This window comes from Qipengyuania pacifica, assembly GCF_019857205.1.
GTDB classification, from domain to species: domain Bacteria; phylum Pseudomonadota; class Alphaproteobacteria; order Sphingomonadales; family Sphingomonadaceae; genus Qipengyuania; species Qipengyuania pacifica.
In genome coordinates this window covers 227,882-284,871 of record NZ_JAHWXO010000005.1, presented here as the reverse complement: position 1 = coordinate 284,871, position 56,990 = coordinate 227,882, and the positions used below count along the sequence as shown (strand labels likewise).

Below are 56,990 nucleotides of genomic sequence, written 5' to 3'. Positions count from 1 at the left end.
CCCCTCTTTCCTGAAGCCGAACAGACGAGTCTGCACAGCGATCCGTAGTCTTGACGAATTTCAAGCCAAGGCAGCAATTGTCTAAGAGCATTTCACGGCATCGGCTTTGAGTTTCTCCAATCGCTCAGAACACACTTTGTGGACGACGCGGCCGAGCTCCTCGACCTGCTCACCGAGCCATTCGAGCTCCTCTTTTGTGATGCGGTAATGCTTTGAGTAGCGCGCTTTCACATAGGCTTCCTTGAGCTTCTCGAAGCGTGCCCGGTCGCGCTTCGATTCGCGCGGCCAGACGTAAGTAAGGCGCGGGTCGATGCGCTCGGCCTGAGTGCGCAGAAAACCGAGGTTGTGGACGTGAGGCGTGTAGAACGTGCAGACCAAGAGTACACAGTGGTAGAGTGCCTCAGTCGCTTGGTGCAGATTAAAAGCTGCCTTTTTGTTCCAGCCCTTGTCGATTGTGAAGCGAGCAGTTTCCAGTGACTGTTGACCACTTGGTAGCCACTCCTCGAAATACTCCTGCGCCATAGCCAAAGCATGTTCGGGGGTTTTAGGCTTAGGTGTGTGTAGTTCGGTGTCATCGAACTGGTAGAGCGCTACGCCGTCCTGCTTCACGTCCATGAAGAAGTAGCGCCCATGGGCGAGACCGTCGTTTACCTCCTGGAGGGTGTGCACGATGAAATTGACCGGCGTATGCAGCGTGCCCGTCACGCCGTATTCGCGCATTAGGCGCTCATCGAGCTTGGCCCAGTATTTGACCCTGTCGGTCAGTCGCTTGTCATTGACGATGATCAGCAGATCAAAATCGGACTGGTACCCCTTAGCGGTGTGCGGCTCGTCGACCCAGGTCCCGCGCGCGTAGCTGCCGTAGAGAATGACCTTGAGAATGCGCCCGGCTTTTTTCCAGTCGTGCTTCGCCAGCGCAAACGCATCCTCGAACTCTTCGAAGATCAGCTGAACCACGCGTTCCAGCTCGCGCCGCTTTTGCGGGGGCAGGTGATCGAGGTCCGTCTTCATCAATCTATGCCTAGCAAGCTGCTGCGGAGCTTGCACCTATGCATCGCGTCTAATCCTCATCCAACAATTCTCCGGGACGTTCGCTCGTCGATAGTGATTCACCGCGACCAGCGTCCGTCAATACCCAGAACTGGGGAGGGGGGTGAATACAAGCGTCGGAGCCCTTCGGCACCGGATGAATCCGGACGGAATTGGACGGTAATTCCCCTTCATTCGGGATCACATTCGGATGTGCTGGAATTGGAGCGGGGAGACGAAATCCCGACAAAGCGCGCCTCAAGTGCTCTGCGCTACGCCAGAGTTTCCGCGGCTCTTACGCCACTGCACGAGGCCGCTTGATTACGTGGTGATTAAACGGCCCTGGACACCCCATGGGAAGGGCTGTAATATCAGCCTTAAGTCTTTGAAAGGTTTGGTGGACGCACTAGGGCTCGAACCTAGGACCCGCTGATTAAGAGTCAGCTGCTCTACCAACTGAGCTATGCGTCCACACTGCGGCGTACCGCTGCCTCGTGGATTGAGGCGTTCCCGACTCGGGAGGCGCCCGTATAGCGGGGTTTTGCGGGAAGAAAAGCCCCTAAAGGCAATCTCTGCTGGCGCATGCGAAAAACCTGCCATTCGGTCAGGTGAACCCGTAATTTGGCAAGCCTGTCGACACCGAAATCTGACGATGCCGCCCAGGCAAGCGTGCGGCTATCGCATGATTCCGGCGCGGGGTGCTTTCCGGTTCCACCGGTCGACCATCATGATCGATCCAAGACAGATCATGTTGGTGAGCATCGAACTACCGCCATGGCTCATGAAGGGCAGGGGGATACCCACAACGGGAGCAAGACCCATCACCATCATGAGATTGATCGCGACATAGAAGAAGACGGTTGCCGTCATTCCCAGGGCGATCAGCTTGCCAAAACGGTCGTTACTCGCGCGTGCAACGGACAGGCCCCAGCTGAAAATCAACGCGAAGGCTCCGATGACCACAAGTCCGCCAAGGAAACCCCATTCTTCGGCCATGGTAGCGAAAATGAAGTCGGTATGCGGTTCCGGCAGGTAGTGCAGGTGGCTCTGTGACCCTTCGTTGAAGCCTTTTCCGGAGAACCCACCAGACCCGATGGCGATCTTGGACTGGGTGATGTGATAGCCGTCACCCAGCGGATCGCTTTCGGGATCTAGGAACGTGAAGACGCGCTTCTGCTGGTAAGGTTGCAGGCCGACAAAAAAGGCTATCGGTGCAAGAACTGCCGCAGCCAATCCAGCGCCCATGAACCAGCGAATGGGGAGGCCTGCGGAGAACATGACGAGGGCTCCGCCGAAGACGATGGCGAGCGAAGTCCCCAGATCGGGTTGCAACAGAACGAGCGCGACGGGGGTAAGAATCAAGCCGCCCGCCGGGATCAGCGCACGCCAGGTCGGGATCATACCTACGGGGAGCGACGAGTAGAACCGCGCAAGCACCAAAACGATGGCCGGCTTCATCAATTCCGATGGCTGCAACTGCATGAACCCGAGGTCCAGCCAGCGTTGGCTACCTCCGCCGACGAAGCCGATCGCTTCCACCGCAACCAGCATCAGCAGAATGATGCCGTATATGGGAAATGCCAGAAACATGGCCCATTCGCGAGTAAAACGGGCCAGAATGAAGGCCATCACTAGGAAAATGCCAAATCGCAGGATGTGCGAGGCGGCATAGGGCTGCCAGCTTCCGGCTGCGGCGGAGAAAAGCACCAGCGCGCCGAATCCGATCAGGACGAAAAGCGGGAAAAGCATTCGCCATGGCTGGCGCGCGATGGGCGCCGGAACGATCCCGCTCATTCGCTGGCCTGTCCGGATGAAAGGGAGGTGTCGAGACGCGGATCAACCTTTTCGTCGGCGAGGCTTTCCTGCCGGCGCACGGCGAGACGGGCTTCGGCCTCGACCTGATCGAATATCTCTTCGTCGCGGGCCGGAACGGGTTTGACGTCCTCTCCGGCTGCTGCCGCATAGGCGCGGTATTTCGCATCGAGCCGTTGCTGCGCGGTGCCGCCCCATTGTTCCTCGAAGCCGCGAAGCATTTCCATGCCCTTTTCGGGATCGAACAAAAAGGTCATGACATCACGCGCGATCGGATAAGCGGAACCGGAGCCACCGCCATGCTCGATCACGACGGCCCCCGCATATTTCGGTTTGTCAAAGGGCGCGAAGAAAATGAAAAGTCCGTGGTCGCGGTACTTCCATGGCCCCGATTTACCGTCCGACAAATTCAGACCCACGACCTGTGCCGTTCCTGTCTTGCCCGCCATCTTGATGTCGTCGAAGGGCAGTCGGGCACGACCGGCAGTTCCGGGGCCGTTGACGACATCGCTCATCGCCTGACGAACATACGCCACGTGCTCGGGGGCAAAATCGACTTCGTCGAAACCTTGGACCGGCGTGGAGGTTACCAACCGGGGCTGAACGTGCCGCCCGGTCGCGAGGCGCGCCGACATCACTGCCAGTTGAAGCGGATTGGCCAGCATGTAACCTTGCCCGATGGTCGCATTGACCGTGTCGAATGCCTGCCAGGGGCGGCCGTATTTTTCTTCCTTCCAGGCGGGGTATGGCACGGTGCCATAAAATTGGCTGGCGACGGGAAGGGGGAATTCCTGCCCCATTCCGCAACGCTGCGCCATGGCAGCAATGGGATCCATGCCGATACGCTGAGCGAAGTGATAGTAATAGACGTCGCAGGACTGGTAGATGCCCTTGGCCATGTTGACCGTGCCATGGCCGCCGCGTTTCCAGCAACGGAATACGCGATTGCCCACGCGCAGACCGCCACCGCAGAAAACGGTTTCGTCCGGGTCCAGACCTTCACGCATGAACGCCATGGACACCATGGGTTTGACCGTCGATCCAGGCGGATACAAACCCTTTAGAACCTTGTTTCGCAGCGGCACGCGTTCATCGTCGCGCAGCATGGAATATTCGACGCGCCCGATCCCTTGCGAAAAGCTGTTCGGATCGAAGCTGGGCATCGATGCCATACACAGGAGGTCGCCGGTTTCGCAGTCCATCACGACGACAGAGCCGCTTTCCAGGCCGATGCGCCGTGCGGCATAATCCTGCAGGGGCCCATCGATGGTAAGCCGAATCGGGTCGCCCTGGATATCCTCGCGAGTTTCCAGTTCCCGTACGATCCGGCCAGATGCAGTCACCTCGACCCGCCGGGCGCCGGGTACACCGCGAAGTTCCTGTTCGTACTGCTTTTCCAGTCCGTCCTTGCCGATCTTGTAGCCCGGTGTGACGAGCAGAGGATTCCGATCCTGTTCGGCGTATTCTTCGGCATTCGCCGTCCCGACGTAGCCAATAAGATGGCCTACGCTGGGCCCTGTCGGATAGAAGCGCGAGAAACCGCGCTGAGGAACGACACCGGGCAGATCGGGCAGCCTCACGCTGACCGCGGCGAATTCGTCATAGGTTATGCCGGAAGCAATCTCGACAGGCTGATATCCAGGACCATCGGATACCTGCTTGCGAATATCCGCGGCCTGATTTTCATCGAGGTTCAGGATCTTCGTAAGGGCAGCGATCGTCGCTTCCGTGTCGGGAGTGCGATCGGGAATAATATCGACGCGGAAATCCGCTCTATTGGAGGCGAGGGGGGCGCCATTACGGTCCAGAATCCAGCCGCGCCGGGGAGGGATGAGCGAAAGGTTGACCCGATTGCTTTCCGATTCCAGTTCGTATTTTTCGTTCTCGGCAATCGCGATGTATCCCATCCGCGCTGCCAACAGCACGCCAAGACCGCCCATGGCGGTGCCGATGACGAAGGTCCGCCTGTCGAACGCATTGTCCAGCGTCGATTGCGTTACGACCTCTTTCGGCTTTGCACGCTTGCGTAGACGCATCACAGCGCCTTCCACCTGGTCAGGCGGAACCGGTCGAGCATGGCGACCAGACGTGCGGCGATCGGGAAGAGAAGAATGGTAAGCACTAGCTGCGGTATCAGGGCGATGAGAGAATGGAACGTGGGTTGGCCACCTGAAAGCAGCCAGCCTGCCAAGAGATAACCGAAGATCAATATACAGGCGGTGAACCAGTCTTGCCAGAATGTGCGCCACGGCAGCCGGGTTTCAATAAGTTCGATTACGATCATGATCAGAGACCATGTGAAAATCGCAAATCCGAAGGGCTGGCCGTTATATAGATCGTCGAGCAGACCAAGTGGCATCCCTGCCCAGATCGGCATCAGGCCTGGGCGAACCAGTCGCCAGGCGAGAAGCATCAGCAATCCAAGGGGTGGAATGATCGGGAGAGCCGAAGCGATCGGAAAGATGGGCAGGATCGAAGCGACCATGATGCTGACCCAGGGAACAACATTTGCCAGCAAGCTGGAATGCGAACGGTTGATCCGGCTGCCATAAGCATCGCTGCGAGAACGCGGGTCGTTGCGTTCCATCAGTCGGTCAGTTCGCGCTCGATCGGCGTCTCCGCGCCGAGCACTGCTTCGGGTTCGTAGATCGGTTCTACACTTACATAGTCGGTGGCCGCGGGATCGCTGATAATGCGCGCCACCCCGCCGTCATCGGTCGTTTCCGTCAGGATGGCGACTGCGATTCCGGGAGGGTAGTATCCGCCAGCGCCGCTGGTCACGAAAACATCGCCGGGTTTGAGCGGGTTGATACCCAAATTGATAAGCCTGATCCGTATCAGCCCATCTCCGCGCCCCTCGGCGAAGGCGACAACCTCGTCATTGGCGCGGCGGACCGGGAGGATGCTCTCGGTGTCCGTAAGGAGAAGAACGCGCGAACTGTCGCTGCCGACCTCGAGAATCCGGCCAACGATGCCGCGCGGCGACCGTACCGGCATGCCGATCTCGACACCCTCGGACGAGCCAGCGCCCAGATAAGCGAAGCGTCTCGTGCTCGAGGCCGAAGAGCTCACCAGGCGGGCCACCGCAACGGGCTCACGCTCGGCGTCCTGAAGCTTCAGCAAACCCTTGAGGTGAAGGTTCTCGCGCTTCACCGCCTCCGCTTCGGCAAGGCGGATCCGCGCGATTTCCATCTCGCGCTTGAGGTCAGCATTCTTGGACCCGGCCCGGTAGTAGCCGCTGATCGTGTCCCAGAACCCCTTGCTTCCCGTACGAACAGTAGAGGCAGCTTCCGTGGCGGGCGAAACACCATCCTGCGCGACCCCGCGGAGTCCCCCGAACAGATGGGGTTGAAAAAACGACAGGGCGAGCAGGATCGCGCCGATCAGCGCGCCGATGCCCGCGATCACGTAACCGGTAAAAAGATTGTACTGCGCCCTGCGAGAATACCCCGAGCGCCGTGAACTTATCGGCGCCATCCGTTTTGCCTTTCTACGCCGTCATCAGGACGCCGCGATAGATCGGGTCCTCCATCGCACGACCGGTGCCGAGTGCGACGCAGGAAAGCGGATCTTCGGCGATGGTGACCGGCAGGCCGGTTTCTTCGCGCAGGTAATCGTCGAGCCCGCCGATCAATGCGCCGCCGCCGGTCAGCACGATGCCCTGATCGACGATATCGGCAGCCAGTTCAGGTGCAGTATTTTCGAGCGCAATACGCACGCCTTCGACGATAGCGCCGATCGGTTCATTGAGCGCTTCGGCAAGGTGACCCTGATTGATCGTGATTTCCTTGGGCACACCGTTCACGAGGTCGCGGCCCTTGATGGTGATGCTTTCGCCAACACCATCTTCCGGCGGGCGCGCCACGGCGTAGTCTTTCTTGATGCGTTCGGCTGTGCTGTCGCCGATCAGCAGGTTGTGGTGTCGGCGGACATAGGAAACGATCGCTTCGTCCATCTTGTCGCCGCCAGTACGAACCGACGTGGTATAGGCAAGTCCACGCAGGGAAAGAACGGCGACTTCGGTCGTGCCGCCACCGATGTCGACGACCATGCTGCCGACCGGTTCCGTAACCGGCATATCGGCGCCGATCGCAGCGGCCATCGGTTCGAGAATAAGATAAACCTGCGATGCGCCAGCATTCGATGCCGCATCGCGGATCGCGCGACGTTCGACCGAGGTGGAACCCGACGGAACACAGATCGTGATTTCCGGATAGCGCATCAGGCTCTTGCGACCATTCACCTTGCGGATGAAGTGCTTGATCATCTCTTCGGCCACGTCGAGGTCGGCGATCACCCCATCACGCAGGGGACGGATGGCTTCGATGCTGTCCGGCGTTTTGCCCATCATCATTTTCGCATCATCGCCTACAGCCTTGACGCGCTTCATACCGTTGATCGTCTCGAGGGCGACGACGCTCGGCTCGTTAAGAACGATGCCCTGATCCTGTACATAGACGAGGGTATTTGCGGTCCCTAGGTCGATCGCCATGTTCTGCACGCCGAATTTGAAGATGTTGTTCCAGAAGCCCATTTTAACTCGATTTTCCGTGTTGTCGCGTGGTCAGGCGAGGGGGATGCGGCCCACTCGCACCTCTCCGGGGGGATATGGTGGCCGTGCCTTAGCGAGATTAAGCAGGGAATGCCAAAAATTTCCGTGCATCTCATGGGGGATAGCGAAACGCACTGTCTCGGAATCGTGGCGCTTCATCGTTAGGATTGCCCATCAATGCCCGAAATACGCCGCCTGCCCGAGAATCTGGTCAACCGAATTGCCGCCGGTGAGGTGGTGGAGCGTCCGTCTTCGGCGCTCAAGGAAGTGGTCGAAAACGCCATCGATGCTGGCGCAAACCGGATAGCGATAAAGCTGGTCGACGGTGGGTTGACGAGTCTCGAAGTGACCGACGACGGGTGCGGCATGTCGCCCGAGGAAATGGCGCTGGCGTTAGAACGTCATGCCACGTCCAAACTGCCGAACGAAGCAATCGAACAGGTTGCAACGCTCGGCTTTCGCGGAGAAGCGCTGCCGAGCATCGCCAGTGTGGCGCGCTTTACGCTGGAAAGCCGGCCGCACGGGGCCGAGCAAGGCTGGAAACGGGTGGTGGACCACGGCGAAATTCGCGACGAGGGACCGGCTGCACTGCCACCGGGGACGCGCGTGCGAATCGAAAACCTGTTCGGGAAAATTCCCGCGCGGCGCAAATTTCTACGCACCCCGCGCAGCGAATACGCCGCATGCAAGGATGTGGTGCAGCGACTTGCCATGGCGCGGCCCGATATTGCGATCACGCTCGACCACGGCGATCGCCGCATTTTCGGTTTGCAGGCCGGGGAAGGGCTGGCGAACCGCGTGGCACAGCTTGTAGCACGTGAACTCAAGGATAACGGCGTTGCCATCGATCTCGAACGTGGGGCGATGCGTCTGACCGGAATTGCCGGCCTGCCGACGTATAACCGCGGCATTGCGGATCATCAGTATCTGTTCGTCAATGGCCGGCCAGTAAAGGACCGCCTTCTGACCGGCGCAGTTCGGGGGGCTTATGCCGACATGCTCGCCCGGGATCGCCACGCTGTGCTGGCGCTGTTCCTCGAACTGCCCTGTGAAGACGTCGATGTAAATGTCCACCCGGCCAAATCGGAAGTGCGTTTCCGCGATGCTCAGGCGGTCCGCGGATTTATCGTTTCCGGACTGCGGCAGGCGCTGGCAACGGGCGACAAGCGCAGTGCGCAATCGCCGGATGCCGGAGCGATGGCGCGCTGGCAGCAGGAACCGGTGCGCGAAGAACCGGCTGCGGCATTGCGGTCCATGTTCAGCGGTCGGGACTGGTCCGCTCCGCAGCAGCGCGTGGCGGAAGCCAGCGCCGCCTGGCGCGGCGTCGAGGCCGATGTCATGGCGCAGCCGCAGGGACGCGCAGAAGAAGCTGCACCGGTAACACAAGCAACGGATGAATATCCGCTCGGCATAGCGCGTGGGCAAGTGGCGAACACCTATATTGTCGCAGAAGCGAAGGATGGTCTCGTACTGGTGGATCAGCACGCGGCGCACGAGCGTCTGGTGCTGGAGCGACTGCGCGAGGCGGGGGCTGAAGAGGCCGTGGCACGCAGCCAGGCCTTGCTTATTCCCGAAGTGGTCGAACTGGACGAAACGAGTTGCGACAGGCTGGAGGATGCAGCGCCGAAGCTGGCCGAACATGGTTTGGCTATCGAGAGGTTCGGCCCTTCCGCGATGCTTCTCCGCAGCCTGCCGCATGCCATTGCACGGACCGATCCGGAAAAGCTCTTGCGTGATATCGATGATGATCTCGCGTTGAACGGGGAGGCATTGCTTCTGGGCGAAAAGCTCGATCTCGTGCTTGCCACCATGGCGTGCCATGGGTCGGTAAGGGCTGGGCGCGTCCTGCGTGTCGATGAAATGAATTCTCTACTGCGCGAGATGGAGCGGACACCGCGGTCCGGGCAGTGCAATCATGGTCGCCCGACCTGGGTCAAACTCTCGATGGATGACGTCGAAAAACTGTTCGGAAGGCACTGATGCGCATTTCAATTGTCCTGCTCGCCCTGACGCTGACGGCCTGTTCGAATGAACCGAACGAAGAAGAACGCGCTGCCGCGGTTGCTGAGGTGGAGGCTAACCGCGTCCCTCCGCCTGAGGAGCTCCAGCTCGAACCGATCCGCTACCGTGAGATCGAGAAAAACGAATTATACGGAACAGGCTGCAGGTTTGCACCGGACGGCGGGGGCATGTCTGCGGTCGCCCTGGCGATGGCCGAAACCGGTCATTTTCTGCGCGGCGATAAGCTGATTACGCTTGCAGCCGACAAGGGCAGCCCAGAATTGCCCTATCTCGCGCGTCGCAAATATGACGGGGCGGCTTATTCGATGACCCTGGATCTCGATGAGGCCGAGGGCGAACAGTCCGGCGAAGAGACAAGCGACTATCCGGCCACCCTGACGATCCGGGATGCAAGCGAACAGGTCGTGTATCGCAAGAGCGGGATTGCCCAATGCGGCGCGTAGCCTAGTCGTTCCCTTCCGGGTCGCGCGTGCTGATCAAACCATTGGACACCATTTCCAGAACCGGCTCGTCGTTCTGATTGAACACGGTCAGCGAGCTTTTGAAGATTCCCATCTCCGGGCGCGATCCACTGCGGCGCTTTTCTATGACGACACTTTCACAGCGCAATGTGTCACCGGGAAAAACGGGTTTCTTCCAGCGCAGTTGATCTATGCCGGGCGAGCCGAGTCCTGCCTGGCGGTTGGCCTTCAGGTTCTCGACCAGCATGGCCATTGTCATTGCACAGGTATGCCAGCCACTGGCAGACAATCTACCGAAATGCGTCGCAGCAGCAGCCTCGTCGTCCAGATGGAAAGGTTGCGGATCGTATTTCGAAGCGAATTCGATCACTTCTTCACGCGTTACTTCGTAGCGCCCGAAAGCCTGCTTCTGCCCGACGGCTAGATCTTCGTAAAACTGCATTGCATATTGCAATGGATCACAAAGTCGGACGAAGCAACATCCAAATCGCCATGCCGATCATGGCGAGATTTTCGCTCAGGGAAACGAAACCCAGCGGCACGTTCGCACTGCCGCCGACACAGGCACATTTGATGCTGCGCTTCTGGATGTAAACCGCATAGAAAACGCTGATCGCGCCTACTGTCCCGATGAACAAGGCAACGGGTATGGATAGCCAAGGCCAAAGACGGCCCGCCATCAGGATGGCTGCGGTCGCTTCCAGGTAGGGGTAGGCATAGGCGTAGGGCACCCATTTTCGCCCAAGAAGATCATAACCGACGAACATGGTGGAAAACTGTTCGACATCCTGCAGTTTCAGCATGGCGAGCATCGCCATCGAAAAGGCGACAAACCATTCGGCAGTGCGAATGGTGAAGGGCAGCTGAAAAACGAACAGGCTCAGAGCAATCGCCAATGCAGCGCCGACTGCGAATACGGCGATGACAGGCCGATAGCTTGTCCCCTCCGCATCGCCGCTATCGTGACCGAAATGCTCTCGGAGCTCGGTGTAGCCACCAATCCGCTTGCCATCGATAAAGGTCTGCGGGGTGGTTTCTACCCCGTGTTCTGCCTTGAAGGCATCCGTTTCCTCACGAGTGGTCAGGTAACGATCATCGACCGAGAAACCTTCCCGTTCAAGGAGCCACTTCGATTTCACACCGAATGGACAGACATGCTTGTCCATCACCATTCGATACAGGGTCGCGGTTCTCGACATAATCGAAATGTATACCCCTAGGGGGTATTATTCAACTCACGAACGAAACTTGGGAACGCGCCCGTTCAAATTCATCTCGGGAATGGTCCGATACCTCGCGAGCACCAGACTGAATATCCCGAACGCCAAGACACCTATCGCGACAAGGGTGAAGGCAATCCCTTCGCCGGCAAGGGCTGCGACCGCGTCGCCAAGCGTTTTAATCTGGCCTGCCCCGGCTGACATGAACCCGGCTTTGAGCAACGACCACCCGATGACGAGGAACACGACAGCCCGTGCGATGTATCCGATGCCCCCGAGCAAGCGTGTTTGTGAAGGAGCAGCAGGACTGATCCGGTTCATGAAACTGCCGGTCACCGCCTTCTTCGCCTGAAAAAAAGCAGTCGCGAAAAATGCAATGCCTAGTAGGCCGAGCGCTGCCCCGCCGAATTGCATGGAAAGTATGCCCGAAGCTGCATCCTGCGCCCCGCCACCATTGTCGCTTCCGGTAGTCGCGAACTGATATGCGGAGAAGGCCAGGGCAAGGTGACCGATGGCACTACCGGCATGGCCGATACGATGCGCCCATCCCGTGGTGTCGCTGCCTTGGTTTTCGATATCGAAGAAGGTCGAGGCGAAGCGAAACAGGGCATAGGCCAACAGGCCGACCACCATCAGCCACAGGATGGCATGCCCCAACGGAAACTCTTCGATGGCGTCGAAGATGCCATTCGTGCCCTGACTGATCCGACCGGCACTGGTCAGGGCGATCAGGCCGAGAACGCAATAGAGGATGGCACGACTGAAGTAGCCGACGCGCACCAATGTGCTGAATTTAGAAGACTTGCTACCCACGTTTCATCCCCACTACCTTTGCATGGCAACGGGGACATGGGACGCTCGTTCCGGATGGTGCTTAAATTAGGGTAGCAGCGCCCCGGACACATCGGACAGTTCGCCGTCAGTTTTGGCTGCTTGAGGAAGGCCCAGTAGCTGGCGAAGCAACGGCGTCACAGCCGTATTCTGAAAAGCAGGGAGCGTGGTACCGTGCTGAAAGGCTGGACCATTGACGATGAATAGCGACGTCATCTCCGGCGAATTGGGATCGAAACCGTGATTGCCGCCGTGCCAGCTACCTTCCGGCGCCGTCGGAGTGATGGTCCAACCTGTATCCGGCAAACAGAAATAAGGTGGGATACGTCGGTGGGTGCCATACTGGAAGCGGGCGGGCATATCCCCCTTGCGCCAGCATTCCATATGCTCGTGCTCACGCAAGAGTGCAGCTTCCAGCGCAGCCGTGTTGCCTTCAGTCGGCTCGAACGTGGCATAGGCGCCGCCTTCTACCAGGCGATAGAGCGACGGATCGACGATTTCGGCCAGCACGACCACTTTGTCCGATCCTGTTGCGGCCATGCCGTGATCGGACACGATGACCAGATTGGCTGGTTGCCTCAGGGTTTGAAGGCCCGAAACTAAATTTGCGATGTGCTGGTCCACGTCTGCGAGTGCGCGGTTCACCTCTTCGCTTTCGGGACCGCCATCATGGCCCGCGCTATCGACGGTGTCGAAATACAGGGTCACGAATTCGGGACGAATGTCGGCAGGACGCCGCAACCAGTCGAGCACCGCATTGACCCGTTGGGTATTCGAAACCTGCATGCTGAAAGCCTGCCAGTCACTCGCCATCTCGCCATCCGTGACGGGGCCGTAGCGAACCGCGGTGCCGCCCCAGGGGACCGCCGAGCCGGGCCAGAACATGGCAGCACTGCGGATCCCTGCCTCTTCCGCTTCCACCCAGATCGGCTTGGCCTCGCTCCACCAGTAAGGATCGACCGTTGCCATCGTAAAGGTTTCACCGGGCCTGCTCTTATCCTCCATCTTGTTGGCGATAATGCCATGATGGTCGGGGACGAGACCCGTTACCAGCGTCCAGTGGTTGGGAAATGTCTTGCTGGGAAAGGACGGTCGCATCGGCGCAGTGACGCCATCCGCCGCCAGACGGGAAAGGGTGGGTGTCAAGCCGCGATCCAGATAGCTGGGATGAAATCCATCTATCGCGATGAGAATGGTGACCGGATCACGCTGTTCGATAGCCGCGCTTGCGACGGGCTCGCCGGTATAGGTAGCGCAGCCGCTCGTAATTGCGGCAAGACCAAGGGCGAGGGCGGCAGCGATCCGGTTCATTGGTGTTCTCAGACGTTGAATTTGAAAAGCATGACGTCGCCGTCCTGCACAAGGTATTCCTTGCCCTCCTGCCGCAGCTTGCCCGCTTCGCGCGCACCGCTTTCGCCACCGAGAGCGACGTAGTCATCGTACGCAATTGTTTCAGCACGAATAAAGCCGCGCTCGAAATCGGTATGGATTTCACCGGCCGCCTGCGGAGCCTTGGCGCCGGCCGGGAATGTCCATGCGCGTGATTCCTTCGGGCCGGCTGTAAAGAAGGTCTGCAGGCCGAGCAGCTTGTACCCTGCCTTGATCACACGGCTGAGACCCGATTCCACGAGTCCGAGTTCGGCGAGATATTCTGCGCGGTCCTCTTCCGGCATGCCGACCAGTTCGCTTTCGATGGCTGCTGATACCACGACGGCTTCAGCGCCTTCGGCAGCGGCTTTGGCGAACACCTGTTCCGAAAGCGCGTTTCCTTTCGCAGCATCTTCTTCCGCGACGTTGCACACGTAGAGGACGGGCTTGGCAGTCAACAATTGAGCCTGACGGAAAACCCGCGCCTCTTCCTCATCCTTCGGTTCGGTGAGGCGGGCTGGTTTGCCATCTTTCAGCAGTTCCAGCGCCTGGCCCAGCACGCTGGCCATCAGCTTGGCTTCCTTGTCGCCGCCAGTGGCACGCTTGGCCGCTGCCGGCACGCGCTTCTCCAAGCTCTCCAGATCAGCGAGCAGCAATTCAGTCTCGACCACCTCGGCATCTGCGAGGGGGTCCACCTTGTTGGCTACATGCTGGATGTCGTCATCCTCGAAGCAGCGCAGCACGTGAACGATCGCATCTACTTCACGGATATTGCCGAGGAACTGGTTGCCCAGACCTTCACCCTTGCTCGCACCTTTCACCAGACCGGCGATGTCGACGAAGGCCAGCTGGGTTGGAATAGTCTTGGCCGATTTGGCTATCCCGGCGATTTTCTCGAGCCGCTCATCAGGGACAGACACCTGGCCGACATTCGGTTCGATCGTGCAAAACGGATAGTTCGCAGCTTGCGCAGCCTGCGTCTCGGTCAGTGCATTGAACAGGGTGGACTTGCCGACATTCGGCAGGCCGACGATCCCGCAGCGGAAACCCATCAGAAACTCCGGATATAGTGTGTGGCGCGCGCCTTAGCCGCACCCCACACGAATTGCCATAGCGTCAGACGTTGTGGACGGCCTTGATCAGCGGGCCGTAGCCGCTTTCCCCCAACCACCCGACCTGGGTCTCGGCGCAAACCTCGTTGATCGCGACTTGCGGAATGCTTCCCGCACTGACTGGCAGGCGCACGGGGCGAGTGCCTGGCGCCATGGCAAGCACCCTGGCCATGGCGCGTGGGACGTCCATCGGATCTGCTTGGCGTCCCGATCCGTCCTCAGTTCCCATGGTCGCGACGATTTGCGGGTAGCCATCGAGATGAATTTGAGACGCGCGATTCTTGAGGTCCTGCGAATATCGATTTCGGTTGACCCAAACCTTTGTCGGATAGCCGCCCGGCTCGATTATCGTGACGCCGATATTATGCGGTACCAGTTCGTAGGCTAGCTGCTCGAACATGGCTTCGACCGCGAACTTCGTTGCGGAATAGTGCCCGGAATAGGGGACCATTACCCGGCCGAGCTGGCTTGAAACAGCAAAGATATGACCCTGTTTGCGCGCACGCATTCCGGGTAGGACAGCGCGGACAAGCCGGTGATAACCAAGCACATTGGTATCGAAAGCGAGCTTGGTTGCCTCCATGTCCTGAACCTCGACAGGGCCCGTAATGCCGACACCGGCATTATTGACCAGAACGTCGATCCCGCGTCCAATTTCTCGCTCTGCTGTCGCAATCGCTTCCGCAACCTCATCGTCGAGCAGAACGTCGAGCCGCAATACCCGGATATCCAGACCTTCGTCGCGCGCCAATTGCTGCAATTCATCCGCTTCGGGCCGCGGCGTATTGCGCATGGTAGCGAAGACCGTGGCGCCGGTACGGGCAAACAGTTCGCTCGCCCGCCGGCCGAAGCCGGACGAGGTCCCGGTAATCAGGATTGCCTGCCCGGTCAGATCAGGAAGGGTGTCTAGCTTATCGTCCTGAGCGAACGAGGCCGTAGCGGCTAGCGCGCCCGTTGCCGCGGCGCCCGCGAGCAAGGTTCGGCGAGTAAGATCGGTCATGACTGGTCTCCTTCACAGCCATGATGCCGCGGCATGGCCCAATTGGCCAGCGCGTCATCAGGATCGTGAAAAAGTCTGAGCCGACCGGCCAGATAGTCGCTGCCTTTGCGGTCCCATAGCGGAACCGCCAAATGTCTCAGCGCTTTTCGTTGCGCTTCTTGCGGCGGTAGAGCGCGACGGCCGCGCCATAGCCCGCAACGCCGGTTCCCATCATCGCGAGCGCGCCGGGTTCTGGCACGGACGTCCCACCGCTGCTGCTGCTGCTGCCACCCGTATCGCTAGGCGGACGGGTCATGGCTGCTGCCGACGTGGCCGAGGCAAGCAAGGTAGCGGAAAGGAGAGCCGTCTGAACTAAGCGCATGATGAAATCCCTGAACGATCTTGATTGGGGACTAGCGTTTAGAGGACGAAAATCGACTGCCGGCTTCAAGCTGTCTCTTGCCGGGACAGTTTATTGCAGCGCAGCGTAAGTTAGTCAGATCCGCAAGGCGAGATCGCTCATGAAGCGTGCGTCATCGCCTGCGGCGAGCCACTTGGCTTCGGCGGCGATTCCGGCAAGCATGTCGGTCAGCGGATCCATTTCAGATTTCGCGTAATTGCCCAGTACGTGGCCATGGACGCGCTCTTTGGTGCCGGGATGACCGATGCCGATTCGTACACGGCGGAAGTCGGGGCCCAGGTGCTGATTGATCGATTTGAGGCCGTTATGGCCTGCCAGGCCGCCACCGACCCGGACCTTTACCTTGAACGGTGCCAGATCGAGTTCATCGTGAAAGACTGTGAGTGCATCGGGCTCCAGCTTGTAAAACCGCAATGCCTCGCCTGCAGCACGGCCGCTCTCGTTCATGAAGGTGGCGGGCTTCAGAAGCAGAATCTTCTCGGACCCGATCCGTCCCTCCTGTACCCACCCGGAAAATTTCTTCTGAACGGGGCCGAAATCATACATGTCGGCGATCACGTCCACGGCCATGAAACCGACATTGTGCCGGTTCATCGCATATTGCGGTCCGGGATTTCCTAGGCCTGTCCAGATCTGCATGCGGCTCCTCTAGCTTCGCTCACCTCAAAAGCAAAACGCCGGCCCCTTGCGGGACCGGCGCTTCGTAAAACCCTGGTAAGGGCGGAAGGATTAGTCCTCGCCGCCTTCTTCCTCGGTATTCTCTTCGTCGCCTTCGCCAGCGTCCTGCTCGGTTGCAGGAACATCGGCTGCGTCGGCGCTGGTCGTATCGCCTTCGGACTTCTTGAGAGCCGAAGGAGCAACGAGCGTAGCGATGGTGAAATCGCGATCCGTGATCGCGCTTTCGCTGCCTGCCGGCAGTGCGACTTCGCTGATGTGGATCGAATCGCCGACTTCCTTGCCGGTGACGTCGATTTCGATTTCGCTCGGGATCTTGTCGGCATCGCAGACAAGTTCAAGCTCGTGGCGGACGATGTTGAGCACGCCGCCCTTCTTTAGGCCCGGCGAGGCTTCTTCATGCGTGAAGACAACCGGAACCTGGACTTCGACCTTGGCGCCCTTCGAGAGGCGCAGGAAGTCGGCATGTTCCGGACGGTCTGTGACCGGGTGAAGCGCTACGTCCTTGGGAAGTGTGCGGAATTTCTTGCCGCCCAGTTCGATTTCGACGATCGAATTCATGAAGTGGCCGCTGTCGAGCTGCTTGATCAGCTCCTTGGCTTCAACATGGATCAGGGTGGGTTCTTCCTTGCCGCCGTAAATCACGGCGGGGACGCGGCCATCGCGGCGCAGTTGACGGGAGGCTCCCTTGCCAGCCCGTTCGCGCGCCTCGGCCGGCAGGGTCAGAGCGTCGCTCATGTCACATACCTTTCGAATGCATATTGGTTGCTCGGTCCACCACACCTCCAGGGATGACCATGGTGCCGAAGGGCGCGCCGATAGCACGAAGCGGGGGAAAGGCAAGCCTTAACCGGCCTGTCCGGCTATTCGATTCGCCTGACGGTATAGCCGCGTTCCTGCAATAATGCCGGCAGGCCGCCTTCGCCCAGAAGGTGCCCGGCGCCAACCGCGATCAACGGTTTTTCTTCGGCAGACAGCAAATTCTCGATCTGTGCCGCCCAGCTCGCATTACGGTCGTGCAGCAGGGCTTTCTCGAGTTCTGGATCGGCCAGAACCCCGCGTCGTGTCAGGTGAGTCAGCTGGTCTAGATCGCCGGCAAGCCAGGCTTCGGCGAGAGCGCCCCGGCCATCGCCATACTCGCTCGATTCCTCAAGCACGGCATTCAGCAGGTCGCGCTGCTCGGATTCGGGAAGCCTGTCGAAGATCGCCAGCTGTTTTCGCGCCCCCTCCAATTCCACGATTTCGCGTCCGTCAAAGGCGGTCAGTAGCGCGCGATCGGCACCATTCTGCGACTTATTGGACTGCGCCACCTGAGACAGTGCCAGAGCGGCCGCCCAACTTTCCATCGAATCGAAATGGTTGCGCCGGACTTTTGCCTTCGCCAGCAGCGTTCCGAACTCGTCACGAAATTCCGGGTCGATGCGATTTTCCAAAGGGCCGGTCGGCTGATCGAATGCCATCTCGCCGAACAGCCGGGACAGTTCCGCACCGTCCTCCAGATTGGCGACCTCGACCACCAGCGTATCGGCGTTGTCGATAACCTCGGCCAGTCTGGGCGAACGCCATTTGGTGCCGTCGGGAAGGGCGTGAATGGTCCCGAACATCCAGCCTTCCACCGAGCCGGAGCCATTCACGATTTCCCACAGGGCCGGGTGCGGTCCCTCCGCTTTGCCGATATCCGGTTGCGAACCGCATGCCGCGATCAGCACGGACAGCGCGAGGCAAATGGACGTGAGGAAGCCGCGTTTCACGAAAAACCCGCTATGCTCGAACGTTACTGTACGCGCTCAACGGTCAGACCTCGCTGTGTCAGGTAATCCTGCACGCTTTTTTGACCTGCAAGGTGCCCCGCGCCAACCGCGATGAACACGGTACCAGGACGCTCGAGGCGGGTATTGATCCACTCGGCCCAGTTTTCGTTGCGTTTGTAGAGCAGGGCATCCGCCAGCGCCGGATCGGTCAGGCCTTCGTTCATCAGCTCGGCCAGCCCGTCGGCATCGCCGGCGAGCCATTCGGCGACCATGCTGTCCATCATCGGCACGATGCGATCGATATTTTCCGCCGACACCATGAGAAAGGCCGTCTGGGATTCCTTGGGCAGGGAATCGAACAGACCGATCTGCCATTCCATGGTTTCCAGCGCTCCGCGAGCGGCCGAGGCTGGGGCGAGCTGCTCCAGCTTGGCTTCCACGCCGCTTTCGGCGCTGTACCCGGCCTTTATCAACGGCAGCACCGACAGCGTCATTCCGGCAAACCACGGTTCGAAACGGTCGAACGCTGCGGGCGGCATGTCCAGCTTGGTCAGCGCCGCTTCGTATGTGGTGCGGTCGCTATCGCTGAGCATTTCGCGCAGCGACTGATCTGCCGGCAGGATCGCCTTGGACATCACCATCTGCTGCGATGCCGGGTCCTGCGTTTCGGAGCTCGGAATTTCCGTCACCAGTTCCTGCGTTTCCGCAAGCGCGCTTTCGATCGGTCCCTGATACCAGTCGACGCTATCGGGCAGGGCGTGAACCGTGCCGAACAGATAGATCGTCGTATCCTCATCCGCCACCTTCCACAGGCCCGGGCCATCGCCTGTCCGCCCATCCGCCACGGGCGCGGTGGCAACATTTTCCTCCGAATGAGCGGCACACCCCTGCAGCAGAAGTGCAAGCGACAGAAGGCAGCCCGACAGCGGGCCCGAAGTAAGGCGTTTCATATTATGTGATTCCCTGTTGATTGACACAGGGATAGCGGGCGGCACGGCCTCTTGCAAAGCAACCCGCACGCGAAAGGCACCGAAGGCGCGACGCTGTGGCATTGACGCATTTTCGCGCTTGCGCCATTGCCCCGCGCCATGGACCGCAATCCGCAGAATTCCTTCCAGGACATGATCCTCGCCCTCCACGATTTCTGGAGTGCACAGGGGTGCCTCATCCTCCAGCCCTACGACATGCGCATGGGCGCCGGGACCTTCCATACGGCGACCACATTGCGCGCGCTGGGGCCCGAACCGTGGAACGCCGCCTTCGTGCAGCCCTGCCGCCGCCCGACCGATGGTCGCTATGGCGAGAATCCGAACCGGCTGCAGCATTACTACCAGTATCAGGTGATCCTGAAGCCGAGCCCGCCCGACATTCAGGATCTCTATCTCAAGAGCCTTGAAGTGATCGGCATCGATCCGCTGAAACACGACATCCGCTTCGTCGAGGACGACTGGGAAAGCCCGACGCTGGGCGCATGGGGGCTGGGCTGGGAGGTCTGGTGCGACGGGATGGAAGTTACCCAGTTCACCTATTTCCAGCAGATGGGCGGCTTCGATTGCAAGCCGGTGGCGGGCGAGCTGACCTACGGGCTCGAACGGCTTGCCATGTACATCCAGGGCGTCGACAACGTCTATGATCTCAACTTTAATGGGGGCACGTCCTCAAGTAACGAAGCGGTAGGACGCGAAAGACTCGTTTCCTACGGCGACGTGTTTCTCGAAAACGAGAAGCAGATGTCGAAATGGAACTTCGAAGTCGCCGAAACCGGCGCGCTGTTCGACCTGTTCAACAAAGCCGAGGCCGAGTGCAGGAATGCGCTCGCGAATGAAGTGCCGATCGCCGCTTACGAGCAGGCGGTAGAGGCGAGCCACATCTTCAACCTCTTGCAGGCGCGCGGCGTGATCAGCGTGCAGGAACGGGCCAGCTACATGGGCCGCGTCCGCGATCTCGCACGCGGATCATGCGAAGCGCACATGGCGAAGGAAGCGCCCGTCTGGGCAGAAAAATATCCGGAGTGGTCGAAATGAGCGACTTTCTCCTCGAACTGCGCAGCGAAGAGATCCCGGCGCGCATGCAGGCAGGCGCGCGCGCCGAACTGGAAAAACTGTTCCGGCGCGAGCTGGACGCGGCGGGCATTTCCGCAGGTGAGATCACTGTGTGGTCGACCCCGCGCCGTCTCGCATTGATTGCCCGCCGTCTTCCCGAGGCAACCGAGGCCGTAAGCGAAGAACTGAAGGGCCCACCAGTGGGCGCGCCCGATCAGGCGCTCGAAGGCTTCTGCCGTAAGGCCGGGGTCGAAAAGGCCGACCTCGAGATCCGCGAAGTGAAGGGCCGCGAGACCTATTTCGCCATCAAGAACGTGCCCGGCCGCGCGACCAAGGACCTGCTCGCCGAGGCAATACCCGCGATCGTTCGCGATTTCAGCTGGCCCAAGTCGATGCGCTGGGGCGCGGCCTCGATCAGCACCGAAAGCCTGCGCTGGGTCCGTCCGTTATCGGGAATCGTTGCGCTGCTGGGGGACGATGTGGTCGATTGCGAGGTGCATGGCGTCACCTCGGGCGCGGTCACGCTCGGCCATCGCTTCCACCATTCCGGCGACATCACCATCGGTAACGCCGAAGACTACGCGATGAAGCTGCGCGCTGGTCACGTGATTGTGGACCACGAAGAACGTCAGGACCTCATCCGTTCGGGCGCTGCCAAGGTTGCGTCCGAAGCTGCCCTCAAGCTGGTCGAGGATGAAGGGCTGGTCGTCGAGAACGCCGGCCTCACCGAATGGCCCATTCCGCTGCTCGGACGGTTCGAGGAAGATTTCCTCGAGGTCCCGCCCGAGACGATCCAGCTTACCGCCCGCGTGAACCAGAAATATTTCGTCTGCGAGGACGACAAGGGCGAACTCGCCAACGCCTTCATTTGCACCGCCAATATCGAGGCCGAAGATGGCGGCGCGCGTGTGGTCGACGGCAACCGCAAGGTCCTCGCCGCCCGCCTGTCCGACGCCCGTTTCTTTTGGGACGTCGACCGCAAGAAGACGCTCGCTCAGCACGCAAAGGGTCTGGAGCGGATCACTTTCCACGAGAAGCTGGGCACCGTCGCTGACAAGGTCGACCGGGTGGCCAAGCTGGCCGATTGGCTGGTGTTCGATGCCAAGGCCCCGAATGGCGATCATAAGCTCGCACGACAGGCAGCCGAATTGAGCAAGGCCGATCTCGTGACCGAAATGGTCGGCGAGTTCCCCGAGCTGCAGGGCCTGATGGGTGGCTATTATGCCAAGGCCGAAGGTCTCCCGCTGGAAGTGTCCGAGGCCATTCGCGATCATTACAAGCCCGTCGGTGCGAGCGACGAGGTGCCGACTGCGCCGACAACGGTCGCAGTAAGCCTCGCGGATAAGCTCGACAATCTGCTCAGCTTTTTCCGCATCGGCATCCTGCCGACCGGATCGAAGGATCCCTTTGCACTGCGCCGGGCCGCGCTCGGCTATCTGAGGCTGGTTCAGGCGAATGGACTCAAGCTTGAGCTGGATCAGGTGGTCCACGCCTGGGCAAGCCAGCGCGTTGCAGGTTTGCCAGAGAAACTGGGCGAATTTCTCCTGGACCGTCTCGCGGTGCAGCTTCGTGATGAAGGTGTGCGGCATGACTATATTCAGGCATCGCGTAGCTGGCAGGGGCGGCCCGACATGCGTGTCGACCGCGTCGAAAGCCGGGCGAGGGCGCTTACCGCGTTTCTCGGTGCCGAAGACGGTGCCAACTTGCTCGCCGGTTACAAGCGCGCCGCCAACATCCTCAAGAAGGAAGACTGGCACGGCAGCGAGGGCGAGATCGCCCGCACAGGCGAAGAAGATCCTCTTGCGCTTGTCGACGATCCCGACATGAAAGCCGTGATCCAGGCCAAGATGAATGAGCGCCACGCGAAAGAGCTTTCCTACACTCCGGAACCGGCCGAAAAGGCCCTGATGGACGCGCTGGAATCATCGGAACCGGCAGCTACACGAGCCATTGATGCGGAAGACTTCTCCGGCGCAATGGCTGCACTTGCTTCTCTGCGCGCACCGATCGATCGTTTCTTTGATGAAGTGACGGTAAACGCGGATGAAGAAAACAAGCGCGCCCATCGGCTCGACCTGCTTGCGCGTTTTCGCGCTGCAGTGCACCAAGTGGCAGATTTCTCTCGCATCGAGGGATGACTTTTTCCCCCTTGGACCGTGTAACAGGCGGTCCATGTCTCGGATAAGCAGGGATTAGAATGAACGATACGGTCTTCACCTTCGGCGGCAACGCTCCGCATTCGAATGCACGACAGAAGGACAAGACCGTCACCGGCGGCAAGGGGGCGAACCTGGCCGAGATGGCCAGCATCGGCCTGCCGGTTCCCCCCGGCTTCACCATCGCGACCGAAGAATGCCTCAAATATCTCGCAGGCGGTTCGGACTTTTCCGAAAAGTTGCGGGCGGACGTTGCCGACGCACTCCGCCACGTAGAAGAAACGGTGGGCAAGGGCTTTGGCAATGCTGCCGATCCGCTGCTCGTGTCGGTCCGATCGGGCGCGGCCATTTCCATGCCGGGCATGATGGACACCGTGCTCAACCTCGGCCTGAACGACGAGACGGTCGAAGGCCTTGCCAGAACGTCCGGCGATGAACGCTTCGCGTGGGACAGCTACCGCCGCTTCATCCAGATGTACGGCGATGTGGTCCTCGGGGTTGATCACGGCCTGTTCGAAGAAGCACTGGAAATCGCCAAGGAAGACAACGGCTATTACGCCGATACCGAGCTTTCCGCCGACGAGTGGAAGACGCTCGTCGCGCAGTATAAGTCCATTGTCGAAGAAGAACTCGGCGCTCCTTTCCCTCAGGATCCTATCGAACAGCTATGGGGCGCAATCAGCGCCGTCTTCGACAGTTGGGATACCGAGCGCGCCAAGGTCTATCGCCGCCTGAATGACATTCCGCATGACATGGGTACTGCGGTGAACGTGCAGGCAATGGTATTCGGCAACATGGGCGATACCAGCGCTACCGGCGTAGCGTTCACGCGCGATCCGTCGACCGGTGAAAAGGCTTACTACGGCGAATGGCTGGTCAATGCGCAGGGCGAAGATGTGGTCGCGGGCATCCGCACGCCGCAATATCTCACCAGGGCGCGCCGTGAAGCCGCCGGGGCAGACAAACCGAGCATGGAAGAAGCCATGCCCGAAGCGTTTGCCGAACTGTCACATCTGTTCGATCTGCTGGAACGGCATTACACCGACATGCAGGATATCGAATTCACCGTACAACAGGGCAAGCTCTGGTTACTGCAGACTCGCAACGGCAAGCGGACGGCCAAGGCCGCGCTGAAGATGGCCGTCGACATGGTGGATGAGGGGCTGATCGACGAGAAGACCGCCATCCTGCGTGTCGATCCGATGGCGCTCGACCAATTGCTGCACCCCACGCTCGATCCGAATGCTCCGCGTGATGTTTTGACAACCGGCCTTCCTGCATCGCCGGGTGCCGCAAGCGGCAAGATCGTTCTCGATGCGGATACCGCCGAACTTTGGGCAAATCGCGGCGAGAAGGTCATTTTGGTTCGTGTTGAAACCAGCCCGGAGGACATTCACGGCATGCACGCTGCCACGGGCATCCTGACGGCGCGCGGCGGGATGACCAGCCACGCGGCGGTGGTCGCACGCGGAATGGGGCGTCCTTGTGTATCGGGCGCTTCGCAGGTCTCGATCGCACGGGAAGGGCGCACGCTGAGCATTGGTGATCGCGAACTTTCCGAAGGCGATATCATCACCATCGACGGTGCCAACGGTCAGGTCATGGCGGGCGAGGTCGCAACCATCGAACCCGAACTTGCTGGCGATTTCGGTACGCTGATGGAATGGGCCGACAAGCACCGCCGCATGCGCGTGCGCACCAATGCCGAAACCGAAACCGAATGCCGCATGGCGCGCCAGTTCGGCGCCGAAGGCATCGGCCTTTGCCGGACCGAGCACATGTTCTTCGATGCCGGTCGGATCAGCGCCGTGCGCGAAATGATCCTCGCCGATACCGAAAAGGGCCGCCGTGCCGCGCTCGACAAGCTGCTGCCGGAACAGCGCAGCGACTTCGTGACCATCTTTGAAGTGATGGCGGGTCTGCCATGCACTATCCGCCTCCTCGACCCGCCGCTGCACGAATTCCTGCCGCACGGCGATACCGAGTTCGAGGAACTGGCCAAAGCAACTGGCGTGCCGATCGAGAAGCTCCGCCGGCGCGCTGGCGAATTGCACGAATTCAACCCCATGCTCGGCCACCGCGGTTGCCGCCTGGGGATCACCTATCCCGAAATCTACGAGATGCAGGCACGCGCGATCTTCGAAGCCGCCTGTCAGGTCGCCAGGGACAGCGGGGACGCACCTGTCCCTGAAGTCATGATCCCGCTAGTCGCCACGCGGCGCGAACTCGAATTGCTCAAGGCTGTCGTCGATAGGGTCGCGGCCGAAGTGTTTGCCGATACCGGAACGACGCTCGAATACCTCGTCGGGACGATGATCGAGCTTCCCCGCGCTGCACTCATGGCGGGCGAGATCGCCGAAGTCGGCGAATTTTTCAGCTTCGGGACCAATGACCTCACCCAGACCACGCTGGGGGTCAGCCGCGACGATGCCGGACGATTCCTCACAACCTACGTCGACAAAGGCATTTTTGCGCGTGATCCGTTCGTCAGCCTCGATGTTGACGGCGTCGGGCAACTGGTCGAACTCGCGGTAGAGCGGGGCAGGGCCACGCGCGAAGGACTGAAGATGGGTATTTGCGGCGAACATGGCGGCGATCCGGCAAGTATAGCCTTTTGCGATCGTACCGGTCTCGATTACGTAAGTGCGTCCCCTTACCGCGTACCCATTGCGCGACTGGCCGCTGCGCAAGCCAGTCTTCGTTAGTCTTTCCAGCCTGTAAGCGTCAGTATCTCGAAAATTTCGAGCACACGGCCCTTGTCGTTGGCAGCGGTCATGAACGCGTTGTCCGCTCTCTTCTTTGCCCTTTTTCCGAGCGGTGGAGGCACATTGTCTAGCGTGCTGCCCAATCCCTGATCGCGAAGGTCGGACACAAGCCGGTCAAGCGAGGCGAAGGATACGGTCAGGCGCCGACTGTCGACCACCTGCCGTTTGAACAATGCGCGCTGGAGAAGGGCAGAGGCCGCCTGATTGTCGACTAGCGGATGCATCCGCGCCGTGGGCCTGTCCGGCTCGCTCGCGATCATGGCGCGCCGCAGATTGGGAAGGCTTCCAGCGCCGAGGAAACTGGCCACCATCAGACCATCATCCGCCAAGGCGTTGCGCATATGGAGAAGAGCGCCTGGAAGGTCGTTGACACGGTCAACCGAAGAAAGGGTCACGATCAGATCGAACGGTTGGCCCTTGATCGGTCGCTCTTCGTCAAGAGTGGCAACGTCATGCTCGACGACGGTTGAACCGGCGCCTCGCAGCGACAGCGCCAGAGTTCCAGTCCAGTCGCCGATTACCAAGACACGTTCGGGCGACATGCGGATAAATTCGAGCCGGTCGAGAATATCCTCGACCATATCGTCCATGATGTAACGCGCCGCGTCGCGATGAGCCTGCCTCACCCGGGCACGGCGCAAGCCTGAAATACGGCGCTCGCGAGAGAATATCCGGGGGGGCGTGGAGGAATTCATGCCTCGATCCCTGCCGCGCTTGCCAGGTGCGCGCAAGCCGGGCAGCAAGGGAAGGTGTCGACAAGCCGCCTTCTCGCGACCAGCTTCGCGCCCGTGCTCAACTTCGTGTATCCTCCCCGTTGTCCGGCGTGCGGTGGGGGAGTGGGCGAACAGGGCGGTTTGTGCATGATTTGCTGGGATGATCTTGTCATTCCATCGGAGCCGTGGTGCACCTCGTGCCAGCGCCCATTTAGCGAAAACGGGTCGATCGATGGCGCTATTTGTGCGCCCTGCCTTGCCGATCCACCGAAGCACGACGGGATCGCCGCAGGAACGCTCTATACCGATACGTCGCGAAAGCTCGTTCTCGCGTTCAAGCACGGACGCCGGATCGCGCTAGCGCCGATGCTTGCAAAACTGATCGCCGCCCGGCTTCCGCGAGGAGACGGCCTCAGGCTTATTGTTCCCGTTCCTCTTCACCGCGGAAGGCTGTGGCACAGGGGCTATAATCAGGCAGCGTTGCTCGGACGTGAGCTCAGCCGCATGGGACATGGAACCCTGTGCGTCGATGGATTGATACGAACCAAACCCACGCCAAGCCTTGGCGGTCTCGGTAAAAAGGCCAGGGCAAAGGCTCTTTCCGGGGCCGTAAAGATCAATCCCAAGCGCGCACGAGTTTTGAATGATGCTGAGATCGTGCTGGTCGACGATGTATTGACTAGCGGTGCGACGAGCGCGGCTTGTGTGAAGGCCTTGAAAGCTGCTGGCGCGAAGAGGGTGATGATCGCGTGTTTTTCGCGCGTTCTCGATGAGGCCATACGAAACTGACCCGTAACGGAAACGCCCGGGATCTTGCGATCCCGGGCGCCACGTGACGAATATAACCGGACCTGCCTTGCGGCGCGGGTGCAGCCCCCCAGCATGCACCTTGGGTCCATCCCTCATCGTTTCCGGATGCGCCGCGCATACCCTCATCGCGGCTGCGGATCCGTTAACCCCCTGAACCTGGCGCTCTACTGGCACCGCTGCTCCGGTGGGCAGGCCTCACGTGCCTGCTGACCCTTTTGTTCCTCAAAAACGCCTGACTTCAAACACACTTCTGCAAGAGTGTGTGATTTTGGGTCGACTTTGTGGTTATCGTGCAACAAGCATGTCGCAGGAGTACAATTTGAAAGGTTCTACCATGTCAGATCGATCCGAGCGCGAAGCTGGACGGTCCTTTATGCCGAAGTTCGACGACAAGGGCCTCCTCAGTGCCGTGGTGGTTCACCACGAGACTCGCGACGTGCTCATGGTAGCCTTCATGGATGCCGAAGCGCTGAATGCGACGCGAGAGACGGGGGTCGCCCACTTCCATTCCCGCTCGCGCGGCAAATTGTGGAAGAAGGGTGAAAGCTCCGGCAATATACTCAAGGTCCATGAGATACTGGTGGACTGTGATCAGGATGCGCTTGTTCTGTCTTGCACACCGGCGGGGCCGACTTGCCATACCGGAGCCCGTAGCTGCTTCTACCGCGTATTGCAGGATGACGCTCTCGAACCCGTCAAGACTTGACGCTTACGTAAACGTTGGATTATTGGAAGGGCATGAACCAGCCGCTTCCCAAGGATGTCACCGCCGCGACTGGCGATCGCCGCCACGCCGGCGCCCATATCGAACGACCCGACGAATTGGGTCGCGAACAATACTCGATATCCGATCTTACCAGTGAATTCGGTTGCACGGCGCGGGCACTCCGCTTCTACGAGGACGAGGGCCTTATTGCGCCGTCGCGTATCGGGCTAACCCGCATCTATTCGAAACGGGACCGCGCGCGACTCGCGTGGATCATGCGGGCCAAGAACGTCGGCTTCTCATTGGTCGAGATCCGCGAGATGATCGACCTCTACGATCTGGGTGACGGCCGCGTCGAACAGCGGCGCGTCACGATCGAGAAGTGCAGGACCCATGTCGCCAAGCTGAAGGAACAGCGCGACGATATCGACAGCGCGATCAGCGAACTATCCGACTTCATCGAACATATCGAAACACTCGACCGCGATTGATTTCACCAACCGGCCCCATGCCGGCCAGGCTCAAACCAAGGACACGCAGATGCCCACATATACCGCGCCGACCCGCGATACCCGCTTCCTTGTCAATGAACTGCTCGATCTTGCCAGCTACGGCAACCTGCCGGGCTTCGAGATGGCGAGCCCCGATGTCACGGATGCCGTGATCACCGAAGGCGGCAAGTTCTGTGCCGAGGTACTGGCGCCCATAAACCAGTCGGGCGATCAGGAAGGCTGTACGCGTCACGAGGACGGTTCCGTCACCACTCCGAAAGGTTTCAAGGAGGCCTTCAACCAGTTCCGCGAAGCGGGATGGGGGACGCTGGCGCAGCCCGAGGAGTTTGGCGGACAGGGCTTGCCGCATGTGCTCGGCTTCGTGATGGAAGAATTCATTTCCAGCGCCAACCAAGCATTCGGCATGTATCCGGGCCTGACCAATGGCGCCATTTCTGCACTGATCGCCAAGGGCACTCAGGAACAGAAGGAAATGTATCTGCCCAAGATGGTGTCCGGCGAATGGACCGGCACCATGAACCTGACCGAACCGCAGTGCGGCACCGATCTCGGCATGATCCGCACCAAGGCGGAGCCGAAGGGCGATGGCAGCTATTCGATTACCGGCACCAAGATCTTCATTTCTGCCGGCGAGCATGACCTTTCGGACAACATCATCCATCTGGTTCTGGCGAAGACCCCGGGAGCGCCTGACAGCACCAAGGGTATCTCGCTGTTCGTGGTGCCGAAGTTCCTGGTGAACGAGGACGGTTCGGTTGGCGAACGCAATGGCGTGATGTGCGGTTCGATCGAACACAAGATGGGTATTCACGCCAATTCCACTTGCGTCCTCAATTACGACGGCGCCACGGGATGGCTTGTCGGTGAAGAGAACAAGGGCCTGGCTGCAATGTTCATCATGATGAACGCAGCCCGCCTCGGCGTCGGTATGCAGGGTCTCAGCCAGGCTGAAGTCGCATATCAGAACGCTGTCGCCTACGCTCTCGACCGGCGTCAGGGCAGGGCACTGACCGGTCCCGCCGAGCCGGAAGCCCAGGCCGACCCGATATTCGTCCACCCGGACGTTCGCCGTATGCTGATGGATGCCAAGGCCTTCACCGAAGGCATGCGCGCCCTGTCGCTGTGGGGGGCGTTGCTCGTCGACCTGACCCACAAGGCGCAGACCGAAGAGGAACGCGCCGAAGCCGATGCGATGATCGGTCTGCTGACCCCGGTCATCAAGGGGTATGGCACCGACAAGGGCTATGAGGTTGCGACCAACATGCAGCAGGTCTTCGGTGGCCACGGCTATATCGAGGAATGGGGCATGAGCCAGTTCGTGCGCGACGCCCGGATCGCCCAGATCTACGAAGGCACCAACGGCGTGCAGGCGATGGATCTGTGCGGCCGGAAGCTCGCGCAGAAGGGCGGGGCAGCCATCCAGGCATATTTCAAAGCGGTGGGCGACGATATTGCAGCGGCCAAGGACGACGACGATCTGGGTGCAATGGCCGAAGCTCTGGAAAAAGCGCTTGGCCAACAGCAGGCGGCGACGATGTGGTTCATGCAGAACGCCATGCAGAACCCGAACCATCTTGGCGCTGGCGCGCACCACTACATGCACATCATGGGTATCGTGACCCTGGGCTGGATGTGGCTGCGCATGGCCAAGGTGGCACAGACAGCTCTCGCATCCGACACCGATGACAAGGCGTTCTATGAGGCGAAGCTGGCAACTGCGCGCTATTACATGGACCGGTTCCTGCCTGACGTGGGAGCGCTGCGTCGCAAGCTGGAAGCCGGTGCCGATAGCCTCATGGCGCTGGACGAAGCAGCCTTTTCAACTGCCGCCTGACAGCAGGGCGGGTGACGCCGACCGGGGGTGAATTAAAAACTGCCTCCGGTCGATTTCCCGTTTACAATCATTGAACTACGAGCCTCTTCGACGAAGCGTGTGTCACCTTTCGCCCATCTTCGAGTATGGGCGACACATCTAAAAGCGCGATCGAGAAGATGCGACTTACGCAGTAAAGTGGCGCGGCTCGCCGTCAGTTCTTCATTAATGTGAAAGAGCTGGCTCCAGCATCTACCCGACAGCAGCAGTGTAGGAAAATGCTTTTGCGCTCGTGAGTAACGGCTTCAACAAGATCCGCTAAGCATCGGTAAGAAAACGTAGATCAGAAGTTCGATCTTATTCATCACCGGGACGTCGGAGCACAGATTGACCTGCCTTGCTCCGAACGAAGCGCAGAGCGGACAATCATTCCACCGAATTGTTTCCAAGGGCATGGTCGTTAATCCCGTCAAACCCTAATGCGCGTTTAACCAAGCATTCGCACTTGGAAGTTACCGACTGGCTCCGCTCATGACCGCCGTTTTCATCCTCAGCATCAACATGTTCGTTTCGGCGCTGTTTGCGGTGGCATTTGCGGTGGTCGCATCTACCAATCCAACCGTTCGCGGTGCGCGGTGGCTCGCTGCCGCCTATGGCATCGGAGTAATCGATGTCGCGCTGGAGTTCCTTCTGCCTTCGCTGGCCCATCCGGGGGTGGGCGTGGTGGCGATCTATCTTGTCTATCTGACTGCACTGACCTTTGGGGTCGTGGGCGTCGCAACGCATTACGATGTGAAGCGACCGAAGATAGCTTTGGCGACGATCTGGGTTGCCGCCCTGGGGCTGATCCCGGCCCTGTTCTACCTGCCATATGGCTCGACCCTGCGCACGCTCCTGTACCAGCTTCCTTATTTGTCGCTGCATGTACTGATCGTTGTGCTCGTGCTCCGGTCCGGAAGGCGTATGGCGCTCGACAGGCTCCTGGCGGCCGTCAGTGCGATGGGCGCGCTCACCTATCTGTCAAAATCCGCCATTGTTGCGCGAGTGAACAACGCCCCCGATCCGCAAAGTTACCTCGGTTCGGAATACGCCGCGATTTCTCAAACCCTGGGCGCGGTTGTCCTCGTCGCCCTGGCATTGGTCCTGTTGCTGGTGATCATGCGCGACACCACGATGGAAATGGTCGTCCGCTCCGAAACGGACCCGCTTTCGGGCGTACTCAATCGTCGCGGCTTCGAAGCGCGCGGACAGCCTTATGTCGAACGCGCAAAAAAGAACGGTCAGCCATTGGCACTGATCACGATCGACCTCGATCGGTTCAAGGCGATCAATGACAGCTTTGGACATGCCGCGGGCGACATGGTGATCGCGGACCTAGCCGCATTGTTGAGTGCATCGTCCGGCCAGAGCGATCTGGTCGCGCGGTTGGGCGGTGAAGAATTTGCGATGCTTCTGCCGGGGCATAATGCAGCACAGGCCCAGGCTTTAGCGGAAGACATCAGGGTGCTGATTTCGCGCAAGCTTCCCCTTCGCTTGGGCAATGAGAAAGCGGTCACGGCATCGTTCGGAGTGGCCGAGTTGCAAATGACCGATCAGCTTTCCGACCTGTGCCGTAGATCAGACGTCGCCCTGTACGAAGCGAAAGCCGGGGGCCGCAACAAGGTCGCCGCGGCATCCATTCTGCGCGCGGTCGGTTCCGAAGAGGACAGGCGCGATTACGGCCGGGTGCAAGACAGCCGCACCAAATACTGCGCGTAATTTGCTGCGCTAACTGCGCAATTCCAGGACTTCGTCGAAGAGCGCGTGCATTGCGGCCCAGCTCTGGCGATCGGCGCTGGGATCGTATGCGGGATTTGGCGTCCCGTCGCGCGCAAGCGGGTTGGTAAAGCCATGTTCAACGCCGGCATAGCTGTGGAAGTGCCAGTCGGCCCCGATTGCGTCCATCTCTTCCCAGAAGGCCAGAACCTGTGGCCGCGGAACCAAGGAATCCGCGTCGCCATGACACACCAGAATGCGCGGTTTTATCGGATCGTTTGCGGGAAGCGAGGTTTCCAGCATCCCATGGAAGCTGCACACGGCAACCAGATCCTGCCCGGCGCGCGCCATCTCCAGTACCGCCATTCCCCCCAGACAGAAGCCTATCGCCAGATGGGGTAAATCTGGGTGCAAGGTGCGTAGGAGCTCGAGCGTTGCCCCCAAACGCCGGCGCATGGCTGCCGGATCGCTGCGCAAGGTCCGCATGGCGGCAAAGGCCTCTTCGGGATTTTCCGGTGCTTCGGGCCCGTAAAAATCGCCGATCAGAACGGCGTAGCCGGCATCGACCAGTTGCCGCGCCTTCATTTCGACCGCCGGGGTCGAGTTCATGAAGGTCGGATAGATCGCGACAGCGGCGCGGATCGCATCTTGCGGGTGTGCATGCAGTGCGGTCAGATCAACCGAACCGTCGCGATATCCGACCTTCCTGAATTCCGTCATTCGGGAAGGAAATCCGGCACCGAGAGGTAACGTTCACCGGTGTCGTAGTTGAACCCCAGGACCCGGGTGCCTGCGGGCAGATCGTTCAGCTTCTGCTTGATGGCGGCCAGCGTCGCGCCGCTGGAGATACCGACGAGCAAGCCTTCCTTTGCGGCACATTGACGAGCCATTTCCTTCGCATCTTCCGGTTCCACCTGGATGGTGCCGTCGATCGCCTGCGTGTGCAGATTGTCGGGAATGAAGCCGGCACCGATACCCTGAATGGGGTGGGGACCAGGCTGGCCGCCGCTGATGACCGGAGAGAGCGTTGGTTCGACGGCGAAAGCCTTCATATCAGGCCACGCGTCCTTCAGCACTTGTGCGCAGCCGGTAAGATGGCCGCCCGTGCCAACACCGGTGATCAGCGCGCCGATCGGCGCGTCGCTGAAATCGTCGAGGATTTCCTTTGCAGTCGTGCGTGCATGGACCTTCCAGTTGCTGTCATTGTCGAACTGGCTGGGCATCCAGGCACCATCGGTCTGTTCGACAAGCTGCTGCGCACGCTCGATAGCGCCCTTCATGCCGCCTTCCTTGGGCGTGAGATCGAAGGTGGCGCCGTAGGCGAGCATAAGTCGGCGACGTTCGACGCTCATGCTTTCCGGCATGACCAGAACCAGCTTGTAGCCTTTGACCGCGGCGGCCATGGCAAGTCCAATGCCGGTATTGCCGCTCGTCGGTTCGATAATCGTGCCGCCAGGCTTGAGCTTGCCCGCCTGTTCCGCATCTTCGATCATCGCCAGACCGATGCGATCCTTGATCGAGCCGCCGGGATTGGCGCGTTCGCTTTTCACCCAGACTTCGTGATCAGGGAAAAGTCGCGACAGGCGAATGTGTGGGGTTCCGCCAATGGTGGCGAGGACGGAGTCGGCTTTCATGGCATCTGCTCCTGCAGTTTTTCTTCAGGGGGAGAGTCTAGCAATTCCTCAGGCGGGTCAAAGGTCCGCGTGGTGCGCAAAACGGGAAATATTCTGGCCCAGATGGCGACGGTGACGATGGCGCCGACCCCGCCACCCACGACAGCGAAGACCGGCCCGATGAGAAAGGCCAGGCTGCCGGAGAAGAAATCGCCGAATTCGTTGGAAGCGCTGATGGTCAAGAGGCTGACGGACGAGACGCGGCCGCGCTTGTCATCGGGCGTGTGCAACTGGATCAGCGACTGACGGATGTAGACGCTGAACATGTCCGCGGCACCCACGATAAAGAGCATGGCCAGACTGAGCGGCATCCATTTGGATAAGCCGAATATGATCGTGGCCATGCCGAAAATGCCGACGGCCCACAGCATCCGAGGGCCGACATTGGTCTTTAGGGGCCGGAAGCTGAACCAGAGCGCCGTCAGCGCGGCGCCTACTGCAGGTGCCATGGCAAGCTGGGCAAGGCCGGTCTCGCCAACCTGGAGGATATCGCGTGCGAAGACCGGGAAGAGCGCCGTGGCCCCGGCAAGAAAGACGGCAAAAAGGTCGAGCGTTATCGCGCCCAGAACCATCTTGTTATGCACCACGTAGCGAAGGCCTTCGACCATTTGATGGATCGGCCGCTTGTTCGCTTCACGCGGGGGCTGGGGGACCTTGCCGATGAAGGACAGGGCGGTAATGGCGACCCCGAACAGGACGCATGCGAACGCATAGGGAAGCGCCGGATAGATGGCGTGGGTGTAGCCGCCGATCGCCGGTCCGACGATCATACCCGTCTGCCACGCGATGCTGGAGAGCGCGATGGCGTTGGGCAGGATCGTCTTGGGCACCAGATTGGGGGCCAGCGCGGATAGGGCCGGGCCATTAAAGGCCCGCACTATGCCCAGCACGATCGCCACGCCGAACAGCGCTGTGATCGTAAGCGTTTCGGACCAGGTGAACCACGTGAGGGTGGCGGCGCAGCCGAGCTGTGCAAGCATCGTCAACCGGGCGACGTTGCGACGGTCGAAATGATCGGCGGCCCACCCAGAAAACGGGGTAAGCAGAAACAGGGGCACGAATTGCAGCAGGCCGATCAGCGCGAGCTGCCCGGATGCCTCCGCAACGCCCAAACCGCTGTCACGGGCAATGTTGTAGGTCTGCCAGCCGATGATCAGCATCATCGCATACTGCGCCAGCGTCATCGTCAGTCGAGAGACGAAATAGGCGCGGAAATTCGCGATGCGCAGTGGCGAGGATTCGGGAGAAAGGGTGTCGGTTTCGTTCACCCCCGGACGCATGACAGGCCCGCCTTCGGTTGTGAAGACGGGCCTGCTTGTTCTTCTAGAAGAAGGTGTTGCGGCTCAGCGCAGCTTGCGTAGGCGCGGATTTGGCTGAAGCGTGTCGATCAGCGCCAGAAAGTCGTCGACGCGGATGATGCGTTCGAACTGAAAGCCAGCGCGGTTATCGCGGGTCCAGATGCAGTAGGCCTCGATGCGTCCGATGACAGGAAGCCGCACGATTACGCGCTCGCCTCGTGCGATCGCATCGGCGTTGTCGACCATGAAGCCGTTAGCCGAAATATTCGCAATGTGCAGCCGCACGTCGCCCCTGCCGAAATGTTCGGCAATGACGGGGTGGTCGACCGGATGGCGCGCCATGCGCCGCTGATCGGTTACGCTCAGTTGTGCTCCGGCACTCATGGCTGACGATCCCTTTATTCGTGAAACAATCGAGGGTCTCTATGCCTGTAAAAGGCTAGCAATTGGTAAACCGAAGCACTGTAATTGGGCGTTGTGCCGGCTAACGGCGGATTATGGCGTGCTTTTTCTTGCCTAGGCTGAGCTTGGATTCCGCGCCTTCGGCTATGGTTACCAGAAAGGCCGGATCGGCGACCGGTTCTCCGTCCAGCCTCACTGCGCCTTCGGTCAGTTTGCGCTTCGCTTCGCCGTTGGAAGCGGTGAAGCCCAGTGCGGTCAGAACGGCGCCGATGCGCATGCCGTCCGCGCCCACTTCCAGAGTGGGCAGATCCGCACCGGCCCCGCCGCCGGCAAAGGTTTCCGCTGCGGTTCGCTCGGCCAGCGCGGCAGCCTCGTCCCCGCGAACAAGCCGCGTCACTTCGTTGGCGAGTACCGTCTTCGCGTGATTGATTTCCGAACCTTCAAGCGATTCGAGCCGCGCGATCTCGCCAAGATCCAGATCGGTGAAGAGCCGCAGGAAGCGGCCGACATCCCGATCGTCCACATTGCGCCAGTACTGCCAGAAATCGTAACTCGGCAGCTGTGCCTCGTTGAGCCAGACCGCGCCCGCAGCGGTCTTGCCCATCTTGGCGCCATCGGCCGTAGTCAGCAGCGGCGTCGTCAGGCCGAACAGCTCGCTGCCGTCCATGCGGCGGCCCAGTTCCATACCGTTGACGATGTTGCCCCACTGATCGCTGCCGCCCATCTGCAGCCGCGCGCCCATTTCCTGCGACAGGTAACGGAAGTCGTACCCCTGCAGGATCATGTAGTTGAATTCGAGGAAGGTCATCGGTTGTTCGCGCTCGAGGCGCAGACGAACCGAATCGAAGCTCAGCATCCGGTTGACGGTGAAATGCGTGCCGACCTTCTGCAGCATTTCGATGTAGCCCAGACCGCCGAGCCAGTCCTGATTGTTGACCATGACCGCATCGGTCGGGCCGTCGCCGAACGTCAGCAGTCGTTCGAAGACGGTCCTGATGCCGGCGATATTCTCGTCGATCGTGGCGTCGGTCAGCATTTTGCGGCTTTCGTCGCGCCCGGTCGGATCGCCGATCCGTGTCGTGCCGCCGCCCATGAGGACGATCGGCTTGTGTCCGGTCTGCTGCAAACGGCGCAGCATCATGATCTGCACGAGGCTGCCGATATGCAGAGAAGGCGCAGTGGCGTCGAAACCGATGTAGCCGGGCACGATCTGTTTTGCAGCCAGGGCGTCGAGCCCCTCGGCGTCGGTTATCTGGTGGATGTAGCCGCGCTCGTTCAGCAGGCGCAGGAGATCGGATGTGTAGTTGCTCATGACGAGGCGTCCGCTAGCAGCTAAGGGGCGGCATGGAAATGTATCGATTGGTGCCGCATCAGGCTCATCCACCACTCGCCATTACAAGCATCGAAGCACGCGTCATCGGACGCGATACGAATTGGTTGAGGCTGCGCTGGCGTATCGAGGGGGCGGGCAGGCTCGTCGTGCCGAAATTCGCGGGCAAGGGCCGGGCGGACAATCTGTGGCAGACAACCTGCTTTGAAGTGTTTCTGCAACCCGAAGGCGGTGAACCCTATTGCGAATTCAACCTTTCCCCGTCCGAAAGGTGGAACGCCTATGATTTCCAATCCCGACGCGAGGGCATGGCGGAACGACCCGTCCAGCGCGAGCCCGTCTGCACGATGCGCATGGGCAGCAGCTTCGCCATTTTCGACGCCGCAATTCCCGGCGCGGCGTTGCCGCAGTCGCACTGTGCCATGGGGCTGACGAGCGTGATCGAAGAAGAGGACGGGCATAAAAGCTATTGGGCGCTGGCTCATCATGAAACGAAGCCGGATTTTCACGATCCGGCTTGCTTCACCGCCCGCCTTGCGCCACCCAGCGCGACATGAAATTCGGCATCGATCGTCTCATTGCAGAAGATGAACTTCGCAAGCCCCTTCAGAACCAGAGGGTTTCGCTCATTGCCCATCCGGCGTCGGTTACGGCGAGCCTCGATCATTCGCTCGATGCGTTGATCGATCGCGGGGTGAACGTCACCTCCGCCTTCGGTCCGCAGCACGGTCTGAAGGGCGACAAGCAGGACAACATGGTCGAGACCGCGGATGAAACCGATCCGCAGTATGGGATCCCCGTATTCAGCCTCTACGGAGAGGTTCGCCGCCCTACCGGACAAATGATGTCGAGCGCCGATATCTTCCTGTTCGATCTGCAGGACCTGGGTTGCCGCATCTACACCTTTGTCACGACATTGCTCTACATGCTCGAGGAGGCTGGGCGAGCGGGCAAGAGTGTCTGGGTGCTGGACCGGCCAAACCCTGCGGGCGGCCCGGTCGAGGGCACGCTTCTTCTACCGGGACAGGAAAGTTTCGTCGGCGCCGGACCGATGGTGATGCGCCATGGTCTTACGATGGGAGAAATGGCAAAATGGTTCGTCGACCATTTCAAAATCGACGTCGACCTCAAAGTGATCGAAATGATCGGCTGGAAGCCCGGGCATCCTTCGGGATACGGTTGGCCGAAAGATCGGGTCTGGATCAATCCGAGCCCCAATGCCGCAAATCTGAACATGGCAAGAGCCTATGCCGGCACGGTGATGCTAGAAGGGACCACGCTTAGCGAGGGCAGGGGCACCACCCGCCCGCTGGAAGTGCTGTTCGGCGCGCCCGACATCGATGCGAAGGCGGTTCTGGCCGAGATGAAGCGTCTGGCACCGGTCTGGCTGCGAGGCTGCGCAATACGCGAATGCTGGTTCGAACCGACGTTTCACAAGCATGCCGGCAAACTGTGCAATGGCCTGATGATACATGCCGAGGGACCGTTCTACGATCACCACGCTTTCCAGCCATGGCGACTGCAGGCGCTGGCTTTCAAAGCGATACGGCGCTTATATCCGGATTACCCCATCTGGCGGGACTTCCCTTACGAGTATGAATTCGATCGGCTGGCAATCGATGTCATCAATGGTGGACCGGCCTTGCGCGAATGGGTCGACGATAGCGAATCCGTGCCCGACGATCTGAATGCCCTCGCGAGCGCCGATGAGCACGCATGGCGCCAAACCATCGCGCCGCATCTTATCTACAGCTAGTTCTCCCGTGGCCTCCCCCGTGAGAGCCTTATCGTCCCGACCGTCGGTTCAATTTTCCATCAACGGCCTTGACGAAGTGTCGTAATCAGTAAAGCTTGGCCAGACAAAACGGGCATACCCGTACTTCTGGAGAGGTTTTAATGGCGACGTCGGCAGAACGGCAGACCGGTGGGTCGGTGAGGGTTACTCTGTGGATCCTGCTGATCGTCTATATCTTCAATTTCATCGATCGGCAGATCGTCAATATTCTCGCCGAACCGATCCGCATGGAACTTGGCCTGAGCGACACGCAGATCGGATTGATGACCGGGCTGGCATTCGCGCTGTTTTACACCGTGCTCGGATTGCCGATTGCACGGTTCTCGGACCGTTCGACCACCAACAGACCATGGCTCATCGGCGGGGCCCTGGCGATCTGGTCCGCAATGACTGCCCTGTGCGGACTGGCGCAGAATTTCGCCCAGCTTCTGCTGGCTCGGATCGGCGTGGGCGTTGGTGAAGCAGGCTGTACACCGCCCGCGCACTCCCTGATTGCCGATCTGGTCGAACCTTCCAAACGGGCATCGGCGCTTGCCTTCTATGCCCTGGGAATTCCCGTCGGCACGCTCCTCGGGATGTTCATAGGCGGTTTACTGGCAGACGCGGTGGGGTGGAGAAACGCGTTCCTGATCGTGGGCCTGCCCGGATTGATCCTAGCGGTAATCGTCTTCACCACCCTGAAGGATCCACGGCGGACAGGGCTCGTCAAGCAAACAGCTGCCCAGGCATCGGCTGGACAGATGCCGTTAAAGGACGCGCTGAGGGCGATGTTCAGTTCCCGCGCTTTCGTGCTTCTGGTGATCGCCGGTTCGGCGGCCGCGTTTCTTGGCTATGGTAAAATCACGTGGATCACGATCTTCTTCCAGAGAACGCACGGCCTGACACCAGGAGAGACGGGCTTCTGGTTCGGCGTCGTCAATGGCGGTGCGGGTATCGCCGGCACCATGCTGGGCGGATATATTGCCGACCGGTACGGCGCGAAGAACCGCAGGCATGTTCTGACCGCACCGGCCCTGGGAATGGTGCTCACCATCCCATTCGCGCTGTGGGCGTTCATGACCGACAACTGGTTCCTGGCTCTGTTCCTGCTGATCATACCGACGCTGTGCAACTCGCTATATTACGGCCCCACATACTCGAGCGTTCAGGGTCTCGTCCCGCTTCGGGCGCGAGCGATTGCAGCTGCAGTATTGCTCTTTTTCCAGAACCTGATCGGCCTCGGGCTGGGGCCTCTATTCTTCGGTATGCTGTCCGATATGCTTCAGCCTACGTATGGAGAAGAAAGCGTCAGGTATGTGCTTTACGGAGCCACTTTCCTCGGGCTCGTCCCCGCATTTTTCTTCTGGCGGTGCTCGCTGCGACTGGACGAAGAGCTCGACCGTAAGGATTGATCGGGCTCACGAACCGGGGCCACCAGTTCAACCAGGACGAAACTGATCAGCATCAGGAGAAACCAGCTGCCCAGCTTGGCGAGGCTGACCATCTGCCAACCGTTCTCCTGACCGGGATAAGTCCAGGCGCGCGCGAATGTGCCGATGTTCTCCGCGCCCCAGATGAACAGGGCAACGAGCAGGAACCCCAGCAAGAGCGGCATCCAGCGATGTTCGCGCCAGTTGCGGAAATAGACCCTGGTACGTGCAAACAGGAGGATAGTAGCCGCGAAGAGAGCGAGGCGTATGTCGGGTAGCCAGTGATGGGCGAAGAAATTCACATAGACCGCGGCGGCAAGCAACCACGTCCAACCACGCGTTGGATAGCAAGTGTAGCTGAAATCGAAAATTCGCCAGACCCTTGCGATATAGCTGCCGACGGCCGCATACATGAATCCCGAGAAGAGCGGGACCGAGCCGATATGTAGAGTGCTTGCTTCGGGATATACCCACGAGCCGGCGGCTGTCTTGAACAGTTCCATGACCGTGCCGACCACGTGGAAGATCAGGATCACCTTCGCTTCCGCCCAGGTTTCCAGTCGAAAGGCGAGCATGCCGCCCTGAATGGCGACTGCGGCGATCGTAAGGAAATCATAGCGGTGAACTGGCGCGTCTTCCGGATAGAAGAAGTGCGTGGCCAGAAGAAGCGCGAGCATGAGGCCGCCGAACAGGCACGCCCAAGCCTGCTTTATGCCAAACAACAGAAATTCATACAGCCCAAGGCGCCATCCGGTACCTGGATCGAACCGTTCGAGGCTGAGGCGAATTCGAGCGAAGCGTGAGTGATCGAACTCATCCGATCGCAACGCTGTCATCGAGCCAGATCAGCGCGCCGGTTCAAGACGGGCTGGGCCATCCGGAGAAGAGGGCAGGGGGCGGAAATCCGCCTTGTCGTTGTGCATTACCATGACGCTGCAACCGTCAATCTTCTGGTCAACTGCGGCAATGAAATAAGGTTTGTCAGCCGTTGCAGGCTGGCGATCCAGTTTGGTCAAGACGGAATCCTGGCGCGCTTGCGTAATCAGATCATCGCACGCGTCTCGCTCGACATCCGGAGTTCCCAAGACCGGCATTGCCGATCGAGGCGCGCTGTGCGTGGCTTCGCTTTCAGGTGAAGATGCCGCTATCGACACGGCGGCTGCGCAAAGCAGGAATGTAACTCTCATCGACATTCTCCTTTCCACGCACGGTAGATCAAAATTCAGCGGAGTTACAAGATGGGTTCATTTGGCCGCGTCAGCCCTGCTTGCGGCTCAGTTCGCGCATCGCATCATCCAGCCCGTCGAGCGTAAGCGAGTACATACGATCATTGACGATGTGTTTCATCACCTTGGTCGACTGCGAATAGCCCCATTGCTTTTCCGGCACGGGGTTCAACCACACGGTTGCCGGGTAGGTGTTTACGACGCGCTGCATCCACGTGGCGCCAGCCTCTTCGTTCATATGTTCCACACTGCCGCCGGGATGTGTGATTTCGTACGGGCTCATCGCGGCGTCTCCAACGAAGACAACCTTGTAGTCATGGCCATATTTGTGGAGCAGGTCCCAGGTCTTGGTGCGTTCCTGCCAGCGACGACGATTGTCCTTCCAGACGCCTTCGTAGAGACAATTGTGGAAGTAGAAGAATTCCAGGTTCTTGAATTCGCTGGTCGCGGCGCTGAACAGTTCTTCGGTGATCTTGATGAACGGGTCCATAGATCCGCCGACGTCGAGAAACAGGAGCAGTTTCACCGCATTGCGACGTTCGGGTCGCATATGAATATCCAGCCAGCCCTGCTTTGCCGTACCTTCTATCGTCGCGTCGATATCCAGCTGGTCGGCGGCGCCTTCACGCGCGAAACGGCGTAGACGGCGCAGGGCCATCTTGATGTTGCGAGTGCCGAGTTCCTTGGTGTTGTCGAGGTTCTTGAATTCTCGCTTGTCCCACACCTTGAGCGCGCGCTTGTGCTTGCTTTCGCCGCCTATACGCACGCCTTCCGGGTTGTAACCGGAATTGCCAAAGGGCGAGGTACCACCCGTGCCAATCCACTTGTTACCGCCCTGGTGACGCTTTTCCTGTTCTTCGAGCCGCTTCTTCAGCGTCTCCATGATCTCGTCCCAGTCGCCCAGGCTCTTGATCTTTTCCATCTCCTCGTCGGAGAGAAATTTCTCGGCCACAGCCTTGAGCCAATCTTCGGGTATGTCGACAGGGTTCTGACCGTAATCGCTGAGGACACCCTTGAAGACCCGCTGGAAGACCTGGTCGAACCGGTCGAGCAGGCCTTCGTCCTTCACGAAGGTGGCCCGGGAGAGGTAATAGAACGCCTCGGGCGATTGTTCGATGACATCGCGATCCAACGCCTCGATGAGCGTCAGGTGTTCCTTGAAGCTTGCGGGGATGCCCGCAGCGCGAAGTTCGTCGACGAAATTTAAGAACATCGGTAATGTCTAGCGCGTGCCGATCCGTCGCACCAGTCCTGCTTTGCCACTCGTCGCGGAGGCCATTTAACCGTCCGCTAACCACCCTTCGTTAGGAGGTTCGCAAACAGGGACAAAGGGGTCACAACAGCCATGGAACTTAGCGCGATCGATGCCCGGGGCGCATCGGCTCTCGACAGGATACCCGAAGCGTGCGGGAAGGTCACCGTGGGCTGTTCCGACGTCGCCGGTATCGTTCAGGGCGTGATCGATTCCTTTGGCCACCTGCGTAGCGAATATGTCGAGTTGCAGGGTACCGTACGCGCCCTCGACGAGGACCAGAGTAAAGTCCTGGAGGCGAGCGACGAAGCGCGTTTGCTTTCCGAACGCGCCATCGAACGCCTAAACGATGGCACGACGCTTATCAGCAGCTCGCTCAACGAGATCGGCAATCTCCTGAGCCTGGTTGAAACACTGACGGAGCACGTTACCGGCTTTGCTGCGGCAATGGACCAAGTGCGGCGATCGAGCCAGGAAATCGACCAGATTGCCGAAACGACTAATATTCTCGCGCTCAATGCCACGATCGAGGCCATGCGGGCCGGTGAACAGGGACGCACCTTCGCCGTTGTCGCCAACGAGGTAAAAGCGCTCGCCAGCGAAACGCGCAAGGCGACTGAGGAAATCAGCCGGACCGTCGATATGCTGGGCGGCGAGGCGGAACAGGTCATCGAAAAGATCCAAAGCGGTGCCGCCGCCAGCACGCAGGCCAAGAACTCTGTCGGTGCGATCGAAGACACGATGCGCAGCGTCACCGAACTGCTGCTCGAGGTCGACGGACAACAAGACCAGATTGCCCGCAACACAGCCACGATTTCCGATCACGTTCACCGGGTTCAGGACGTGCTCGGTGATTTCGACGGTGCCGTCAGCGAAAACGAAAGCAAGCTCGCGACGGCGCATGGGCGCATGGAAGAGCTTGAACTGATCGCGAGCGACATGTTCGACAAACTGGTCAAAGCTGGTCTGTCGCCGCAGGACAGTTCCATGGTCGAGAAGGCGCAGGGGCATGCGCAGGAGATCGTCGCACTTGCCGAGCAAGCAATCGCCGCGGGCGAACTGTCGGTGGATCAGCTGTTCGATCGGAACTATCGCCAGGTCCCCGGTACCAATCCGCCACTATACCGCACGGCGTTGAGCGAATGGGCCGATGCCAATTGGCGTCCACTGAATGATCGCGTGAGCGGCGAAGGCGGGGCCGTCATCATGTGTTCGCAGGCAGACATGAGCGGATTCCTTCCGACCCACGTCACCGCGCATTCGCGTCAGCCGACTGGCGATCTGGCCCATGACACGAAATACTGCCGCAATGGCCGCATTATTCTGGAAGGGATCGACCACGTCGCCAAGGCGACAACCGATCCATACACGATGGCGGTCTACCGCCAGGAAGGCGACGGCAAGAACTACATGGTCGTGCGCAACGTTTATGTGCCGCTTCACATCGGCGGACGGCGCTGGGGCGATTTCGAGCTGGCTTACAGCTTCCGGTAAAACCGTCGGTCGGGAAGGGCGACGGGACTGCAAACGTCAGCCCCATCGCACACGGAATTATTGCTGGCGCCGGGCCATGAAGGCGAGGCGTTCGAACATCATAACGTCCTGTTCGTTCTTGAGCAGGGCGCCGTGCAGCGGCGGGATCGCGGCGTTGGGATTGGCATCCTGTAGCACGTCCAGCGGCATATCTTCGTTGAGGAGCAGCTTGAGCCAGTCGATCAATTCGCTGGTCGAGGGCTTCTTCTTCAGGCCGGGCACGTCACGGATTTCGTAGAAAATCTCCATCGCCTTGGTGACGAGAGATTTCTGAATTCCCGGAAAGTGGACTTCGATGATGTCGCGCATCGTGTCGTGATCGGGGAACTTGATGTAATGAAAGAAGCAGCGGCGCAGGAATGCGTCGGGCAGTTCCTTTTCATTGTTCGAGGTAATCACCACGATCGGACGTTCTTTCGCTTCGATCCGCTCGTGCGTTTCGTACACGTCGAAGCTCATGCGATCGAGTTCCTGCAGAAGATCGTTCGGAAATTCGATATCGGCCTTGTCGATTTCGTCGATCAGCAGGACGGGCAACTGCGGTGAGGTGAAGGCTTCCCACAGCTTTCCCTTCTTGATGTAGTTGGCGATGTCGTGAACGCGCTCGTCACCGAGCTGGCCATCGCGCAGACGGGCAACGGCGTCATATTCATACAGGCCCTGCTGCGCCTTGGTGGTCGATTTCACGTTCCATTCGATCAGGGGCGCATCGATGGCCTTTGCGATCTCATGCGCAAGGACCGTCTTGCCGGTACCCGGTTCGCCCTTGACCAGAAGCGGGCGGCGCAGCGTCACCGCGGCGTTGACCGCCACCTTGAGATCTTCGGTGGCGATATAGGACTTCGTACCTTCGAAACGGCTCGGTTCGGTCATCGGTTTTCCCTTGCAACTTTACGTAAGCGTTAGGGGCCGCAGAAGTGAAGGGCAAGGGGCATCTCGAACCCAAGCGTGACAGCGACCGGGGGTGGATTAAAAACTCCATATCCTTCTATTACGACGCAAATACAGATAGATATGGGGCAATTGATCAAACTCATTGTCACCTTAGTTTTCGCCGGCAGCAACCATGCAAACTGCCGGTCGATGCGCCGACATGCACGAATTCCCCTTTGTAGGAAAATGTCCTGTCGCGTGACGACGGCGAAAGAGGGTGCCACCCCAGCGGTATCTTTGCAGAGCCTTCGTCCCTACTATCGAAGATCAGATTATCCGTCACGCCGCGAGGAGACCCCATGCCGACCGAAACCATCACCATTGCGACCAACGCGGGCCATAATCTGGAGGGTTCGCTCGAATTACCGACGGGTCTGGTGCGTGGTGCCGCGCTGTTCGCGCATTGCTTTACCTGCACGCGGCAGAGCAGGGCGGCGGTACATGTTTCCCGTGCCCTGGCGCAGCAGGGCATCGCCTGCCTGCGGTTCGACTTTACCGGGCTTGGTGGCAGCGAGGGGGATTTCGGGCATGCGGGCTTCGCCACGGATATCGCAGACCTGGTTGCTGCGGCAGAGCATTTGCTCGAGCGCTTCGCACAGCCGATCCTGCTTGTGGGACACAGTCTGGGCGGCGCAGCGGTTCTGGCGGCGGCAGATGATATCGGTTTCGACAGAATCGCTGCCATCGCCACCATCAGCGCGCCCAGCGACGTGCCGCATGTCCTTCAGCGCATCGACGGCGATATCGACGCCATACGAAAGGAGGGGGAGGGCCCGGTCACAATCGGCGGGCATTCCTTCACACTCAGCCGCGAATTTATCGAGCGGGTAGAGGATGTCGATCTGCTTTCCCAGGTCAGCAAGTTGAAGCGGCCCCTGCTGTTCCTCCATTCACCCACCGACGAGTTGGTGGGGATAGAGAACGCCACCGCCCTGTTTAGTGCCGCGAGACATCCGAAGAGCTTCGTCAGCCTGGATCACGCCGATCACCTCCTGCTGGACGACAAGGACGCCGCGTTCGCAGCCGATGTCATCGCCGCATGGGCGAGCCGCTATATCCCTGTAAGGGACGATTGGCCGATGCCGGAGGAAGGCGTGGTCGTTAAGACGGGCCATGGCAAATTCGGAACAGAAGTGCACACGGCCACCCACCGCTTCGTGGCCGACGAGCCGACAGACTATGGCGGTGACGATAGCGGTCCCACGCCCTACGATCTTTTGACCGCGGCGCTGGGGACCTGCACGGCCATGACGATGAAAATGTACGCGGACCGGAAAGGCTGGCCGCTAGACGGAGTGACTGTGCAGGTGACGCATGAGAATAATCACGAATGCGTGCATGCCAAGGCGATGGAAGACGGAACCAAAATCCAGGCGCTCAATCGCCGGATCTCGATCCACGGCGATGAACTGGACGACGACCAGAAAGCGCGAATTCTGGAAATGGCGGACAAGTGCCCGGTTCACCGCACACTTGAAGGCGAACTGCACATCCACACCGATCCGCTTTAGAATTGTAGAAAATTGATACCCGGCGACAGGCTTCACGCTTGCACAGAAGCGTCGCCGGGCATCTGTCGTAGCCTGTTAACTGAGCAGGCGCGCGACCTGCTGGACGGCAAGCACCACGAACAGGATTGCAGAGCCCGCGAGCGTCAAGTTCGCGACCACACCGTTTCGGGCATGGGCTGGCACCCGTTCGGAATTGTTGAGCATCAGCAACGTAACGGCAAGGAACGGCATGAACAGCGCGCCGAACGCCCCGTAGATGATGACCAACAGGAACGGCCGGTCTGCAAACAGCAGGATCATAGGCGGGAATGTCAGCCAGGCGAGATAGAACTTGTAGGCGCCGCTGCCTTCATGGCCGCCTTCGCTGGCGCCGCGCAACTGGTACCACCAGTCGGAGAAGAACAGGCTCATGCCCTGCCAAACACCCAAGAGCGATGAGAGGGAAGTCGCCGCAAAGCCGACCAGGAACAAGGTCGCGATGGTCGCGCCGAAGCGTTCTTCGAGCACCCCGGACAGACCCAGCAGCCCCTTGTCGCTGTCTTCAAGCGCAATACCTGCAGAATAAAGCAGTTCCGCGCCCACGATCAGCATGGCGATGACGAAAATGCCGGTAACGATATAGGCCAGCGCATTATCCACCCGCATCATCGGGAACCACGGCATGCCGCGCCAGCCCTTGGCCTGCGTCCAGTATCCATAGGCCGCGGTGGTGATGGTCCCACCCACGCCGCCGATCAGGCCAAGCGTATAGAATAGCGATCCTTCGGGAAGTTCGAACGTCATTCCGCGTGCCATGTCGGGAAGGCTGGGCGCCACCAGGAAAGCGAGGCCGACCATGATGATGAACATGAGGCCAACCAGTATCTTCATGACGATTTCGAAGGTTTCGTACCTGTTGAACCACACGAAGACGAAGCCGAAGATACCGGCGATGATCGCCCAGGCCCGCAGGGGCAGTTCCGGGAACAGGGCTGTCAGAGGAAGGGCGGTCGCGCTCATGGCGGTGGCCCCGTAGATGAAGCCCCAGATGATGACGTAAACACCGAAATACCAGCTCGTCCATTTGCCCAGGGAGCGCCAGCCCGCCAGGATCGTGGACCCAGTGGCAAGGTGATAGCGCGCCGACCCTTCGGAAAGAGCGATCTTGACGATGCAGCCGACGACCGCCGCCCACAGCAGAGCATAGCCAAAGCGGGAACCGGCAATCAGGGTGGCGACCAGGTCGCCTGCACCGACACCGGTCGCGGCGACCACGATGCCAGGCCCAAGATGGCGCCACATCTGCCCGCGGGTGGGCGGAGCGGAATGCGCATCGGGTCCCTCGGAGCTGGTGGCCGATGGGCCAGTCTGCGCAGTTACGCCGGTTTCAGTATTCATGTCTCTCCCCTGTGACCTTGGCGGCCCTTATGGTGGAACAAAATCAGAAGCGGTAGCTCAGCCACGCTGTCGCAAAAAAGCTGTCGGCATAGCCCGCGCGGGTCAGGACGTTTCGCGCGATGGTGTATTCGGTGCGTGTACCCATGAAGAGGCGCGGCGTGATATTCCACCGCGTCTGCATGCGGATCATGTCGGCCACCTTATGCCCGGACACCTGATCGGTGCCTACGTAAGGACGGTTGATGGGGCGATAGACCGCGTCGGTTTCTTCCGGACGATAGCTGAGCTGGTATTCGAGATTGACCGAAAAGTTCTTGAAGGCCTGGAAATTGAAACCGGGCGTGACCGCCAGCAAATTGGTCGGCGTCATAGTGATCTGATAGCCGAACGGCGCATTGATGCCATAGGGCGTGGTGGCGGTGCGCAATGTGCCCGTACCGCTGGTGCCGTTGCCCCCGCTGCCATAATCGAAGCGCAGACCGACCGAAGGCGCGGTGCGGTCTTCGCCCAGACGATAGGTCTGCGACAGGAATACCTGCCAGGCGGAAATGTCGCGATCGCCAAATGATCCGGACTGGTAGTTCGCGTTCCAATCCACCGTGATCGGACCAGCGCTGCCCCAAAGACGTGCGCCCGTATACAGGCGCCGATCATCGGCAATTTGTGGCCCCCACGTGAGATCGTTCTGCCTCAACCGCCAGATGAAGGGATCGAAGTACAATTTCGATCCCCCGAACATATCGGTCGGCAAGACAAAACCGAGATTTACACCGCTGAAGCGGGTATCGTCGTCGCTGCGATCGTCACTAGTGCCACCCGCGCCAAGTTCGGTGAACTCGAAATCGAACAGTCCTGCGCGAACGCGAGAGCCGCGAACCCATGTCCGCAGGCCGTTGACGACGAAGCGGATAGTGTTGAAATCGCGTGACCCGATCAACAACGCGGACCCATCGAGGAATTCCTGGCGGCCGTAGCGCGCACCAGCCTCGAGCCCTGCAATATCACCGCTGACTTCCGCAAAGGCTTGCTGGACGACGAGGTCGTTCTTGAAGTTGGTCTGCTGGGTTGTGAGATTGCGACCGTCGAGCCCCCCATGGGCGATCTCGGCGAAGAGCCGGACATTCGGCCCTAAATGCAAGTCCGCGCCGCCGATCACCCGGAGCCGGTCACGCCGTTCGGTAGGGCGATCGACCAGGCCGGTGTTGGTGAGAAAATCACTGCGGACGCGAATTTCGCCCGAGAGGGTCAGATAGACTTCGCCGTCGTCCGAAAGAGGCAGGAATTTAAGCCGATCCAGGAAATCGTCGCGCTTTGTCTGGTCGGCCATGGCGCGCCAATCCTCGGTCCAGCGGGTCGAGGCGAGGCGACCCACAACCTGACCTTCGCCAATTGCTTCGCGTGGGTAGGGATCGGTTACGGGTGTCTCGTCCCGGTCTTGGCCTACATCGCCCGCGGCCTGCGAGGCGACGGGCGCCTGGGCGCTTTCATCGTCACTGCTAGCGGCGGGCAGATTGGGCTGGGCAGCTCCTGCAAAGGCCAGGGCGAGCATGATCGATTGCATGATCCGCGCTTCTTATCGAGCTGCGAAAAACTGGCCGGCGGGCGTTGACCCACACGTCGCTTGCGCGAGCGGCGGTGCGATGGGTCGATCGATGATCGGCAAGTCTTGTGCCATGATGATGTCCTCTCTCTCTCGCAGGTCCCGCTTTCTGCGGGATCCCCCATCGGCGGAGCATTCGTGCGCCCTGCCGACCTTGAAGGAGGAGAATGACCGATTTCGTGGCGTGGCGAAGAGGAATTCCATCTTGGGTAAAGTGGCGGAATATCAGTGATTTGCTTTACGCCTCCAGTTTTTATGTGCCGAACTATAGACAGACATACCTCGGTATGTGCAGAAATGTGCACATAGTGTTCGAACGTGATTCGCCCCTCAGATATGCCTGGCGCTGGATAGTTGCGGTCGTTGTAAGCGTTACTGCGGCGGGATGGCTTGCCGGACTGGCCGCCGCGCAATTCACGCAGGATGCGGCCGCATCACGTATGGCAACCGAAGCGCAACTGCGCGCCTCGCTGCTGGAAAGCGAAGTTGCGCGATACCGGCTTCTGCCGACGCTGCTGGCGAACGATGTCGACGTGTTGCGATCCGTGGATGATGCGCCAGGCGCACGCGAGACGCTCGATGCACAGTTTGCCCAACTCGCCGATGCGACCGGGGCAGCGGCCATTTTCCTGCTGGCACCCAATGGGGATACGATCAGCGCCAGCAACGCGAACACACCGATGAGCTTTCTTGGCCAGAATTTCGCCTTTCGCGAATATTATCGCGAGGCGCGCCGCGGCGGCACCGGTATCGATTATGCCCGGGGAACAGTAAGCGGCAGGCCCGGACTGTTCCTCTCCCGCGGAACTGCCAACGGCGGCGTGGTCGTCGTCAAACTCGAATTCGATGAGCTGGAAGCCCAATGGGGTCGTGGGGGAGGGGCCACCATGGTCGAGGGGAAGAACGGGACTGTCCTGATCACCAGCGATCCTGCCCTGCGTTTCCGCACCAGCGACGCGGGTAGTGAAGAGGGCGATCTCTCGGCGCTACTGGGCGGCGCGCAAATCGCCGCTGCCGTCCCGATCGCCGTTGAAGGCTGGAAGCTCGTTCATGCAGAACCGCGCGCAGTGGCGCTTGGGGGAGTGGTGCCGATTGCCCGCCTCGCCGGCGCGCTGGCGGCGCTGGCCGTGCTTGCGCTGACGTGGATCGTTCTCGCGCGTCGCCGCCGACGGGTCGACATGGAGCGCGCGCGGATAGCACGCACGGCGGAACTCGAATCCGAAGTGGAGGCCCGCACTCGCGCTCTCCGGCTTGAAATGGACGAACGGGCAGCAAGCGAGGAACGTGCCGCCGCCCTGCGGGAGGGCCTGCGTCAGGCAAACCGCCTCGCCACGCTGGGACAGGTGACGGCCGGGGTCGCCCATGAAACCGCGCAGCCGGTCGCCGCGATCCGGACCTATGCTGCCAATGGCGTTACCCTGTCCGAAAGGGGAGACAGCGCAGGCGTATCCGAGAACTTCGTCGCCATTTCACGTCTGGCAGACAGGATCGGAAAGATCACAGCAGAGCTTCGCAATTTCTCCCGAAAACGGACCGACAAGCTTGAAGATGTCCGACTGAGCGATGCCATGGCGGGGGCGCAACTCATTCTCAAAGAGCGGTTGCGGCCGATCGAGCTCCATCTCGCACCCGAAATGGAGACACTGACAGTCCGCGCCGGCCGGGTTCAACTGGAGCAAATCCTAGTCAATCTGCTGCAGAATTCGGCCGAGGCGCTGGTTGATGTGCCGGATGCAAAGGTCACGATAAGTGTACGAAAAGAAAACGGAATGATTGTCTTGAACGTTGCCGACAATGGTCCCGGTCTATCGAAAGCGATGATTGCGCGACTGTTCACTCCGTTTTCCACCGAGCGTGAGGGCGGGCTGGGGCTTGGCTTGGTGATCGCCCGTGACATCGCGCGAGATATGGGCGGAGATCTTCGTCATGTCGCCAACGGCGGGAAGGGCGCGGCGTTCGAGCTTACCTTGCGCCCGGCAGGAGAAGTGCCGTGACGTCTCTCGGACCGGTGATGGTCGTCGACGATGATGCGGATCTGCGCGCATCATTAAGCCAGATGCTGACACTCGCCGGATATGAGGTCAGCGAGGCGCGCGACGGCGCCGAAGCGTTGCGGGCACTAAGTCGCGAATTCGCCGGACCAATCGTCAGTGACATCCGCATGCCGGGAGTGGACGGGATCGAGCTGCTAGAGGCAGTGTACGACATGGATCCCGAACTCCCGGTGATCCTGCTGACCGGTCATGGCGATGTTGCGATGGCGGTGGACGCCCTGAAATCAGGGGCTTGGGATTTCCTGACCAAACCCTTCGACCCGCACGAGCTTGAAGGGGCCGTATCGCGCGCGGCGGACAAGCGGCGGCTGGTCATGGAAAACCGCCAGCTAAAGGCCATGGCGGGGAAGGGGGCGCGGACATCCCCGATCATCGGGCATTCTGCCGCTATCGAACAAGTGCGCCAGACGCTGGCGGCGCTGGCCCCGACGCCGATCGATCTGCTGATCGAAGGGGAAAGCGGAACGGGAAAGGAACTTGCGGCGCGTGTGCTGCACCATGATTCCCGAAATTCGCGGCGGTTCGTTGTGCTGCCCTGTGCAGGTATAACGGAAGCGATGGCGCAGGATCGGTTGTTTGCGCCCGATGGCCCCATCGCCGATGCGCAAGGCGGCACGCTTTTCATCGATGACCTGCATCGTGCCGGGCCGCTGCTGCAGTCTCGCCTCGCGGAATTTGCGGAGACGCGCCAACTCGGCACTCTCGATCGGGATCAGGCGCTCAGCGTGGCCTGCCGGGTAATCACAACGGTGGCTCACCGTGACGATCTCGCCAAGATCGATCCCGCCTTGCTTTATCGCGTATCCAGCATGCGCGTAACTCTGCCGCCGTTGCGCGAGCGTCGAGAAGACATTCCGTTGCTGCTTACCCATTTTCTGGGAGATGCGGCCCAAAAACATGGGCGTGATCCGATCCAGCCCGATCGGTCCACGTTGGATTGGGCGGCGGGCCATCGATGGCCCGGCAACGTCCGCGAGCTCGAAAATCTGGCCGAACGCATGATCCTTGGGCTGGAAACAAGTTTTGGCGTTGGAGAGCAAACGCAAACATTGCCGGAGCGGCTCGAGGCTTTCGAGCGCAACCAGATCATCGCCACGCTGGCCGCGTCAGGTGGCAGCGTCGCCAAGACGATCGAGCGCCTCGGCATTCCGCGCAAGACGTTTTATTACAAGGCGAACAAACTCGGGATCGATCCAGCGCAGTTCCGCGGCGACTGAATGAAACGATCGTTTTTCAGAATTTTGCTTGGGAGGTGTTTGCGCGGGGGCGTCCAATCCTGGACGGACCGACAGAAATCCAAGATTGATAATATATATTATGTTAAATTGAGTGTGGGTCGAGTTAGCGTACGATGTCGACGAATAAAATGACGATGGCGAATATACCCGCCCATGCACCGGCCATATAAAGCCCTTTCTTCCAGTTCACGTCGCGCGAGCGAAATGACCATGCGACCAGTATCAGAAAGCCAGTCAACGAAATCAGCGACACGATCTGATACTCGTTCATACTTCGAGGCCCAATCCATCGAAGCCGACCACGACGTCTTTGGGCACTTCATCGCACAGCGTTCGATAGTCCATGCTCTTGTCCATATGAGTGAGGACGGTCTTCCGAGCCTTGATCTTGCGCGCGAGATCGATTGCCATCTCGAGATGCGCATGCGTTGGATGAGGACGGCGGCGCAGGCAGTCTACGACGAGAAGATCAGGTCCTTTGAAGCACTTGATCATTTGCGGGGTGATTTCGCTGAAATCCGTCGCATAGACGAGAGATTTGCCATCTGCCTCAAAGCGAAATCCGGTGCTTGTTACCGGCCCGTGCGGCATCTCGACGAACTGAAAGGAAAATCCCGCAACCAACTGGGCATCCTTGACATTCTTCAGACCAATCAGTGTGGGATATCCGAACTGGCCTTCGAATATATAGTCGAACCGCCGACGCAGCCGCTCGCACGTTCCTGTGTTGGCGAAGCCTGGTAAGGGATTGCTTCGATCGTAACGCATGACGCGAAGATCATCGATTCCGTGGCAATGATCGGCGTGATCATGCGTCCAGAAGACGGCGTCCACCTTTTCGATGTCATTTGCCAGTAGTTGAGCCCGCAGATCCGTCGATGTGTCGACGAGGATCCGCTGTCCAGCATCATTCTCAACGATGATCGACACGCGGGTACGGCGATTGCGCGGTTCGTTCGGATCGCATTCGCCCCAGTCGTTACCGATACGGGGCACCCCCGTGGAGGTACCCGAACCGAGCATAAGGAGCTTCACGGTACCGCCTTGCTGAAGAGCGCATAAAAATTCCGGGTCGTGTATTCAGCCAGGCTGTCGAGACTTTCGCCGCGAAGGTCCGCCAGGAATGTTGCCGTATCATGCACGAAACCGGGTTCACATGTCTTGCCACGGTGAGGAACCGGAGCAAGGAACGGGCTGTCGGTTTCGACCAGTAGACGGTCTTGAGGAATGGCTTTGGCAAATTCCTGCAGGTCGCGAGCATTCTTGAACGTAACGATGCCCGATATGGAAATGGACAGCCCAAGATCGAGTACCTGCTGACCAAAGTCGGCCGATGCAGTGAAGCAGTGAATGAGGGCTGGAAAGGCCCCCTTCCCCATTTCATCCTTGAGGATGGCAAGAGTGTCATCCTCTGCATCACGCGTGTGAATGATTACAGGAAGCTGCAGCTCTCTCGCGACATCGATGTGAAGGCGAAACAGGTGCTTCTGCGCCTCGCGGTCGGAATGATCATAGTAATAGTCGAGACCGGTTTCACCGATGCCGATGACCTTCCCACCCTTCGCCGCAGCCAGGAGGTCAGCCCTTTCGAGCTCTGAATGCTCATCCGCATGATGCGGGTGAATGCCGACACTGGCGTAAACATCCGCCGTTTTCTGCGCCGTGCCCACGACCTGCGCCCATTCGGCTTGTTTCGTCGAAATATTGAGAAAGGCCTCAACCCCTACACCGCGCGCACGATCGAGCACGGCTTCCTGTTCGTCGACCAGCCCCTCATATTCCAGGTGACAATGGCTATCGACCAGCATCACGCAGCCTCTTCGGTGGGAAGTTCCAGGCGCGGAAAGATAGGGGTAGGTTTGTCGATTGCATGATCGGCGGTTACCAATTCGCCAAACCAGCTCTGGTCCGAAAGATCGGCGTAACTACGGCGATCGGTTGAAATGCCGAGCTGATCAAGCACCGCAGCTGCTTTTTCCGGTACAACCGGTTGGATCGCAATAGCGAGATCGCGGATAGCAATAAACAAGGTCTGCAGTACCGCCTTCATCCGCTCGGGGTCAGTTTTCTTGAGCGCCCAGGGCGCCTGTTCATCGACATAGGCATTGCAGGCATAAACGGCCCTGAGCCATGCTTCGATCCCAACGGAGAAGTTCAGCTTCTCGAATTCTCGCGGCAGTTCGGTTGCGCACGCTTCAGTGACCTTTGCCAGAAGCTCATCATCGGCGGGCTGCGTTTCGAACTGCTCCAGCTTCCCATCCATATTCTTGGCGATCATCGACAATGTACGCTGTGCGAGATTGCCGAAGCTGTTGGCGAGTTCAGCATTCACCTTGTTTACAAGAGCTTCTGCCGAATAGCTGCCGTCCTGGCCGAAGGTTACCTCTGCCAAAAGGAAGTAGCGCAGCGCATCGACGCCGAATGTTTCGGCAAGTTCCATCGGGTCGGTGACATTCCCGAGCGACTTCGATTCCTTCACACCCCGGTTGAGCAGGAAGCCATGGCCGAACACCTTCTTCGGCAGCGGCAGATCCGCGCTCATCAGGAAAGCTGGCCAGTAGATCGCGTGGAAACGAACGATGTCCTTGCCGATCAAGTGCAGATCGGCAGGCCAGAACTTGTCCCATAATTCGCCACCATCCGGATAACCGAGGCCGGTGATGTAGTTCGTCAGAGCATCCACCCAGACGTACATCACGTGGCCGTCATTATCGGGAACCTTCACACCCCAATCGAAGCTGGTTCGGCTGACGGACAAATCCTGCAATCCGCGCTCGACGAAGGCGACCATTTCGTTACGGCGACTCGCCGGCTCGATGAAGCCTGGTGCGTTCAGCACGTCCAGAAGCGGTTCGGCATATCTCGACAAACGGAAGAACCATGTCTCTTCCTCCGTCCATTCGACAGGTGTTCCCTGCGGGGATAGCTTTTCGCCCCCCTCCCCTTCGACGAGTTCCTTTTCGTCGTAGTAAGCCTCGTCACGTACGGAATACCAGCCTTCGTAGCGATCGAGGTAAAGATCGCCTTTGGCTTCCATCGCCCGCCAGATTGCTCGGCTGGCGCGATGATGATCGTCATCGGTCGTTCGAATGAACCGGTCATAGGATATGTTCAGAACATCGAACAATTCCTTGAAATACCCGGACATTTCATCAGCTAGCTCACGCGGACTCTGGCCCAGATCGCGAGCTTTCTGCGCCATTTTGAGGCCGTGCTCGTCTGTTCCGGTTTGAAAACGAACGTCGCGTCCGCGCAAACGTTGGAAACGGGCGACAACATCTGCTGCAATCGTCTCATAAGCATGGCCGATATGCGGCTTGCCATTGGGATAGTGGATTGCGGTGGTAAGGTAATACGGTTCAGCCATCGGCTCGCTCGCTAGCGGTGGCAGCGTTGGCGAGCAAGGTACCGATTTCCATTGCGAGCAATCCGGCGTCGAAATTATAGGTCGGTTGTTCGCCGGTGAGGCGGACCAGCTCACTGTGCGTGTCGATTATCCGGCGCGGGTCGGACAGATTGTTCTCAAGCCTCTGACCCACCACCGATCTCGCAAGTTCCAGCACGGCGCGGATGCGATTGCGATCGGGGCGTCCGCCGATCAGGCCTGCCAGTGTCCCGCGCATTCGAAAATCGGGGTCACCCCGATCAAGAATAGCGCGCATTTCCTGGGCGACTTTGCCGAGTTCCATATCGACGAATTCGAGAGCGGCCCCGGGCGATCCTGCTGCCGCGGCAATCGCCGCAGACCGGGTGGCATCATCGGCGCCCGGGGACAACTCTATCAGCAGTCGGTTCATCTCGTTATCGCTGACGGTCGGGAAGCGAAGGACGCGGCAGCGCGAACGGATCGTGGGCAGTAGCCGGGCAGGACTATGCGCAACCAGCAGGAAGTACGTGCCAACGGGCGGCTCCTCGAGGCTCTTCAGCAGAGCGTTCGCTGCGTTTCTCTCGAGATCGTCCGCCGGGTCGATAATGATCGCCCGCTTTTCGCCCATGGTCGGCCGCGTGCTCAGCCGACTTTGCATGGCGCGGACTTGGGAAATCCGAATTGAGCGAGCCAGTTCGAAGGACTTTCCTTCGGCGCGTTTACGCTCTTCCTTGTCGTCCTTCGGCGCGAAGGAGAGGACGTGAATATCGGGATGCTGGTCTGCCTGTCCATCGGCCCCGACCAGTTCGCGAGCAGCGGCAAGCGCGAATGTGGCCTTGCCGACGCCGCGCCGACCGGCGAGCAGCCATGCATGATGCATTCTGTCCCCGGCCATGGCCTTGTGCCATTCGCGCCAAGCTGCTTCATGGCCGAGCAGGGTCATGCCGTAACCTCGAACCGCTGCGAAATGGCAGCGACAACCTGCTGATGAACCTCTTCGATCGATCCGGAACCATCGATGACGGCAAACCGGTCCGGTTCGGTATTGGCGAAATCGCGAAACGCCGCGTTCACCGCCGCGTGGTAATCTGCGGCTCGCCCGCCAATGGCGTCGCTCGTGTCGCCATCACGCTTGGCCAGGCGCGCGGCGACCGCATCATTCGGCGCATCGATCAGGAGCGTCAGATCGGGAAGCAGCCCGGCGCTACCGATCCGGTGAAGCTGGCTGACTCTATCGTCGCCCAATCCGCCCGCGATCGCCTGATAGGCACGGCTCGAATCGATAAAGCGATCACACACAACCCAGGATCCCGCCTCGAGTGCCGGCCGGATCCTGCGCGCGACGTGATCGGCGCGGGCGGCAGCAAACAGCAGCGCTTCGGCCTCGGGCGTCCACCCCTCCCCCGGAGGTGACAACAGCAGATTGCGGATAGCTTCGGCACCTGGAGTGCCGCCGGGTTCGCGCGTCAATTCAACCTTGATTCCAT

General features: G+C 59.8%; 53 protein-coding genes and 1 tRNA gene (2 of these 54 running past the window's edge). 18 read left to right on the top strand and 36 right to left on the bottom strand.

The annotated features are described in order from the left end of the window. Nucleotides 1-48, top strand: partial view of a hypothetical protein gene (locus KYK83_RS10530; RefSeq protein WP_222828206.1) — the final stretch only. Its footprint begins 180 nt before the window's first position; the window shows 48 of its 228 coding nt (coding positions 181-228); its start codon lies beyond the left edge, outside the window; the stop codon is at nt 46-48. A 33-nt stretch (nt 49-81) separates the two neighbouring features. Here the strand turns inward: KYK83_RS10530 and KYK83_RS10525 are convergent, their stop codons facing one another. The 7 genes from KYK83_RS10525 to KYK83_RS10495 form a co-directional block, all read right to left on the bottom strand. Further along, nucleotides 82-1,011, bottom strand: coding sequence for a HEPN domain-containing protein (locus tag KYK83_RS10525; protein WP_222828205.1), 930 nt, complete (start codon nt 1,009-1,011; stop codon nt 82-84). 413 nt (nt 1,012-1,424) lie between these two features. Then, nucleotides 1,425-1,500 (bottom strand) — tRNA-Lys (locus KYK83_RS10520). A gap of 204 nt (nt 1,501-1,704) precedes the next feature. Further along, the gene (gene rodA / locus KYK83_RS10515; RefSeq protein WP_196846204.1) at nt 1,705-2,823 is read right to left on the bottom strand and encodes a rod shape-determining protein RodA; all 1,119 of its coding nucleotides are present in this window, start codon (nt 2,821-2,823) and stop codon (nt 1,705-1,707) included. Beyond that, nucleotides 2,820-4,877 carry a penicillin-binding protein 2 gene (gene mrdA, locus KYK83_RS10510; protein WP_222828204.1) on the bottom strand — a complete coding sequence of 686 codons (2,058 nt, stop codon included), beginning with the start codon at nt 4,875-4,877 and terminating at the stop codon, nt 2,820-2,822. Before mrdA ends, rodA begins: the two co-directional genes overlap by 4 nt. Next, on the bottom strand, nt 4,877-5,428 hold the full coding sequence (locus tag KYK83_RS10505; RefSeq protein ID WP_103024950.1) for a rod shape-determining protein MreD: 552 nt from the start codon (nt 5,426-5,428) through the stop codon (nt 4,877-4,879). The genes mrdA and KYK83_RS10505 overlap by 1 nt, the downstream gene beginning before the upstream one ends. Further along, nucleotides 5,428-6,318 (bottom strand): rod shape-determining protein MreC, encoded by an 891-nt coding sequence (gene mreC, locus KYK83_RS10500; protein ID WP_196846202.1) that lies wholly within the window; start codon nt 6,316-6,318, stop codon nt 5,428-5,430. Before mreC ends, KYK83_RS10505 begins: the two co-directional genes overlap by 1 nt. A 13-nt stretch (nt 6,319-6,331) precedes the next feature. Then, nucleotides 6,332-7,375 (bottom strand): rod shape-determining protein, encoded by a 1,044-nt coding sequence (locus KYK83_RS10495; RefSeq protein ID WP_103024952.1) that lies wholly within the window; start codon nt 7,373-7,375, stop codon nt 6,332-6,334. 195 nt (nt 7,376-7,570) lie between these two features. On the opposite strand from KYK83_RS10495, the gene mutL reads away from it, so the two are divergent. Then, nucleotides 7,571-9,373, top strand: coding sequence for a DNA mismatch repair endonuclease MutL (gene mutL, locus KYK83_RS10490; RefSeq protein WP_222828203.1), 1,803 nt, complete (start codon nt 7,571-7,573; stop codon nt 9,371-9,373). Beyond that, nucleotides 9,373-9,858 (top strand): hypothetical protein, encoded by a 486-nt coding sequence (locus KYK83_RS10485; RefSeq protein WP_222828202.1) that lies wholly within the window; start codon nt 9,373-9,375, stop codon nt 9,856-9,858. The genes mutL and KYK83_RS10485 overlap by 1 nt, the downstream gene beginning before the upstream one ends. Before the next feature lies 1 nt (nt 9,859). Here KYK83_RS10485 and KYK83_RS10480 read toward each other — a convergent pair whose 3' ends face one another. The 11 genes from KYK83_RS10480 to KYK83_RS10430 form a co-directional block, all read right to left on the bottom strand. Further along, the gene (locus KYK83_RS10480; protein ID WP_221598463.1) at nt 9,860-10,318 is read right to left on the bottom strand and encodes a MaoC family dehydratase; all 459 of its coding nucleotides are present in this window, start codon (nt 10,316-10,318) and stop codon (nt 9,860-9,862) included. A gap of 16 nt (nt 10,319-10,334) precedes the next feature. Further along, the gene (locus KYK83_RS10475) at nt 10,335-11,075 is read right to left on the bottom strand and encodes a MauE/DoxX family redox-associated membrane protein (protein WP_222828201.1); all 741 of its coding nucleotides are present in this window, start codon (nt 11,073-11,075) and stop codon (nt 10,335-10,337) included. Nucleotides 11,076-11,111: 36 nt separating this feature from the next. Continuing rightward, nucleotides 11,112-11,909, bottom strand: coding sequence for a DUF1206 domain-containing protein (locus tag KYK83_RS10470; protein WP_222828200.1), 798 nt, complete (start codon nt 11,907-11,909; stop codon nt 11,112-11,114). Between the two features lie 66 nt (nt 11,910-11,975). Then, on the bottom strand, nt 11,976-13,238 hold the full coding sequence (locus KYK83_RS10465; protein WP_222828199.1) for an alkaline phosphatase family protein: 1,263 nt from the start codon (nt 13,236-13,238) through the stop codon (nt 11,976-11,978). 8 nt (nt 13,239-13,246) lie between these two features. After that, a complete protein-coding gene (gene ychF, locus KYK83_RS10460) occupies nt 13,247-14,347 on the bottom strand; it encodes a redox-regulated ATPase YchF (protein WP_103024958.1) in 1,101 nt (366 codons plus the stop codon). Between the two features lie 64 nt (nt 14,348-14,411). Next, on the bottom strand, nt 14,412-15,407 hold the full coding sequence (locus KYK83_RS10455) for an SDR family oxidoreductase (protein WP_222828198.1): 996 nt from the start codon (nt 15,405-15,407) through the stop codon (nt 14,412-14,414). Nucleotides 15,408-15,543: 136 nt separating this feature from the next. Next, nucleotides 15,544-15,768, bottom strand: a complete 225-nt coding sequence (locus KYK83_RS10450; protein ID WP_222828197.1) for a PEP-CTERM sorting domain-containing protein — start codon at nt 15,766-15,768, stop codon at nt 15,544-15,546. Between the two features lie 114 nt (nt 15,769-15,882). Continuing rightward, nucleotides 15,883-16,446 carry an aminoacyl-tRNA hydrolase gene (gene pth, locus KYK83_RS10445; RefSeq protein WP_222828196.1) on the bottom strand — a complete coding sequence of 188 codons (564 nt, stop codon included), beginning with the start codon at nt 16,444-16,446 and terminating at the stop codon, nt 15,883-15,885. 90 nt (nt 16,447-16,536) lie between these two features. Then, complete coding sequence (locus KYK83_RS10440) at nt 16,537-17,220, bottom strand: 50S ribosomal protein L25/general stress protein Ctc (RefSeq protein ID WP_103024962.1); 684 nt, start codon at nt 17,218-17,220, stop codon at nt 16,537-16,539. 125 nt (nt 17,221-17,345) lie between these two features. Then, complete coding sequence (locus KYK83_RS10435; RefSeq protein ID WP_222828195.1) at nt 17,346-18,233, bottom strand: TraB/GumN family protein; 888 nt, start codon at nt 18,231-18,233, stop codon at nt 17,346-17,348. A gap of 23 nt (nt 18,234-18,256) precedes the next feature. After that, nucleotides 18,257-19,183, bottom strand: coding sequence for a TraB/GumN family protein (locus KYK83_RS10430; protein ID WP_222828194.1), 927 nt, complete (start codon nt 19,181-19,183; stop codon nt 18,257-18,259). 138 nt (nt 19,184-19,321) lie between these two features. Between KYK83_RS10430 and KYK83_RS10425 the strand changes: the two genes are divergently transcribed. From KYK83_RS10425 to ppdK, 3 genes are read left to right on the top strand one after another with little or no spacing between them, the layout of a single operon-like run. Continuing rightward, nucleotides 19,322-20,257, top strand: a complete 936-nt coding sequence (locus KYK83_RS10425; RefSeq protein ID WP_222828193.1) for a glycine--tRNA ligase subunit alpha — start codon at nt 19,322-19,324, stop codon at nt 20,255-20,257. Further along, nucleotides 20,254-22,413 (top strand): glycine--tRNA ligase subunit beta, encoded by a 2,160-nt coding sequence (gene glyS, locus KYK83_RS10420; protein WP_222828192.1) that lies wholly within the window; start codon nt 20,254-20,256, stop codon nt 22,411-22,413. The genes KYK83_RS10425 and glyS overlap by 4 nt, the downstream gene beginning before the upstream one ends. A 59-nt stretch (nt 22,414-22,472) precedes the next feature. Then, the gene (ppdK, locus tag KYK83_RS10415) at nt 22,473-25,136 is read left to right on the top strand and encodes a pyruvate, phosphate dikinase (protein WP_222828191.1); all 2,664 of its coding nucleotides are present in this window, start codon (nt 22,473-22,475) and stop codon (nt 25,134-25,136) included. Here the strand turns inward: ppdK and KYK83_RS10410 are convergent. Continuing rightward, entirely contained in the window at nt 25,133-25,891 is a 759-nt protein-coding gene (locus KYK83_RS10410) for a class I SAM-dependent methyltransferase (protein WP_222828190.1), read from the bottom strand. The two genes, ppdK and KYK83_RS10410, sit on opposite strands and share 4 nt — an antisense overlap. A 54-nt stretch (nt 25,892-25,945) precedes the next feature. On the opposite strand from KYK83_RS10410, the gene KYK83_RS10405 reads away from it, so the two are divergent. From KYK83_RS10405 to KYK83_RS10385, 5 genes are all read left to right on the top strand, one after another. After that, a complete protein-coding gene (locus KYK83_RS10405) occupies nt 25,946-26,698 on the top strand; it encodes a ComF family protein (RefSeq protein WP_222828189.1) in 753 nt (250 codons plus the stop codon). 355 nt (nt 26,699-27,053) lie between these two features. After that, nucleotides 27,054-27,425 (top strand): phosphoribosyl-AMP cyclohydrolase, encoded by a 372-nt coding sequence (gene hisI / locus KYK83_RS10400; RefSeq protein WP_103025079.1) that lies wholly within the window; start codon nt 27,054-27,056, stop codon nt 27,423-27,425. 32 nt (nt 27,426-27,457) lie between these two features. Continuing rightward, nucleotides 27,458-27,916: a MerR family transcriptional regulator gene (locus KYK83_RS10395; protein WP_103024969.1), complete on the top strand. Its 459-nt coding sequence runs from the start codon at nt 27,458-27,460 to the stop codon at nt 27,914-27,916. 49 nt (nt 27,917-27,965) lie between these two features. Beyond that, nucleotides 27,966-29,771: an acyl-CoA dehydrogenase C-terminal domain-containing protein gene (locus tag KYK83_RS10390; RefSeq protein WP_222828188.1), complete on the top strand. Its 1,806-nt coding sequence runs from the start codon at nt 27,966-27,968 to the stop codon at nt 29,769-29,771. A gap of 510 nt (nt 29,772-30,281) precedes the next feature. Continuing rightward, entirely contained in the window at nt 30,282-31,508 is a 1,227-nt protein-coding gene (locus KYK83_RS10385) for a GGDEF domain-containing protein (RefSeq protein WP_222828186.1), read from the top strand. 9 nt (nt 31,509-31,517) lie between these two features. On the opposite strand, the gene KYK83_RS10380 is transcribed toward KYK83_RS10385, so the two are convergent. The 5 genes from KYK83_RS10380 to tyrS all read right to left on the bottom strand — a co-directional run bounded on the left by KYK83_RS10380 (nt 31,518) and on the right by tyrS (nt 36,190). Next, on the bottom strand, nt 31,518-32,225 hold the full coding sequence (locus KYK83_RS10380) for a dienelactone hydrolase family protein (RefSeq protein ID WP_222828184.1): 708 nt from the start codon (nt 32,223-32,225) through the stop codon (nt 31,518-31,520). Then, the gene (cysK, locus tag KYK83_RS10375; RefSeq protein WP_222828181.1) at nt 32,222-33,139 is read right to left on the bottom strand and encodes a cysteine synthase A; all 918 of its coding nucleotides are present in this window, start codon (nt 33,137-33,139) and stop codon (nt 32,222-32,224) included. The genes KYK83_RS10380 and cysK overlap by 4 nt, the downstream gene beginning before the upstream one ends. Continuing rightward, on the bottom strand, nt 33,136-34,458 hold the full coding sequence (locus tag KYK83_RS10370; protein ID WP_222828178.1) for an MFS transporter: 1,323 nt from the start codon (nt 34,456-34,458) through the stop codon (nt 33,136-33,138). The genes cysK and KYK83_RS10370 overlap by 4 nt, the downstream gene beginning before the upstream one ends. Nucleotides 34,459-34,521: 63 nt before the next feature. Beyond that, a complete protein-coding gene (locus KYK83_RS10365; protein ID WP_103024975.1) occupies nt 34,522-34,860 on the bottom strand; it encodes a PilZ domain-containing protein in 339 nt (112 codons plus the stop codon). A gap of 100 nt (nt 34,861-34,960) precedes the next feature. After that, nucleotides 34,961-36,190 (bottom strand): tyrosine--tRNA ligase, encoded by a 1,230-nt coding sequence (tyrS, locus tag KYK83_RS10360; RefSeq protein WP_222828177.1) that lies wholly within the window; start codon nt 36,188-36,190, stop codon nt 34,961-34,963. Nucleotides 36,191-36,222: 32 nt separating this feature from the next. On the opposite strand from tyrS, the gene KYK83_RS10355 reads away from it, so the two are divergent. From KYK83_RS10355 to KYK83_RS10345, 3 genes are all read left to right on the top strand, one after another. Continuing rightward, a complete protein-coding gene (locus KYK83_RS10355; protein ID WP_222828176.1) occupies nt 36,223-36,765 on the top strand; it encodes a DOMON-like domain-containing protein in 543 nt (180 codons plus the stop codon). Further along, the gene (locus KYK83_RS10350) at nt 36,762-37,964 is read left to right on the top strand and encodes an exo-beta-N-acetylmuramidase NamZ family protein (protein WP_222828174.1); all 1,203 of its coding nucleotides are present in this window, start codon (nt 36,762-36,764) and stop codon (nt 37,962-37,964) included. The genes KYK83_RS10355 and KYK83_RS10350 overlap by 4 nt, the downstream gene beginning before the upstream one ends. A gap of 140 nt (nt 37,965-38,104) precedes the next feature. Continuing rightward, nucleotides 38,105-39,394 carry a spinster family MFS transporter gene (locus KYK83_RS10345; RefSeq protein ID WP_103024979.1) on the top strand — a complete coding sequence of 430 codons (1,290 nt, stop codon included), beginning with the start codon at nt 38,105-38,107 and terminating at the stop codon, nt 39,392-39,394. Here KYK83_RS10345 and KYK83_RS10340 read toward each other — a convergent pair. The 3 genes from KYK83_RS10340 to KYK83_RS10330 all read right to left on the bottom strand — a co-directional run bounded on the left by KYK83_RS10340 (nt 39,304) and on the right by KYK83_RS10330 (nt 41,851). Further along, complete coding sequence (locus KYK83_RS10340; protein ID WP_222828172.1) at nt 39,304-40,248, bottom strand: DUF817 domain-containing protein; 945 nt, start codon at nt 40,246-40,248, stop codon at nt 39,304-39,306. The two genes, KYK83_RS10345 and KYK83_RS10340, sit on opposite strands and share 91 nt — an antisense overlap. A gap of 9 nt (nt 40,249-40,257) precedes the next feature. After that, nucleotides 40,258-40,599, bottom strand: coding sequence for a hypothetical protein (locus tag KYK83_RS10335; protein ID WP_222828171.1), 342 nt, complete (start codon nt 40,597-40,599; stop codon nt 40,258-40,260). A 70-nt stretch (nt 40,600-40,669) separates the two neighbouring features. After that, nucleotides 40,670-41,851, bottom strand: coding sequence for a vWA domain-containing protein (locus tag KYK83_RS10330; protein WP_222828170.1), 1,182 nt, complete (start codon nt 41,849-41,851; stop codon nt 40,670-40,672). Between the two features lie 132 nt (nt 41,852-41,983). Between KYK83_RS10330 and KYK83_RS10325 the strand changes: the two genes are divergently transcribed. Continuing rightward, nucleotides 41,984-43,384, top strand: coding sequence for a methyl-accepting chemotaxis protein (locus tag KYK83_RS10325; RefSeq protein ID WP_222828168.1), 1,401 nt, complete (start codon nt 41,984-41,986; stop codon nt 43,382-43,384). A 57-nt stretch (nt 43,385-43,441) separates the two neighbouring features. Here the strand turns inward: KYK83_RS10325 and KYK83_RS10320 are convergent, their stop codons facing one another. Then, nucleotides 43,442-44,296 carry an AAA family ATPase gene (locus tag KYK83_RS10320; protein ID WP_103024984.1) on the bottom strand — a complete coding sequence of 285 codons (855 nt, stop codon included), beginning with the start codon at nt 44,294-44,296 and terminating at the stop codon, nt 43,442-43,444. A gap of 359 nt (nt 44,297-44,655) precedes the next feature. Between KYK83_RS10320 and KYK83_RS10315 the strand changes: the two genes are divergently transcribed. Continuing rightward, nucleotides 44,656-45,867, top strand: a complete 1,212-nt coding sequence (locus tag KYK83_RS10315) for a bifunctional alpha/beta hydrolase/OsmC family protein (protein WP_222828167.1) — start codon at nt 44,656-44,658, stop codon at nt 45,865-45,867. 75 nt (nt 45,868-45,942) lie between these two features. On the opposite strand, the gene KYK83_RS10310 is transcribed toward KYK83_RS10315, so the two are convergent. Both KYK83_RS10310 and KYK83_RS10305 read right to left on the bottom strand, forming a co-directional pair. After that, entirely contained in the window at nt 45,943-47,244 is a 1,302-nt protein-coding gene (locus KYK83_RS10310; RefSeq protein WP_196846172.1) for an Nramp family divalent metal transporter, read from the bottom strand. Between the two features lie 43 nt (nt 47,245-47,287). Further along, nucleotides 47,288-48,805: an alginate export family protein gene (locus tag KYK83_RS10305; RefSeq protein WP_222828165.1), complete on the bottom strand. Its 1,518-nt coding sequence runs from the start codon at nt 48,803-48,805 to the stop codon at nt 47,288-47,290. Nucleotides 48,806-49,152: 347 nt separating this feature from the next. Here KYK83_RS10305 and KYK83_RS10300 point away from each other — a divergent pair, with 347 nt between their 5' ends. Further along, nucleotides 49,153-50,838, top strand: a complete 1,686-nt coding sequence (locus KYK83_RS10300; RefSeq protein WP_346729456.1) for a sensor histidine kinase — start codon at nt 49,153-49,155, stop codon at nt 50,836-50,838. Further along, nucleotides 50,835-52,115: a sigma-54-dependent transcriptional regulator gene (locus KYK83_RS10295; protein WP_346729455.1), complete on the top strand. Its 1,281-nt coding sequence runs from the start codon at nt 50,835-50,837 to the stop codon at nt 52,113-52,115. The genes KYK83_RS10300 and KYK83_RS10295 overlap by 4 nt, the downstream gene beginning before the upstream one ends. A 124-nt stretch (nt 52,116-52,239) precedes the next feature. On the opposite strand, the gene KYK83_RS10290 is transcribed toward KYK83_RS10295, so the two are convergent. The 6 genes in view from KYK83_RS10290 to tmk are tightly spaced (each overlapping or abutting the next) and all read right to left on the bottom strand, a layout consistent with a single transcriptional unit that may run on beyond the window. Continuing rightward, entirely contained in the window at nt 52,240-52,407 is a 168-nt protein-coding gene (locus tag KYK83_RS10290; RefSeq protein ID WP_222828161.1) for a hypothetical protein, read from the bottom strand. Further along, complete coding sequence (locus KYK83_RS10285; protein ID WP_196846169.1) at nt 52,404-53,171, bottom strand: MBL fold metallo-hydrolase; 768 nt, start codon at nt 53,169-53,171, stop codon at nt 52,404-52,406. Before KYK83_RS10285 ends, KYK83_RS10290 begins: the two co-directional genes overlap by 4 nt. Beyond that, nucleotides 53,168-53,944 carry a TatD family hydrolase gene (locus KYK83_RS10280; RefSeq protein ID WP_222828230.1) on the bottom strand — a complete coding sequence of 259 codons (777 nt, stop codon included), beginning with the start codon at nt 53,942-53,944 and terminating at the stop codon, nt 53,168-53,170. Before KYK83_RS10280 ends, KYK83_RS10285 begins: the two co-directional genes overlap by 4 nt. Then, nucleotides 53,944-55,503: a methionine--tRNA ligase gene (gene metG / locus KYK83_RS10275; protein WP_222828160.1), complete on the bottom strand. Its 1,560-nt coding sequence runs from the start codon at nt 55,501-55,503 to the stop codon at nt 53,944-53,946. Before metG ends, KYK83_RS10280 begins: the two co-directional genes overlap by 1 nt. Further along, a complete protein-coding gene (locus KYK83_RS10270; protein WP_222828155.1) occupies nt 55,496-56,446 on the bottom strand; it encodes an AAA family ATPase in 951 nt (316 codons plus the stop codon). Before KYK83_RS10270 ends, metG begins: the two co-directional genes overlap by 8 nt. Beyond that, nucleotides 56,443-56,990 carry the 3' portion of a dTMP kinase gene (tmk, locus tag KYK83_RS10265; RefSeq protein ID WP_222828154.1) on the bottom strand. It continues 91 nt past the right edge of the window, so 548 of the gene's 639 nt are visible here — the last part of the coding sequence; its start codon lies beyond the right edge, outside the window; it ends in the stop codon at nt 56,443-56,445. Before tmk ends, KYK83_RS10270 begins: the two co-directional genes overlap by 4 nt.

What these genes read in the sequence shown, in the direction of transcription:
- KYK83_RS10310 (WP_196846172.1), bottom strand. Translation starts at nt 47,244, where the DNA reads ATGAATACTGAAACCGGCGTAACTGCGCAGACTGGCCCATCGGCCACC.
- KYK83_RS10380 (WP_222828184.1), bottom strand. Translation starts at nt 32,225, where the DNA reads ATGACGGAATTCAGGAAGGTCGGATATCGCGACGGTTCGGTTGATCTG.
- KYK83_RS10425 (WP_222828193.1), top strand. Translation starts at nt 19,322, where the DNA reads ATGGACCGCAATCCGCAGAATTCCTTCCAGGACATGATCCTCGCCCTC.
- KYK83_RS10465 (WP_222828199.1), bottom strand. Translation starts at nt 13,238, where the DNA reads ATGAACCGGATCGCTGCCGCCCTCGCCCTTGGTCTTGCCGCAATTACG.
- ychF (WP_103024958.1), bottom strand. Translation starts at nt 14,347, where the DNA reads ATGGGTTTCCGCTGCGGGATCGTCGGCCTGCCGAATGTCGGCAAGTCC.
- KYK83_RS10455 (WP_222828198.1), bottom strand. Translation starts at nt 15,407, where the DNA reads ATGACCGATCTTACTCGCCGAACCTTGCTCGCGGGCGCCGCGGCAACG.
- KYK83_RS10390 (WP_222828188.1), top strand. Translation starts at nt 27,966, where the DNA reads ATGCCCACATATACCGCGCCGACCCGCGATACCCGCTTCCTTGTCAAT.
- cysK (WP_222828181.1), bottom strand. Translation starts at nt 33,139, where the DNA reads ATGAAAGCCGACTCCGTCCTCGCCACCATTGGCGGAACCCCACACATT.
- KYK83_RS10330 (WP_222828170.1), bottom strand. Translation starts at nt 41,851, where the DNA reads ATGTTCTTAAATTTCGTCGACGAACTTCGCGCTGCGGGCATCCCCGCA.
- KYK83_RS10305 (WP_222828165.1), bottom strand. Translation starts at nt 48,805, where the DNA reads ATGCAATCGATCATGCTCGCCCTGGCCTTTGCAGGAGCTGCCCAGCCC.
- hisI (WP_103025079.1), top strand. Translation starts at nt 27,054, where the DNA reads ATGTCAGATCGATCCGAGCGCGAAGCTGGACGGTCCTTTATGCCGAAG.
- KYK83_RS10440 (WP_103024962.1), bottom strand. Translation starts at nt 17,220, where the DNA reads ATGAGCGACGCTCTGACCCTGCCGGCCGAGGCGCGCGAACGGGCTGGC.
- KYK83_RS10355 (WP_222828176.1), top strand. Translation starts at nt 36,223, where the DNA reads ATGGAAATGTATCGATTGGTGCCGCATCAGGCTCATCCACCACTCGCC.
- tyrS (WP_222828177.1), bottom strand. Translation starts at nt 36,190, where the DNA reads ATGAGCAACTACACATCCGATCTCCTGCGCCTGCTGAACGAGCGCGGC.
- KYK83_RS10270 (WP_222828155.1), bottom strand. Translation starts at nt 56,446, where the DNA reads ATGACCCTGCTCGGCCATGAAGCAGCTTGGCGCGAATGGCACAAGGCC.
- KYK83_RS10350 (WP_222828174.1), top strand. Translation starts at nt 36,762, where the DNA reads ATGAAATTCGGCATCGATCGTCTCATTGCAGAAGATGAACTTCGCAAG.
- mutL (WP_222828203.1), top strand. Translation starts at nt 7,571, where the DNA reads ATGCCCGAAATACGCCGCCTGCCCGAGAATCTGGTCAACCGAATTGCC.
- KYK83_RS10505 (WP_103024950.1), bottom strand. Translation starts at nt 5,428, where the DNA reads ATGGAACGCAACGACCCGCGTTCTCGCAGCGATGCTTATGGCAGCCGG.
- KYK83_RS10370 (WP_222828178.1), bottom strand. Translation starts at nt 34,458, where the DNA reads ATGCGTCCGGGGGTGAACGAAACCGACACCCTTTCTCCCGAATCCTCG.
- glyS (WP_222828192.1), top strand. Translation starts at nt 20,254, where the DNA reads ATGAGCGACTTTCTCCTCGAACTGCGCAGCGAAGAGATCCCGGCGCGC.
- KYK83_RS10485 (WP_222828202.1), top strand. Translation starts at nt 9,373, where the DNA reads ATGCGCATTTCAATTGTCCTGCTCGCCCTGACGCTGACGGCCTGTTCG.
- KYK83_RS10480 (WP_221598463.1), bottom strand. Translation starts at nt 10,318, where the DNA reads ATGCAGTTTTACGAAGATCTAGCCGTCGGGCAGAAGCAGGCTTTCGGG.
- metG (WP_222828160.1), bottom strand. Translation starts at nt 55,503, where the DNA reads ATGGCTGAACCGTATTACCTTACCACCGCAATCCACTATCCCAATGGC.
- ppdK (WP_222828191.1), top strand. Translation starts at nt 22,473, where the DNA reads ATGAACGATACGGTCTTCACCTTCGGCGGCAACGCTCCGCATTCGAAT.
- KYK83_RS10340 (WP_222828172.1), bottom strand. Translation starts at nt 40,248, where the DNA reads ATGACAGCGTTGCGATCGGATGAGTTCGATCACTCACGCTTCGCTCGA.
- KYK83_RS10385 (WP_222828186.1), top strand. Translation starts at nt 30,282, where the DNA reads ATGACCGCCGTTTTCATCCTCAGCATCAACATGTTCGTTTCGGCGCTG.
- KYK83_RS10430 (WP_222828194.1), bottom strand. Translation starts at nt 19,183, where the DNA reads ATGAAACGCCTTACTTCGGGCCCGCTGTCGGGCTGCCTTCTGTCGCTT.
- pth (WP_222828196.1), bottom strand. Translation starts at nt 16,446, where the DNA reads ATGCAGATCTGGACAGGCCTAGGAAATCCCGGACCGCAATATGCGATG.
- KYK83_RS10475 (WP_222828201.1), bottom strand. Translation starts at nt 11,075, where the DNA reads ATGTCGAGAACCGCGACCCTGTATCGAATGGTGATGGACAAGCATGTC.
- KYK83_RS10410 (WP_222828190.1), bottom strand. Translation starts at nt 25,891, where the DNA reads ATGAATTCCTCCACGCCCCCCCGGATATTCTCTCGCGAGCGCCGTATT.
- KYK83_RS10325 (WP_222828168.1), top strand. Translation starts at nt 41,984, where the DNA reads ATGGAACTTAGCGCGATCGATGCCCGGGGCGCATCGGCTCTCGACAGG.
- KYK83_RS10345 (WP_103024979.1), top strand. Translation starts at nt 38,105, where the DNA reads ATGGCGACGTCGGCAGAACGGCAGACCGGTGGGTCGGTGAGGGTTACT.
- KYK83_RS10315 (WP_222828167.1), top strand. Translation starts at nt 44,656, where the DNA reads ATGCCGACCGAAACCATCACCATTGCGACCAACGCGGGCCATAATCTG.
- KYK83_RS10335 (WP_222828171.1), bottom strand. Translation starts at nt 40,599, where the DNA reads ATGAGAGTTACATTCCTGCTTTGCGCAGCCGCCGTGTCGATAGCGGCA.
- KYK83_RS10395 (WP_103024969.1), top strand. Translation starts at nt 27,458, where the DNA reads ATGAACCAGCCGCTTCCCAAGGATGTCACCGCCGCGACTGGCGATCGC.
- mrdA (WP_222828204.1), bottom strand. Translation starts at nt 4,877, where the DNA reads ATGCGTCTACGCAAGCGTGCAAAGCCGAAAGAGGTCGTAACGCAATCG.
- mreC (WP_196846202.1), bottom strand. Translation starts at nt 6,318, where the DNA reads ATGGCGCCGATAAGTTCACGGCGCTCGGGGTATTCTCGCAGGGCGCAG.
- KYK83_RS10525 (WP_222828205.1), bottom strand. Translation starts at nt 1,011, where the DNA reads ATGAAGACGGACCTCGATCACCTGCCCCCGCAAAAGCGGCGCGAGCTG.
- KYK83_RS10365 (WP_103024975.1), bottom strand. Translation starts at nt 34,860, where the DNA reads ATGAGTGCCGGAGCACAACTGAGCGTAACCGATCAGCGGCGCATGGCG.
- KYK83_RS10495 (WP_103024952.1), bottom strand. Translation starts at nt 7,375, where the DNA reads ATGGGCTTCTGGAACAACATCTTCAAATTCGGCGTGCAGAACATGGCG.
- KYK83_RS10290 (WP_222828161.1), bottom strand. Translation starts at nt 52,407, where the DNA reads ATGAACGAGTATCAGATCGTGTCGCTGATTTCGTTGACTGGCTTTCTG.
- KYK83_RS10320 (WP_103024984.1), bottom strand. Translation starts at nt 44,296, where the DNA reads ATGACCGAACCGAGCCGTTTCGAAGGTACGAAGTCCTATATCGCCACC.
- KYK83_RS10450 (WP_222828197.1), bottom strand. Translation starts at nt 15,768, where the DNA reads ATGCGCTTAGTTCAGACGGCTCTCCTTTCCGCTACCTTGCTTGCCTCG.
- rodA (WP_196846204.1), bottom strand. Translation starts at nt 2,823, where the DNA reads ATGAGCGGGATCGTTCCGGCGCCCATCGCGCGCCAGCCATGGCGAATG.
- KYK83_RS10280 (WP_222828230.1), bottom strand. Translation starts at nt 53,944, where the DNA reads ATGCTGGTCGATAGCCATTGTCACCTGGAATATGAGGGGCTGGTCGAC.